Source organism: Flavobacterium akiainvivens (genome assembly GCF_001278115.1).
GTDB classification, from domain to species: Bacteria; Bacteroidota; Bacteroidia; order Flavobacteriales; family Flavobacteriaceae; genus Flavobacterium; species Flavobacterium akiainvivens.
This window is the reverse complement of sequence record NZ_LIYD01000005.1, coordinates 3079294-3135880: the sequence shown is the minus strand read 5'-3', so window position 1 is coordinate 3135880 and position 56587 is coordinate 3079294. Positions and strand designations below refer to the sequence as shown.

Below are 56587 nucleotides of genomic sequence, written 5' to 3'. Positions count from 1 at the left end.
AGCAGGTGTTTTTTCATGAAACTGATTACGAATACGTTATGTGGTTGGGGTCGTCTATACGGTTAAGGCTTATATCCTCCGGCGGGTGGATAACTATAGGGAACTGCTCTACCTTAACCGAACTGCTGTCAAGGCCAAAGGCGCGGCCTTCGCTAAGGCTCACTTTCTTCAGCATAAAATATATGTCAAGAATAATCCTTTCATACCACGGCAGCTCGTTGTCATAAGACAGGAACTTTTCTATAAGCACAAACTTAAAGTCGCCTATTACATTGTTTCGGTTAAGCGACTCATAGCGGCTGGTAATATCTACTTCGCCTTTCTTAACCATATCGCGCACTACCTGCTTAAACATAAGGTTTATGCGCGGCTGTATGCGGAAGCCCAGGTAAAAGTCTACCCGTATAACGTCGTCTTTCATAATTTCGCGCACGCGGTAGTCCATACGGTAGGGCTCATCTACCACGTTAACGTGTACAAACCAGTAAATATCAGCGCGTTTAGGGCGCTTTTGCAATATTGAATAAATAATTTTTGATTCAATTTCGTCGCCCAGCTGGGCATTGGTCATATACACCAGGTGGGTGGCATATTTAGGGATAGACGTATCGTTGCTCAGTTCGGCAAGTACCGTTTTGTAGTTGTCTATCTTGGTAAACTCGGTATACTCGCTGCGGATGCGCTTGGCTGTATGCCACACAAACATGGTAAAGGCCAGCAAACCGGCAATAATAAGCGATATATAGCCCCCTTCGTGAAACTTGCTTATGTTAGCCCACAGGAAGGAGAATTCTATAGTAAAATATACCAGGATGGTGCCAATTATAAGTGCCGGGTTGTAGCGTTTCATAACCATGTAGTAGCCCAGCAGCGATGTAGTCATAATCATACACAGTACAATGGCAAGGCCGTAAGCCGCCTCCATAGCGCTTGATTCTTTAAAATGCCATACAATAAACACACAGCCAAGGAATAACAGCCAGTTTATTGACGGTATGTACAGTTGGCCGCGCATTTCGGTTGGGAATTTAACCGATACCTTAGGCCAGAAGTTAAGGCGCATGGCTTCAGAAATAAGTGTAAACGAGCCGCTTATTAACGCCTGAGATGCTATAACGGCAGCGCTGGTGGCAATGGCAATACCAAACGGCAGGAACCAATCGGGCATTATAAGGTAAAACGGGTTGCCCGGAACGCCTTCGGCACCCAGGTTGTGCAGGGTTTTACCGGCGTGGTCTATTAAAAAAGCACCCTGGCCAAAGTAGTTAAGCACCAGCATGGCCTTTACAAAAATCCAGCTTACGCGGATGTTGCTGCGCCCGCAGTGGCCCATATCGCTGTACAGCGCCTCGGCACCTGTAGTACACAGGAAAACAAAACCCAGCACATAAAAGCCCTCGTGGTGAATGCTAAGCAGGTGAAAGGCATAATACGGGTTAAACGCCTTAAACACGCCCAGGTCATCGCCCAGGTGAATGGCGCCCAAAACACCCAGCATGCCAAACCACGTAAGCATCATGGGGCCAAAGAACTTGCCCAGAAAGCTGGTGCCAAATTTTTGTATAAAGAAAAGGGCAAACAGTATGCCTATTACAATAGGCACGGTGTCTAACACAGGGTTATAAATTTTAAGCCCTTCTACAGCTGAGGAAACCGATACCGGGGGGGTAATAATACCATCGGCCAGCAGCGCAGAACCGCCAATAATAGCCGGTACAATAAGCCCTTTTTTCTTAAGGCGCTTTACAAGGGTGTACAGCGAGAAAATACCACCTTCGCCTTTGTTATCGGCCTGTAGCGTGAGCAATACATATTTAACGGTGGTTTGCAGGGTAAGCGTCCAGAAGATACAGCTCAGGGCACCAAGTACAACTTCTTCGTTAATGGGTACATTTTCACCCATTATGGCTTTCATTGTATAAAGTGGAGAAGTTCCTATATCTCCGTAAATAATTCCCAAAGTAACAAGGAGCCCGCCCATGGTTACTTTGTTGAGGTGTTTATGACCCACGGCCAAAAATTTTTGAATTAAGATAGCAAAGTTAAACACTTTTAAGCTATCTGCCATGTAAACAGGCTATTATTTAAGGCTTAACAAAACTGTGGGGTTTTACTGTATTTTACACCTGTTTATTAGGGCTAAACCGATGTACAAATGCCAAATAAGCATGTTTTGGTTAAAGTCTTTAAACTGTAATATTTTAGGTGGTAGATGGGTGAGCCCGGCAAGTGGCAAAATTATGGCTGTTTTGTTGCGGCAATACTGCTTTTTTCAAATTGGTTTAGCCATTTCACAAAGAAAACAGTAAGGGAAACGTGTAGTATATTAACAGTAATGCTGTTGTAGCTTTCAGTAGGCCATACCTGAAAAGCGATATCGAAAATGCGGATGCCAAAACGGGTTATAAAATCAGGTGTTGTAAATGCCGCGAAAGAAATGCCTGGACCTATGACAAACTTGTAATGTGTTTGCCAAAAAACAAACGATATGCTTTGAAAAGCATACAATAGTACTAATACCAGTAAGCTGGGATAGATGTATTTTTTAAGCAGTAACCCCGTAGCGGCTAACAGGCCTGCCAGGCTTGTAAACAAAAGGGTAACAATTTCTATTGAAGGCTTATTTAAACTTAAAACGCTCACAACAAAAATTAGCAGAAAACAAAGTAAACAGTAAACGGGTACTACTTTTTTCATTATTTCAGATGTTATGAGTGCAAATTTACTGTTTAATGGTATTGTGCCTGTATTTAATATTATGATGTTTTAGATGGTAGAGGAATAAGCCCGGTAAGGGGAAAATTATGGCTGTTTTCTGAATTTATTTGCCATTATCTGAGAATGATGTTGCGCAACAAGTGCCATAACCTCCCGGGTAAATTCAGGATTTTTTTTGATATACCTGCTGTTCATTTTTAGTCTTCCGTCATATCCGGCACAAATAGTATCTGTTGTCTCTGAATTATGAAACAGGATAAACACAGCGGCATTTATTGAATCTTTTGAATCTGAAGGTTGTAGTTTTTCATAGTGCTTCAAAAAAGCTACAAGGCTATCGCCGCTTATTGTAAAGTAATTTTCAAATTGTTTTTTAGGAGTATCTGTCAGTTCACACTTGCAATACAGAGTCATTGGTAGTTTAGCTCCTGGTGCATGATTATAAAATACTTCTACATACTTATCTTCTGTAGTATTTCTACACGACATAAATGAGAACGTAATTAAAATGACGATTAGTTTGTTTATTTTCATGCTCTTAACTGAAAGTTATACTATTTCCTTATTCCTGCACCACTCGCTATAAGACCCCACATACAACTTAGGCATAGGCAGCCCGGCATACTCCATTGCCAAAATGGTATGGCACGCCGTAACGCCCGACCCACAGTGCACAACAGCCTGCGCAGGGTCAACGCCGTTTAATGCTTCCAGGTATTTTTTCCTAAGCGCTTCACGCGAAAGGAACAGCCCATTATCATCTAAATTGCCCGTTAGCGGAATGTTTACCGCCCCGGGAATGTGCCCGGCAACAGGGTCAATAGGTTCTGTAATGCCGTTGTAGCGGTTGGCATCGCGCACGTCAATTACCGTTTTCTCAGGGTTTTGCGTAGCAACCTCAACTTCAGCCATGGTAACGGTTGGGTTGGGCCAGTACCAAAGCTGATAGGCTTTTGCCGGGGTTGGGGTTTCAACACCCGCAGCTGTGGGATAACCTGCCGCTACTGCCGCCTGCAACCCGCCGTTGAGTACCTGCACCTTTGGCCGTCCTTCGCCGGTAAGCATCCACCAGAAGCGTGCCGCAGCGTTGGTGCCGTTTTTATCGTCATATACCACCACGCGGCAGTTGTGGTATATGCCCAATTTGCCCAGCAATTGCCCGAATTTCTCTGCCGATGGCAACGGGTGCCTGCCGCCATATTTAGCATCTGTAGGAATCTCGGCCAAATCAGCATCTAAATCTACATACAGTGCCCCGGCAAGGTGTTGTTGCTTATAACGCTCAAACGCTGCCACGCCCGAACCTGCATCAATAAGGATGAGGTTATCTTTGGGCATGGCAAGCAATTCTTCTGCCTGTATTACCGATGGGGCATAAACCCCTATTTTAAACCGGAAGTGCCATTTTTTAAGATACGTATCAAGGTTTACAAGCCAAAAAATAGGGTCGGGGCAAAAAAAGATGATTTCTTCATACAGGTCGCCAAAACGGTTTTCAAAAAGGCTGTCGGTATCAAAATATTCCATTTGATCACGGCGTATATCCTCTATTATATCCCTGATTACTGTATGGTCTAATCCCTGTTGCCTGAACCCATCGAGCCAGGTAAATAATTCTGTTACAAACACTTCAAAAGCTGCAATGTTCATGTCTTTCATATTTTCATAAGAAAGCTTTTGCTCAAGGATATTTTTTATTTCTTCTAAATTGTAGTTGGGTTGCATTTGTAAAACAGCTGTTTTTGATGGTTAAGATAGTAAACTCAGGTCGATGATATTTTTGCTTCCAAGGCTTCTTAAGTAATTCAGGTCGGGTAATGTAACAGACGGATTGTTCTTTAAATATTCAATTACAGTTAATTGCCTGTGTTTTTCTTCCTGCATAAATAAATCTTCCTCAATTACAAAACTTAGGTTTGCGTTGTTTGCATCTAAATTATCACGTTCCTGGATGTACATAGCTATGGTGTCAGTGGCATATGAAGCGATATCAATAATATTTTGTACATTTTTGTCTAATATAAAGCCTAAAGTACTCAGTACAGATGTGCAGGCATCTAAAGCAAAAGAAACTAATACTGAATTGAAATCCTCGGTATCGGGCGTTATCGTTTCAATGAAATTTATATATGTGTTAATTTTTTGATTATCAAAATCTTCAAATGTGCTTTCATAAAGTTTATTGATGATTTTTTCAAGGCCGGCAGGGGCTCCAAACTTAAATTTTTCAGAGAAAGCCACATAATTTGGCAAGAGCCTATCACAGGTTAACAACGCGAACACCAATTGTTCCTGATATGATAAAAATGATAATTGTGTACGTAAAATATCTTTGCCCATTGCTAAATTTCCGGCTAAATTAAAAACCCCGCAATTGCGGGGTTACTATTATTTCTTCGTCAAAATCTTTTTATAACCGGCCTGGTCTGCCAGCAGGGCCGTAGCCTTTTTAATCTCGGTATTGCTGGTGGTGTAGTACTTATACAGGCCTTCTTTATACTGGTAGCGCTTAATAAGCTCATCGGTTAGCAACTGCTTGATTTCTGTCTTGTGGGCGTTAAGTTCTTTTTCCTCGCTTTTTTGCAGGGCGGTTAACAGCGCCTGGTATTCGGTGCTAATGCTGCCGTCTACTTTTTCGGTTTTGGCAACTTCCAGTACTTCCTTAAGTTTCTTTTCGGTTTCGGTGTCAAACTCAAACTTTTCCTTTTTCAGGTACGCTTTCAGTGCCTCAAAGTCGGCATCGGTAACGTTTGGTATGGCCGTGCCCACAGTAGGGTTTTTGTAGTAATACTGCGTGGCATAGTTAAAAATGCCGTCTTTGCGCACCAGGGCATCGGCAATGGCGCTGGTTTTGGTTTCGTCAAGGGCAACATCGGGTTCAATACCGCCGCCATCATACACAGTGCGGCCGCCTTTGGTTTTAAAGGCATTGTAGTTTTTGGCATCAACACGAATGGCCTTTCCATCGGCATCTTTATGGGTATAATCCAGCGCCTGAATGCAACGGCCGCTTGGCGTGTAGTAGCGCGAAATGGTAACCTTTACCTGCGTGCCATACGTTAAATCTATAGGGCGCTGCACAAGGCCTTTGCCAAAGCTGCGGCTGCCCACCACCACGGCACGGTCAAGGTCCTGAAGGGCACCGGCCACAATTTCACTGGCCGAGGCACTCTTGCCGTCTACCAGCACCACCAGCGGAATTTGCAGGTCTACCGGGTTGTTTTTGGTGGTATAGTTCATGTTGTATTTTTCGTTCTTACTCTTGGTGGTCACAATGGTTTCGCCCTGTGGCACAAACAGGTTGCAAATGTTTACCGCCTCGTTAAGCAGGCCCCCCGGGTTGCCGCGCAGGTCTAAAATAATGCTTGTAGCGCCCTGGCCTTTAAGGTCAATCAGTGCTGCCTTTGTTTCGCTGGCGGCCTTGGCGTTAAACTGGCTCAGTACAATATAGCCTGTAGTGCCATTTACCATAGCAAAATAAGGTACGGCATTTAGCTCAACCTGGTTGAGTATTAAATCAGTAGTAAGGGTTTTACCCTGGCGGATGTATTTAAGCGCAATTTTGGTGTTTTTAGAACCCTTAAGCAGCTCGCTGGCATCTTCTTTAAAATCGGCCAGCACCACATCGCCTATCTGTATAATTTCATCACCTGCCTTAAGGCCTGCCTTATCTGCCGGATAGTCTTTATACGGTTCCTTGATAATCAGCTTGCCGTCTTTACGGGTAATCAGTGCGCCAATGCCCGTGTACTCGCCCGAGTTGTTAATTTTGAATTTAACCACATCGGCCTCGTTAAAATAGTTGGTGTAGGGGTCAAGGTCGGCCAGCATGCTTTTAATGGCCTTATCCATAAGTTCGCCGGGATTGGTTTCGTCTACATAGTTGGTATTAACCGTTTTAAACAGTGTAGTGAAAATTTCTATTTGCTTGGCAATTTCAAAAAAGTCATCGCGGTAGGTAAACGCAGTACCGGTAAACAGCACTGTAACGGCCAGCAGCGGCATTACATATTTTTTCTTCATTCGTCTAAAAAAGGCCATATTCTTGAGCGGAATTTAATTTCTAATTCAGTTGCAATCACGAAAATAAGGATAAAAACGGAAAAAAGGCTTTTTTAGTCTAAAGTCGTAAAGTCCAAAGTCGAAAGAAGCTACTGAGCCGCTTAGCTTCTAAGCCTCTTAGCCAAAAAAGAAATCCGCGCACATCCGTTCAATCCGCGTCATCCGCGTTCCATCACTTTACGACTTTTGACTTTCGGCTTTTAGACTCTCTATCAGTTTCTCAAAAAGCAACACGGTCTTCTCCTGCACCTCATCAAAATCCATCCTGTCCTTAGTCTGGTAAAAAAACATAACGGCATAGGGCTGTTGCAGGTTGTCCAGCAGCAGGTGCTTGTTAAGGCGGTAGCTTTCGCGCAGCAGGCGCTTAAAATGGTTGCGGTCGTGGGCGCGCTTAAAGTATTTTTTAGAAACCGAAACGCCCATTTGCAGCGGGCCTGCCTCGCCATCTGGCAGTGGGGCATACACCAGGCGCAGCGGGTATTTAGATACCGACTTGCCTTCCTCAAACAGGCTGCCGATAATAATACGGCTCTTCAGCTTTTCGTGTTTGGGATATGTGTAGCGTTTTTCCATCCGGCAAAAATACTATTTTAGATTAAGATGGAACGCGGATGACGCGGATTGAACGGATTTACGCAGATTTCTTCAATAATTTGGTTTTCAAAATCCGCGTAAATCCGCGTTTGCGCAGCATCCGTGTCATCCGCGTTCCAATGCTGAAAACTTTATATCTTCGCTAAAAAAAACAAACAATGCAAACCGAATTCAAGCTTACCCGTTTTAGCCGCGAAGTTTTAGCCCGCTTTTTTGTGAACCACTCCCTGGAGCAGCTCAACAAAATACCAAACGGCTTTAAGAACAACCTGATTTGGAATATAGGCCACGTGGTGGTATCGCAGCAGGTGCTGGTATACAAGGGTAGTGGTGTTACGCCGTTAATCAGCGAAGAGTTAATAGCCCGCTACGCCCGCGGTTCTAAACCGGAGCGTGATGTTACACAGGCTGAGGCCGATGAAATTAAAAGCCTGATGTTTAGCCTGGTTGATAAAACCGAGCAAGACTACAACAACGGCCTGTTTACCACCTACAACGCCCGCATGAGCGAAATGGGCTTTAGCCTGCAAACGGTAGAAGACGCCATTGCGTTTAACAACCACCACGAAGGCATACACCTGGGCATTATGCTACAGCTTAAGAAGTTTATTTAGGGCTGTATTTTCAGGAAGGGTTTTGCCTCAGCATAGGGTATAAGCACGTCTTTGCTGCCTTCGGCATTGTTTGCTACTTCTAATGTGTTGTAAAACAATAGTATGCCGTTTTCGCGGAAAAATATCTCATCCGGCAGTTTATAACGGTCTTCTACAAACATAAGGCCGGTTGAATTGATGGATTTACCGGCAGGTATTTTATATTTCTGGCGGAATTTTGTTTCGGCGAAAGCGGTAAACGCCTTTATATCTTTAAATATATCGTTGCGGGTAAGCCTTTTACCGGTTTCGGGGTTAAATATAAGCGAACGTTCGCCGCCATAACCGTGGGCACCTCCGGTAAAAGTGTAGTGGTTTATCTTAACGTTCAGTATGTTATCGCTACGGTAGTCTACCGTGCTTTTTACCTTGGCTTCCCAGGCCATGGCATCATCAGGAAATTTTTTCTTCAGCTCATCATAAGCGCCTACAAAAGAATCCATTACTTCCTGGTAGGTTTTGGCATTGGCCGGCTGTTCGCCAAAATGCACAATGCTGCGCACCACATTAAACACGCTTTTGTTTATACTGTCTGATGCTACACCGGCACCCCCGGCTTCAGCTATGTCAATTGTTACTGATGTGCAGACATCTTTGCACGGCAGGGTGCTTTTTTTTGTGTAGGTTTTACTCTCAAAAGCAAGCCCGGCAGTGGCGGTATCGGTAGTTTCGGGTATAGAATCGTTAAGGGTGTCGCCTTCCTTTGGGTCTTTTTTACAGCTTGCAAAGGCTATTAAGGCTATGGCTAAAAGGGTAATACGTTTCATTTCAGGTAGTGTTATTGTTTTGCAAAAGGTTAACGCCCGTGTTACGGGTGTAACTAAATTACAGTAAATTTGCCTTACAAAATTGTTCTTAGAACCTGTTTTATATGAAATTTAACACGAAAGCCATACACGGCGGTCAGCACCACGACCCCTCTACCGGCGCGGTAATGCCGCCGGTGTACCAAACCAGCACTTTTGCACAAACCAGCCCCGGTGTACATACCGGTTATGAATACAGCCGCGCGGCAAACCCTACCCGCACTGCCCTGGAAAATGCCCTTGCCAGCATTGAGAACGGCACCCGCGGACTTGCTTTTTCAAGCGGCCTTGCAGCTACTGATACGGTTATGAAACTGCTAAAGCCCGGCGATGAGGTTATTGCCATGGACGACCTTTACGGGGGCACTTACCGTATGTTTACCCGCATTTATGCCGATTATGGCATTACCTTCCACTTTGTGGATTTAAATGATACAGAGAAGCTTAAAGCGCTTATAAATGATAAAACAAAGCTTGTGTGGATGGAAACCCCAACCAACCCGCTTATGAAGCTGGCTGATATTTCGGCTGTAGCCGAAATTACCAAAAGCAAAAACATTCTTTTTGCTGTAGACAACACCTTTGCAACACCTTACCTGCAACGCCCGCTTGACCTGGGTGCTGATATTGTAATGCACAGCGCCACAAAATACCTGGGCGGCCATAGCGATGTAATTGCCGGTGCCCTTGTAGTGCGCGATGAGTCGCTTGGCGAAAAGCTGCACTTTGCCCAGTTTGCCACCGGCGGAACCCTGGGCCCGCAGGACAGCTACCTGGTACTGCGCGGCATCAAAACCCTTCACATACGCATGGAGCGCCACTGCCTTAACGGCCAGAAAGTGGCCGAATACCTGGCGCAGCACCCTAAAGTAGCTACCGTATTTTATCCCGGCCTTGAAAGTCATCCGCAGCACGAACTTGCCAAAAGGCAGATGCAGGGCGGTTTTGGCGGTATGGTATCATTCACATTTAAAAGTGGTGAAAAGGCTGATGCCATAAGCTTCCTGGAGAATGTAAAAGTATTTACGCTGGCCGAATCGCTTGGTGGTGTAGAATCTTTAGCCAACCACCCGGCACTGATGACGCACGCCAGTATACCCGAGCCCAAGCGCAAGGAAATTGGCATAACCGACGACCTGGTGCGCCTTAGCGTGGGCATTGAAGATATAGATGACCTGATTGAGGATATTGAAACAGCATTAGCCCCCTAACCCCCAAAGGGGGAACTTCGCCGACAGGAAAAATAACTGACTACTAATCTATAATCCCACCCCCGGGATTCCCCCTTTGGGGGTTAGGGGGCTTAACTATGAACAACCTATCGTCCTTCATGGACTACGTACAACAACGCAACCCAAACGAACCCGAATTTCTACAGGCGGTACACGAAGTAGCCGAAACCGTGCTTCCGTTTATTGAGCAAAACAAAAAATACCAGGGCAAAATGCTGCTGGAGCGCATGGTAGAGCCTGAGCGCGTGATTACTTTTCGCGTGGTGTGGCAAAACGACAAAGGCGAAACCCAGGTAAACCGCGGCTACCGCATACAAATGAACAGTGCCATAGGTCCTTACAAGGGCGGCCTTCGTTTCCACCCCAGTGTGAACCTGAGCATCCTGAAATTTTTAGCTTTTGAGCAAACCTTTAAAAACAGCCTTACCACTCTGCCTATGGGCGGCGGCAAGGGTGGCTCTGACTTTGACCCTAAAGGAAAATCCGACAGCGAAATCATGCGTTTTTGCCAGGCCTTTATGACTGAGCTGCAACGCCACATTACTGCCGATACCGATGTGCCTGCGGGCGATATAGGCGTGGGTGGTCGTGAAGTGGGCTACCTGTTTGGCCAGTACAAAAGGCTGCGCAACGAGTTTACGGGCGTGCTAACAGGCAAGGGCATTAGCTTTGGCGGTTCGCTTATACGCCCCGAAGCTACAGGCTACGGCTGTGTGTATTTTGCCGAGAGCATGCTGAAAACCCAAGGCGAAAGCTTTAAGGGTAAGGTAGTTGTGGTATCGGGCTCGGGCAACGTGGCGCAATATGCCGTGGAAAAAGCCATTGAACTGGGTGCCAAAGTGGTTACCGTGAGCGATTCAGGCGGTTATATATATGATGAGGCGGGTATCGATACCGATAAGCTGGCCTTTATCATGGAACTGAAAAACGAAAAACGCGGCCGCATTAGCGAGTATGCCGATAAATACCCCTCTGCCAAATTTATTGAGGGTGGCAAGCCGTGGGAAGTAAAGTGCGATATTGCACTGCCCTGCGCTACCCAAAATGAACTTAACGGTGAAGAGGCACAACAGCTTATTGCCAACGGTTGTATTTGTATAGCCGAGGGCGCTAACATGCCGTGTACGCACGAGGCTGTTTTAGCCTTTCACAAGGCAAAATTATTGTTTGCCCCGGGTAAGGCCAGCAACGCAGGCGGTGTGGCTACCAGCGGCCTTGAAATGAGCCAGAACTCACAACGCCTTAGCTGGACGCGCGAAGAGGTAGACGAACGTCTTAAAGCCATTATGGCAAACATACATGAGGCGTGCGTTACCCACGGTAAAGACCAGTCGGGTTACGTTGATTATGTAAAAGGTGCCAACATTGCAGGCTTTGTAAAAGTAGCCGATGCCATGCTGGGGCAGGGGCTTGTTTAGTAGGCAGATAGTAGATGACAGATGCCAGTTTGCACAGGCAGTCACCCTGAGCTTGCCGAAGGGCATAATAAATACTTCACTCGCAACCGCTGCTGACCCTGAAGGGGTAGCGTGTATTAGCCCCGGATGAAATCCGGAGGAGTATTGATAAGCAAATAATATAAAAGCCATGGATTATGACTAATAGTATAATCCGTGGCTTTGTTTTTATAGTTTAATAGAAAGCTCTACGTGGCCGCCAAGGCCTACTTCTACTATTTTTTTAAGGGTGGAAATCTTAACTTCCTTTACATTATTCTCAATCTGGGAAATGTAAGATTTGGTTGTGCCGGTTTTATCGGCCAGTTCCTGTTGGGTAAGGCCTTTTTCAAGGCGCGCTTCATGCAGTAAAGCCCCGAGCTTAAAATCGGCATAGCCTGCCTCAAGGGCATCCCTTTTTTCGGTGCCCGTTACACCGTAGTTTTTATCTTTAAACTGGTCTAACGTCAGGGTGTTATTTTTCGCTTTCATATTCCTCCTTTATTTTTAATGCCCGTTCTATTTCTTTCTTAGGTGTTTTCTGTGTTTTCTTTTGGAAACCATTAGCTATGACTATCAGCCTGCCTTCATCAAAAAAGCAAAATATCCTGAAAATGTCGCTGCCCGCCTGAACCCTTATTTCATAAAGCCCGTTTGTGCTTTCAATGTGTTTAAGATAGGTTTCCGGCACACGGTCAATTTCTTCAATAAGCTGTAATGTCCAGATAATCTTATCCTTTACCTTATCACGCTGCTGACTGAAAAAATCCTGAAAATACTCTTTATAAAATACTATGGTCCGTTTTCTCACAAATACAAAGATATAAAAGTTTCACTAAAGATAAACATTTGATTTTGAAAATCAACTTTAATTATGCAAATTTTCTAACAATTAGAAGATTAATGTAATTCGTGGGGCTGTTTTTGCCGTAATTTTGCACTATGGAAACCCCACTCCTTATACAGCGCAAAATAATCCATGTAGATATGGATGCCTTTTATGCTTCTGTAGAGCAGCTTGATAACCCCGAGCTGCGCGGGCTGCCTATTGCCGTGGGTGGCGGTACAAGGGGAGTGGTGGCCGCAGCCAGTTATGAAGCGCGAAAGTTTGGCGTGCGTAGTGCCATGAGCAGCATACTGGCCAAAAAACGATGCCCTCACCTCATTTTCGTGAAGCCGCGTTTTGACCGGTATACCGAGATTTCCCGCAAAATCCGCAATATATTTTTAGACTATACCGATAAGGTTGAACCGCTTTCGCTGGATGAGGCCTACCTTGATGTGACCGTCAACAAAAAAGGCAACCCCAGCGCCACCATGATTGCCCGGGAAATTCGCCAAAGGATATTTGAGGAAACGGGTTTAACGGCATCGGCGGGTATAAGCGTTAACAAGTTCATAGCCAAGGTGGCCAGCGACTATAACAAGCCCAACGGACAGAAAACGGTAAACCCTGATGAGGTACTGCAATTTCTTGAAGACCTGCCCATTGGCAAGTTTTATGGTGTGGGCAAGGTTACTACCGAAAAAATGTACCAGCTGGGTGTTTTTACCGGTAAAGACCTGAAGGAGAAGACTGAAGAATACCTCACGCAGCATTTTGGCAAGGCGGGGGGCTATTATTACCATGTGGTGCGCGGCATACACAACAGCGAAGTGAAGAGCGACCGCATTGTAAAATCGGTGGGGACGGAGCATACCTTTAACGAAAACCTTGTGAGCGAGGTGTTTATGCTCGAAAAACTGGAACACATAGCCGATGAGCTGGTGCGCCGCCTGCAAAAAAAGAAAATTGCCGGCAAAACGGTGACCCTCAAGATTAAGTACTCCGACTTTACCGTGCAAACCCGCAGCAAGACCCTGCACTACTTTATATCAGATAAAAGCCTGATAATGGAGGTGGTAAAAGAGCTCCTCTACCAGGAAAAACCCAAGGAATCGGTACGCCTGCTGGGTATATCACTGGGCAGCCTTAACAACGAGGCCGGGGTTAAAAAGGCAGTGGCGGTACAGTTACGGTTTGATTTTTAGAATGTTATTGTTTTCCAATCCATGGTTTTAGTTCGTCCCTTAGTTCTTTTTCCAAATTCGTGATAATGAATTGTAATGCACTTTTCAACTTAACATTTTCAGGACTTCTATTGGCAACCTCATAAAAACTAAACCTGAATTGTGCCTGTTTTAATAATTCTGTCCTGCACCCCAGCTTCAATCCATATGTAGTCTTATTTGCTTGATGAAAGCAATGCTCGTTTATTCTTGAATACAGTTTTTCAGACTTGCCAATATAGAAAGGATACCATTTTTCGTTTGATTTATCTGTTATCCGATTCTTTATAATATTTGGTGTTTTTATGATGTTGCTTTTCCAGTTGTCTTCAAATACTTGAAAATCAAAATCTTTTTGCGGATAGATCTCAATAAAATAAATTCCAAAACTATTCGGGGCGGTAATTTTTCCTGATTCGAAATCAATAAGCTGGCTGTTTTTAAAAGACTGTTTCGAATCTTTAATTAAGCCCCCGGACATCGTTGCCCATTTTTTATCCAGGTTATCTATAAAGGTATTTATAGCATTATTCATAGCTATTCTGCCGCAAATTTTACGGTTATGGTGCGGGTCAGTTCGCCATGCACATTGCCTTTTTCGTCTTCAAACACACGGCCTTTACTAAATACAAAATACACATCATATATGTTCAGGTCTTGTATGTCTTTTTGTTGCTCAACCTCTTTAACCTCAAGTATTTTGCCGGGTTTAAGGCCGCTGGCTGTAGCAATGGCCTGCGCCTTGGCGCGTGCGCGGTTAACCAATTTTGTATAGAGTGCAGTATCATAAAGGGCTTCATCGCCAAATTGCGCGCCACCCAAATGGCCCTGGGCATAATCAAGCGTTTTGATGTCGGCCTTAAGGCGCTTCAGGTCTTTAGTGGTTGTAAGGGTTACTACAATACCTTCCGGAGTTAAGTGGCCAAGGCCCGGCATAGGGTTTTGGGGCTCTTTAAAAGTGTATTTCTTTTTCGTAAGGAATGCTTTTAAATCCTTGATATGTTGCTGTTTTTGAGGGGCATCGGCCTCCTCATTGTATACCGAATCGGCGCTTAAGGGTGGATAAATGGTCCAGCCTTCGTTTGCCGTTACTTCTACTAGGTATTCAAATGATGTGGGCTTCATCCACACGGTGTCGGTTACGGTAACTTCAATAGCGCCCGTTTGCGCGAAAGAGCAAAGGCCGCACAGCAATAATAACAGGTTGAATGTGAGGTTTTTCATGGTGTGAGGATTTCATGCTAAGATAGCAAATTCCCCGCTTACCCCAGCTTCTTCTTAAGCCATTTGCGCACCGGCTCGTCATACAGCTTTAAGCACAGCCACGCCAGGGCTATACTGCCAAAGAACGTAACCAGTGCCCAGGGCAGCGCCTCGCCAAAGGGTACCTTGCCGTTTGCCACATAGGCCGTATAGGTGTAAATAATGGGGTAGTGCGTAATGTAAATGGGGTAGGAGATATCGCCCAGGAACTTGCACACCTTTTGGCCAATGGCCGAGTGTACCTGCCCGCTGGCACCCATGTAAACAATAATAGGGAATAGGATGATAATGCTAAGCGAATCATACAGCCCGTTTGCCCATTTGTGGTCATAACCGCCCACACGCGGAAAGGCTAACACAGCTATAATCAGCAGGCTGCACCATAAAAAGGCGTTGTTAATGCGTGTTATTTTAGTAGTGCGGTACAGCAGCAAACCGGCAAAAAACGGAAACATAACCCGGGTAAAGCCTATGCGCAGCTGTTCTGCCGTAATGCTCCACCCGCCTATAACGTCGCCCCGCTCGCTGGTAACAGCATAGTGAATCAATACTATACCCGACAACACAACCAAAACGCGCAGTGCATTTTTAGAGAAGCGCCTCACAATCAGGGCATAAAGAATGTTGGCCACATATTCAAAGAAAAGCGACCACCCCGGCCCGTTGAGCGGGTGCATTTCCTGCCAGCCTCTAACGTCCATTGAGGGCGGAACCGGTATCAGCGTAAAGCCTATAAGCATGATAACCAGCATATACCACACCGGAGTATCGGCTATTTTGCCCATACCGGCTGCCTCGCTATGCTGAAAGTAAAAGAATATAGCCCCCACTATCATGCCCATAACCACCATGGGCTGCAGGCGCACCAGGCGGCGCTTAAAGAACTCGCCCACGCTCATGCGTTCCCAACGATCCTGGTAGGCATAGGCCATAACGTAGCCCGAGAGCAGGAAAAAGAAGTCTACCGCAAGGTAGCCGTGGTTAATTATCTGTTGTACAGGGTCGCCGTGGGCGTGGGTTTCCATAACGTGAAACGCCACTACCATAAGGGCTGCCACGCCGCGAAGGCCGTCTAATATGGCAAAGTGCGGCTTTGTAGGCAAAGCCTGCTGGGGTATTGTTGTGCTCATTGCTTAAATTTGGTGCAATGTAGCGAAAACGGTGTAGCACCGCAAAATTTTAGGGTATCTAAATGTTTTACAAAAGGTACTGTTTTTGAATGTTTTTATAATCTAAAATAACATGACAACCACAACATTAGGCCTACAGAATATTTTTGTTATTTGATAATCAATACAATAACTGTTTTTGGGGTTGAGAGAGGAACTTGAAAATAGACTTGATGTTACAACGTGTTACATTTGTGTTTGTTTTTAACATGATGTAACTACTTAACAGATTTTGCCAACGTATAATAAAACCCTTTGCCCGACCTTATTTTGGTAAGCCAGCCCTTTTCTTCCAGTTCGGTTAAATCACGGCTGGCGGTTTGGCGTACTATATGGTTGCTATCGGCGTAGGCCGAAATGGTTGTTTGTTCTGCCGGTTTAGCGTTGAGGTAAGCCACAAGGTCGGCCTGACGCTTGCTTAGCCCCTGCGCCATAAGCTGCGGCACTAAAGATGTGGCCCTGCTGCGTTCTTCCTTCTTTTTCTCAGTATATTTTACAAGGTTTTCAAAAGCAACACGCAGGCTTTTAACCGAATAGAGAATAAAATAGGTAAGGTCGTTATCATCATGCTCCGTTTTTAAGAAGGCCTTATCATAGCTGGTACGCGACTGCATTATAGCACGCGATATAGAAATGTGTTTCAATAGATTATACCCTTTTTTTATCATGTACCAGTAAAACAATGCCCTGGCGGTACGCCCGTTACCATCTCCAAAAGGGTGAATGTAGCCCACCATAAAATGCAGGATGGAGGCTTTGATAATGGGGTGTATAAATGTGCGGTCTTCATTAATAAAATCAATCAGGCTCTCTACAAGCTCCGGCACTTCATCATAAGGCGGCGCAGTAAAAGCAATCTCGCCGTCTACATGGTCGGTTATATGCACGGGGTGGTTCCTGAAATTGCCTGAATATTTGGCTGCATCAGTATTAGCCGTCATAATCTGGTGTATTTCAAGGATAAGCTGTACCGAAAGCGGCTCTTCCGTACGGCTTTCAATTTCGGTAATGGCCCTGTAATTGTTCAGGATCATTTGTTCTGATTCATTGCGTGCCGAACGGCCTGATTTAATCATGTCCCGTGCCACATCCGTTGTTGTAGCAGCCCCTTCAATCTGAGATGAAGCAATGGCCTCATCCATAATGGAATTTTTGAGATAACTTGCTTGATCTTCAGGGGTTATCGTGTTTTGGTAAATACTACCTACCAGTTTTAGATCGAAATTGTGGAGTGCCTCATGAATGGCAGATGTTGTATTATAAGTGAAATGTAGGTTTGAAAACAATAAATCTTCAAATGATTTAAAGCGATGGGTTTTAATAATCTGCCATGTTTTAAGTGCATTATAGGGCAGATTAGGTCTATACTTGATGTCAGACCAATAAAAATACCTATCGTCAGACTCTTTTAAAAATGCAATGATCTTAGGGTCAAGAAATGTTTGGAAATATTCTTCTTTAGCTACTTCTGTAAACTCAAACACGGGTGCAGTTTCAAATTTCATGTTACATCATGTTAAAAACATATACAAATGTAACATGATGTAACATGAAAAACAAACTTTTACCTAATAAACCTTCTTCTTACTCACTGTCCGGTTTACGTCTATCACGTAAAACAGCGCCTGTATGTCGTTCATATTCAGGCGGAAGTCCGTAAACTCTGGGCTGTCGTTAAGGCTGTGGCAGGTAATATAGCCCTCCTGGGTGTTGTGCTCTATGATTTCCTTAAGCAGTGGCATCTTGCTTTGGGTGGTATAAATAACCCAATATGGAAAGTCGCGGTAACGCAACTTGCTGTTCCACAGGTGCCTTTGCAGCTCGCGGGTGCTTACAATGCTGTTGCGGGTAATGGCATTGCCGGTGTCATTATCCATGCTGTCGCCCGCCACGCGAAAGGCCACATAGCGCCCCTGCACCGGCTTGTCTACCAAAATGCCGTGCTGGCTGAGGTCCATAAGGAAATCGGCATCCTGGTAATGGTCTAAAAATCCGGCCTGTATGTTAAATTCGGCCAGGGGCATAAGCATATAATATTGCCCGTTGGGCAGCTCAATAAACTTATTGCCGTTTTTGTTTTCAAAGTCGTCAGAAATTTTTACCACTTCGGCATTTTCCACTTTTTTGGTGTAAGGCGAACCATCCTGAAGCACTTTGTGTAATATTTCACTTTTGGACTTCGGAATTGGCTTCCCCTTCTCATAGTTGATAATCGTCTCCCGACTTGCCCCAATCAGGTCGCCCAACTCCTTTTGTGTGAGCCCCAGCTGCTCGCGGCGCTGTTTTATATCTAAACCTTCCATAATCAACACTTTGCATTAATTGTAAAATTATTTTCTACACCATGTAGAAAATTTAACATCAAAACGCTTTGAAAAGTGTAATATTGCACTTAACTTTGCATCGTTGATATGACAAAGGTAAAACTAAAAGTGGAATAAACAACATTGTGTGTGAAAATTATCACACTTTAACACAACTGCTACTTTAAGTCGGCCTTATGTTACCTCTCAAAACCAGAGATTTGCCATACAAAGCAAAAGAAATGATGCATGACAACCCAACCGTGGGTACTACACAAGATGTTGAACAAGAGGACATAGCGGCTCCGGGTTCGGGCACTGTATTAGACCAGCAGGCCGAACTAAGTGCAATAATGCTCTTTAACGCAGATAAGCGGTTTAGCATAACAGAGTGATCAGTGATCAATGTTCAGTAGGCAGCAGTTTACAGTAGTGCTATCCCGGCAGCTATTGACCAACCGACCCTGAAGGGGTCGCGCAAATTAGCCCCGGATGCAATCCGGGGGAGCAGGAGTGAAGCTCACACCCTCTCCTTTGGAGAGGGCTGGGGAGAGGCTCCCAACAACCAAAATCTTTCAATTTTTAAATCATTCAATCTTTAAATCTAAAAAACCATGACCATTACCGGAACCATTGAAAGCATTGAGTACCGCAACACAGCGGGCCACGAAAAAAAAGTAGTAACCCTGGTGCCAGACCACAGGCAGAAAGCCTTTGTAGAATTTCGCGGCCGCCGCATGGACGACCTTAGCCCCTACAAGGTAAACGACGAAATACAGGTAAGCGTAACCCTTGAGGGTAAAACCAGTAAAAACAGCGGCATACAGTACAACAACCTGGTGGCGTTTGCAGTAGAAAGTGCGTAAGCCCCCTAACCCCCAAAGGGGGGAACTCCGCTCATTGACTAAAAAACAGTGTTTAATCAAATTCGCCCCATTAACCGTAAGCCGAGGCTACTCCCCCTTTGGGGGGCGGGGGGCTTCTAAATCATGAACTACAAAATAAAAGGCATTATAACCGCCATAGGCGAAGTAAAAACCACAAAATTAGGCACTGCGGTGCAGCAGCTGCATTTTGAGCAGGAAACCGGCAGGGTGTTTTACCCCTCGGCATTGGGCACAAAAATCGAGATATTACAGGACTTTTTGCCCGGCGATGTAGCCGAAATGGAGTTCCACATCAGCGGCTCTAAAGGCACGTACAACAATGTGATTATAGACAGTATTGTGCGTGTTTAGTTTAGTTTAGGGTTGGGAGTTGCGGGTTGTGGGTTCTGTCACACTGTCCCGATAGCTATCGGGAGTCGAAGCGCCGCTATAGGTGTTTGGAGTCGAAGCGCTTTTTATGTGTGCCTGACCCTGAAAGGGTCAGACTATCCAAAGCCCCAGACATCGTCCGGGGTGTATAAAGGGTTTTGAGTGAAGCTCCTGAAAACTGCGACTGCGACTGACTCGAGGCAAAGCCGAACAGAGTGTAACTAAAACTGAAAAAAGTTCTTTGACATACTGTAAAAATCAATATTAATAAGCCCTTTGTGCAATTTTGCATAGACGGTACAGTTATTGTTCAATAAATTAATAAATCACTATCTTTGTAGTATATAATTAGTAGTCAATCATGTATAATCCGGCCACAATAGCAAACTATTTCATTAAAAAGCACCAGGAAGATGGTACGCTTACACCTATGAAGCTTATAAAGCTTACTTATATAGCTTATGGGTGGTACCTGGCTTTAAGAGATGGCAAGCATTTGGTTAGTGAGAAACCCCAGGCTTGGGATTTAGGGCCTGTAATGCCTACTTTATACCATAATTTAAAAAAATATGGTAAGGAAAAAGTTACAGAACCCATTGTTGAAAATAAAGCCAAAAGTGAGGTTATTACTGATGAAGATGCCTATTTTCTTGATTTTATCTGGGAAAGATATGGCAATTACAACGGCGTAAAATTAAGCGCTATAACACATACAGACGGAACCCCGTGGACTGAAGTATACCCTAAAGGCACTAATCTGGAAATTCCGGATGATCTGATAGAAAAACACTACAAGGGTATAATGGAGAAGGCTTTAGGTGAAACAGCTTAAATAAACCGTATGGCCAACTCACAATTCCGCGATGACATTGACAAGCTTAAGGCAAGTCTTGGAAAATCTATTAAAGCTGATATTAAGCCTGAAGATATTGAAAAAGCTGAGCGCCAGGAGCAATCCTTAGAACATAAGCAACGTGAGGCAGAGTTAGACCGTTACCTGCAGGATACCACACACAGGCGCTCTTTAGTTACATGGGCGGCAACGGTGGTTAGCTTTTGGCTTATTTGCGTAATTTTTATCCTTACAAGAAATACACTTCAATACAAGCTCTCAGATACTATAATGGTTGCCTTATTGGGTACCACCACTATTAATGTGCTTGGGCTTATGATTATAGTGCTAAACGATTTGTTTAAAGGCAAAAAAGAAGATAACAAGCCATCCTGACTCAAGTTTGTTTACCCCAAAATATTTATTGATTTATAGGCGTTTCCAGTAAATTCTTAGCCGCATCAAGGCCCTTTTCGGCCAGCGTTGAGGTTATGTTTATTTTGGTATCGGACATGAGTTTGGTTTTGTAAAGGTAGGGAAGAATGCCTACGGTACAATTATTGTAGTTTGAAAGAAAGTTTATATCTTTGTGAAAGTTTCACAATACTAATACATTATGGCAAAGCCAATTAAAATAACTCCTGTTTTAAGAGGCGCTGATGCGGTAGACTTCTTGAAAAAGCTTGATGAAAACAAGCAGAAGAAAGTAAGCGGAGATTATTTATCTGCCATTCGCAACAGTGCCAAACAACTCGAATCCATATTTAAGCGTAAATAATGGATTTATCAGGGTATGTCCTTTTTAAACTTACCGAAGAAACATTTATCAAACCATTTGATTGTGGCGATGATGACTTGAATGATTTCCTGATTACTAAGGCAAAATCCTATCAAAGAGAATTGTTGGCAGTAACTTATATTCTTGAAGACGAAATAAATACACTTGCTTATTTCAGTATTTTCAATGACAGCCTAAAGGTAGAAGAGGAAGGTTTTGCATCTAAAAATGCCTTTAAAAAATTCCTTGGATTTGTATCGCACCCTAAACGACACCTCAGGCATTTCCCTGCTATGAAGTTAGGGAGATTGGGCGTAAGCGTTACTTTGAAAGGGAAAGGCATAGGTAAAGTTATTGTAGGCTATATTATCAATATGGCGTTAGAGCAAAATGAAAAATGCGCCTGCAAAATTATAACTGTAGATGCCTATGCAGAATCCCTGAAGTTTTATGAAAAGATTGGGTTTATATACTTTACCCCTAAAGACGAAGGCAAAGACACCCGCCAAATGTATTTAGATTTAACGCCGATAATTAATACGGCTGAAGAGCATGAATAAAAGTGCCCATCAAATGCAAATGATGGGCATTAAATAATTTTACTGTTTGTTTGATGCTTTCACGATAAGGTAAATTAACATCAATACACTTATACTTTCCATAGTGTTTTTGTTAGTTATACAATCAGTGAACTACTCCAATTAAACCACAGTTGCCGCTGTGGTTTGTTATTTCAAAATTATATGACCAGTATCTTGTCGTCAATAGCAATTTTCTATGGTTTTTAATATTTCCCAACCCTTTTAAAAATGACCCCCGAAACCGAAGCCCAAGCCTCCGTTTCCGTCAAACCTCCAAAAAAGCGTAAAAAAACCAACCCTGGCCCGTACCAAAACGAATATGCAGAGCAGGCCTACAAGCTGTGCCTGCTGGGCGCGATTGACCGCGACCTCGGCTCGTTCTTTGGCGTAACCCGCGAAACCATCATCCATTGGAAAAGTGACCACCCCGCCTTTGGCTCCGCCATAGACCGGGGCAAGCGCGCAGCCGATATGGAAGTGGCCGAATCGCTCTACCGCGCCACGCTCGACAGGGTAATCACCACAAAACAGGCCATAAAATGCAAGGAGGTATACTATGACGAAAACGGCAAGCGCGTAGAAAAAGAACGCGTAGAAATAGTGGAAGTAGAAAAGTACATACCGGCTGATTTCCGCTCGCAGCAGTTCTGGCTGCGCAACCGCAACCCCAAGCTTTGGAGCCTTAAGCACGAAGAGCCCGACGACTACCCCGTGCGCAGCCTCACCATCAATTTGGGCCCCGGCCAAAACCCTGAAGGCAATCAAGATTAAGTTCTTAAAGCTATTCTAAATTAAATGCTTAACTTTGCATTACAGATAATTAAAATAATATATTTACATATTCGTTTAATTTCAGATTAAGAATATTGAGTATGGAATCAATTGCAACAAAAAAACAAATTACCGACACTTTTAATGAGGTTCGTGAATATTCATTTAAGCAAAAGAGAGAAGATGTCGTAAATTCTTTGTTGGATCAGATACTTGAACTTCAAAATATCATAAGAAACAAAACAGTTTTTTTAGAAGGCTTATATCCTAAGTTTGAAAAAATAACATGGTTAAATGCAGATGATATTGATGATGAAACTCTTAGGATAATTAATGATATTATTTCTACAACAAGAGATATATCTAGGAGCCTTACAATTCAATATGTTTTTTTCAACAATAAGTACAGAAAGTTTGCCTCTGGTGCCTTAAAGGAGTTTAAAGTATCATTGGATGATATTAAAGAAATAACAGATGATATTGAAGATGTGTTTTTTAAACTTCCAAAAGATGACAGGTTTCAAAAAGCAAATGATAGAATTCAGTCTTTATGAAGGTCTTTTCAACTCCTGAATTTAAACATGAGTTTGAAAAACTAATTAAAAACAACTCATATAAATATCTTTCAAAAGAAATTATCAGTAAATATTTTGGTCAATCTGTTGAAGAAGTATCAGATGGTGTAAAATTAAATGGAAATGCTCTTAATGCCTTTATCAAAAAAAGAATAGGGGGCAGTGGAGGTAGTCGTTTATATCTACTTATTATTCAGACTGCTGATTCGGTCTATTTTACATTTATACATCCTAAAACAGGTTCTGCGGGTTATGAAAATATAACCTCCGACAAGAAAGCGCAGCTTTTAGAAGACGTGTATGATTGTATCTCTAAAAATAATCTTTACGAGTTAAGTCCTTGTGAAGAAAAGAAAAAAATAATTTTTTCTGAAGTTAAAACTGTTACAGTTTAGGATAGCTAATATTTCTCTAAGCTATTTATTGTGATAACTACCATCAATTTGGGCCCCGGCCAAAACCCTGATGATCATGAAGCTCCTGCCTAAACAACAGCACGCCGTGTACTTCCTTAAAGATAAGGTAACAGAGGAAGTACTCTACGGCGGCGCGGCAGGCGGCGGCAAGAGCGCCCTGGGCTGCCTGTGGCTTATGGAAATGTGCGGGCGTTACCCCGGCACGCGCTGGCTCATGGGCCGCAGCAAGCTCAAAACCCTGCGCGAAACCACGCTTAACACCTTTTTTGAGCTGGCAAAGCAGTTGCGTTTGTCGCGCCAGTTTAAGTACAAGGCCACCGAAAACATCATCTACTTTAACAACGGCAGCCAGATACTGCTCAAAGACCTGTTCCATTACCCGTCCGACCCAAATTTCGACAGCCTGGGCTCGCTCGAAATTACCGGCGCCTTTATAGACGAATGCAGCCAGGTAGCCTACCACGCATGGCAAACCGTAAAGAGCCGCATACGCTACAAGCTTACCGAAAACAACCTCACGCCGAAAATACTGGGCAGCTGCAACCCCGCCAAAAACTGGGCGTATAAAGAATTTTACAAACCCCACCGCGACGGTACTTTGGCAACCCACCGCAGGTTCATACAAAGCCTGCCAACCGATAACCCGTTTTTGCACCCTGCCTACCTGCAAAGCCTGCTGCGGCTCGATAAAAACAGCCGCGAACGCCTGTATTTTGGCAACTGGGAGTATGACGACGACCCCGCAACCCTGATTGACCGCGATGCCATTGCCGATTACTTCAACCCTGCGCACCTGCAGCCCACTGCATCCGACCTCAAATACATGACCATAGACGTTGCCCGCAAAGGCCGCGATAAACCGTGTTCCGCATCTGGCACGGGTGGGTGTGTATAGCCCGTGAGGCCATTGCCAAATCGGGATTAGATGAGGTAGTGGGCCGCGCCAAAATCCTTCAGGGGAAGCACGGCATTGCCCTGAGCAACATTGTGGCTGATGAAGACGGTGTGGGTGGCGGCGTGGTCGACTTTTTGCGTTGCAAGGGGTTTATAAACAACTCGGCGCCGCTTCCCGTTAAGGAAGGCAACGCCTGGATAAAACCAAATTTCGACAGTCTTAAGAGCCAGTGCAGCATAAAAATGGCCGAGATGATAGCCACACGCCAGGCAGGGGAGTGGTGCCGGGACGATACCGTACTGCAAACCACCACCGAAGAGCTCGAACAGGTAAAACTTAAGGATATAGACCGTGATGGCCGCCAGGGTATAATACCCAAAGAACGTGTAAAAGACCTCATAGGCCGCTCGCCCGATGAGTGGGACAGCATCATGATGCGCTACTGGTTTGCCTTACGCAAAACCTATGTTACGCGGGTAAGGGTAGGGTAGAATGAAATACGGATTGAACGGGTTTAAAATTTACTTAGCCTCATATAGTCTGCCCGTGCAATAATTAAAACGTCTTTATCTACCATAATACGTTCGGTAATGCCGCTGCAGGTAAAATTTAAGGTGTTTATTACCTTGCCTTTATTGTCAAGCAATATATATTTCAGCAGGCCGGCAGTATCGTTAACAATCATCCAGGTAGAAGACCCTGTTGAAAATGTGTTAAACCCAACTTCATCCCAACCCAAATCCTTATATGGTAGGGTTGTAACTGATTTTACCAGGTTGTTATCTGTGTTTATATAATAATACCTCAGGTAGCTGTTCGGGTTTCCATAAACACCCGGAAATACGCACACAACCGTCAGCGTTTTATCGTTTATATAACAGTCAAGAACATATTCGGTCTTATTTGTGGTTAAATATATTTTTGAGAGTTTCCCGTCTTTACACTTAAGTATATTAGACTGCCGGGGATATATAAAAGACCCGGCTAAATAAATGCCCGATGTATCTGTAAGTATCTTTTTGGGCTTGGGAGAATCTTCAGCGCTTTTAACCGAGGTAAGTTTTTTTGTTTTGAGGTTGTAGCTTACTACCGCAAAGCTTCGTTTACTTGTATAGTCTATACCTTCGGCAACCTGATAGGCAAAGTGTAGATTATCTCCCTCAAAAAGTATATTACACGGTTCATAAAAAGAAGGCCCAATGCTAACCTTCTCTTCTACTTCACCCTTCAGGGTCATTATAAGCAAACTAAGGTGAAGGTTCCGCGTAGATGAGGTAACTGTACCCTGATTTACTAAAACATACAGCTTGTCTTTGTTCCGGGCTATCGAATTTACAATATTGGCAGGCTCATCGCTTACCTTAACAGACCACTTTAGCGTTAATGTTTGGCGGTCATAATTATTTATATAGGCATAAGATGCATTTCCGTCATCAATAACCGTTTTATAAGAAATGCCCGCGCAGTATATATCATTTTCATATAACTCTACATCATCAACATATTCCATGTTTACAAGCTTAGACTTGAGGAAATTTTCCTGTGCCCTACACATTGAGGCAAAAAACAGGAGTAAAGCAGGGATATAAAATTTAATCTTCATTGTTGTAATTAATTAGCAGTATTTACTGCGGCCAGTATAATATTATATCTATAAATAAGGGTTTTCAAAATTATTTTATATAAGCAAAAACCACAAATCAGTCCTAATTTGTGCCTGCGCAGCACCCGTGTCACCCTGAGCTTGTCAAAGGGCGTGTTCCTAACAAATAACCAAACAACCGCATTGCCACCCGAGTGCCCTGCCCGAACTGACGAAGTAAATCCACATACCGGTTAATCCCACCAAAAATACATACCGTGCATATCGGCAATGGCCTGTTTTAACGATGCTATATCGCCCACACCCTGGTCTACAGAGTCGGGGCAAAACGCATACATCTCATCGGCAAAAGCATCCATATCAGCAGGCAGGCGGTCAAAACGCAGCTCAATCCAGTCCATGCCGCAGCCCACAATGCTCACGCCCAGGCGCGCGTCTAAATCTTCAATTTTAGCCAGCACATCATCAGGCGAAAGGTCATAATTATAGGCATTTGTAAGGCGGTATCTCAAAATATCCAGCTCACTGCCCAAAATCAGGCCAATACCACTACTGTTATCGTCGCCATCAAAAACAAAAAAGCGGTATTGCGTACCGTTATACAGCTGCTTTAGTTTTAGTGCCTTGCCGTTAATATCATCTTTACCGGTCATTAATGCCAGGTAGCCGTTAAAAAACGCACCGGGTATTGTACAGCTGTCTTCGCTGTCTATTGCAGGCAGCTTTTGCAGTGGCAGTTTAGAAAATGCGCCCAGTGTGGCAATAACGTCGGCATCAAAACCCGGCAGTACTTCAATAGCGGGGGCAGGGGTATTAGCTTTTTCAGGAGCCTTTTTATTTTTCCCGAAGCCAAAGAATGAGAATAAAGACATAAGAGATTGGTTAATGGTTTAGCCAAATATACACAATCAGCAACAAATCACACCATGAAAAACATCCGTTTACGCCAATACATAGCCCTGCAAAACACACTTGAATATGACGCTGTCCTGGAGCATTTAAAACCCAAAAACAGCTTTGCCGGCCGGCAGATGGACATTAACACCATGCCCTATGCCAACGTAAAATACGGCATCCGCCAGTTACCAAAAGTCAACAGCTGGCAGGGCATACAACAGCTGTTTGAAATTTGCTTTGGCGCCGGTGCTAAAACCTTTGCCAACACCCGCATAACCGAGTATTTTGCCGCCCGTAAGTTTATGGTAAACGAGTTTACCCGCATCATAGAAACCGAAAGCCGCCTTTTGGCCTCTCAGTCTACCGATGCCCACCTCTGGAAAATGGCCGGCGCCGATAAACTAAAACCCTACTCTGACACCCTGCCGCTTATACAGCTGGGCAAGCTCTTGGGCCAGTACCCGTTTGACCTGGGCCGCAAGCCTTACGGCGAAATTTTCAGCCTTTTGGTACAAACCAAAGCCCAGAACGATGTAGAAGCAGAGTATCAGAAATTGAGTAGGCAAGCCCCCTAACCCCCGAAGGGGGGAACAGTAGGCAGTTTGCAGGCGGCAGTTTGCAGTAGAGACAGATTGAATCTGTCTCGCATCCGAGTCAGCACGTTTGCCCCTGGCTTTAGCCCAATGTATAATTTGCCCCTGGCTTTAGCCAGGGGATAAAGGGCAGTAAAAACAGATTAAATCTGTCTCGCGTGCTGATTTTCAGACACCAGTTTTCGCACCGCGTTTTTCACGCACTGTCATTGCGAGGAGGCACGACGAAGCAATCTTTTTTAGGGCAAGAGTGAAGCTATTCCCCTTCTCCCGGAGGGGTGCCCGTAGGGCGGGGTGGTTTGTCATTGCTTCGCCAGTCGGGCTTTACCCTCGTGTCCGAACGAAGCTTTAGCGGAGTTGAGGAATCTCTACAACAGCATCTTCGCCTTTAGGTAATTAACGCATAACCAGCAGGTAAAAAATCCCACCAAAAATAAGGCAGGGGCCTAAAATCAATGCTACAGTACCCATAAACGGGCCCGGCAAAACCGTCCAGCCCAATCCGTTAAGCACAAAGCCTGATAATATAGCCGTTATGCCAATCAGTTTTCGGTGTTTTTTCATGTCAATGTAAAATTAAAAGCCCTCCCTCAAAATCCGCCATTCGTTCCAAAAAGCCTGATAGCAGTTACGGTCAAAATCATCGGTAGGGATGTTTCTGGGTAAAGATGCCTTATAGAATGCCTCTACACTATCGGCAAAAGCCAGTATCTCGTCTTTATAATGCTCAAAAATTAATGTTGCCTTAGCTCCTTTTTCAGAGGTAAGGGTTACAAAACCGTCAAGATGTGTAACATGCCAGTCAATACCGCTGGGGCATCCGTATACATCGGCTCGTAGTAAGTCATCGGCCGGAATTATAAAATGTCCGCAGCAGGGCAGGAGCTGCCCGGCAAACATACCGGGTTCATAATCCTGTTTAAGTGTTCGCATAAGGTGTAGTGCAGCCGCGCTGGTAGTAGCTTCAAAGTCGGTATCATTGCACAAAACTTCGCCACCTATTTCGGCATACACAAACCCGTGGGAGCAAAGGTCGTCCTGCGCATCTTTTACACCGCCAAGCCAGTGCGACTTCAGAAGATTTAGTTTAAAACTCATACTGAGGAAATTTTAGTGCAAAAATAAGGGATTATCAGTTTGGTAACGCCCAATTTGTTGAGTCAGCACACCCGAGTGAAGCTATTCCCCTCCTCCCGGAGGTCCCGATAGCTATCGGGACGCAGGGCGGGGTGGGCAACATTATCCCTGAAGAAAGACCCACCCCGGCTTCGCCACCCCTCCACAAGAGGGGAATCCACTCACACCCTTAAAATTCAAACAATCCCGTTACCCTGAAAGGGTCGCGCACATTAGCCCCGGGCAACGCCCTGGGTACAGTAGGCAGATATCAGGTAGCAGTTTGCAGTCATCCTAAGCCTGCCGAAGGACAAATTACCAAATAACCCATAAACAAATCCACAACAAAAATGACCGACATCGTCCGCATACTCCACGCCCTGGCCACAGACCGGCAGATGGAATACCATTACGGCAAGAAAGCCGCCCTCAACCTGCTCGACGGCACACTCGAAGAAAATAAAATCTTCCTGCTGCACGAATTTACCAACCGCACGGCCGAATACAACAGTACGGCAACCAAAATAATAGCCCACAGCTACACCGGCAAGTTCTTTTTAGTAAAGCACAGCGCCTATGGGCAGCATTATTTTGCAGAGGCCGGTACAGCCGAAACCTCAAAATACACCCAAAACATAGAGCCGCTGCTGGCCGAGTTCAACGCACTGGGCAACAGCCTGGCCTGCACCGGCGCTGAGGTGCAGCAATGGGAAAACGTAGACGTTACCGATGCCCTCGATGCCAATATGGACGGCCTGCTGTGCACCTACACAATCCGCATACCCTACAGCCATGAACAGTGAAGCACAGCAAATACTCCGGGCCGAATTTGAGCTCCTGCGGCAGGAAATCATAGCCAGATACGAAAGTTCCGGAATGGAAGCCACAGGCAACTGGGGTAAAACCGTGCAGGTGCAGCAGCTGCCCAACGGCTTTAGTATAGTGGCAGACGGTTATATACAAGGCCGTCCGCCGGGCAAACAGCCACCCAGTGAAGCCATACTGCAATGGATTAAGCAAAAAGGCATAGCAGCGCGCCTGGGCAACGAAATAAGCCTGGGGAGCCTTGCCTACCTAATTGCGCGAAAAATTGCTAAAAACGGCTGGAAACCCCGCCCGGGCTATGAAGATATAGTGCGCAGCGTTGCCACCCCGCAGCGCATACAGCAAATTATTAATAAGGCCGGCCAGCCCTACATTGCCGGCTTTACCACCGAGATTTTGCAATACCTAACCCCTGCATGATAACGTTTACAACCGCTGTAACCCAGCGCAGCCTGTACATGGCGTTTAACAACCTCATAATACGCTACTACAGTACCACTACCACAACCCCTTTGTATAGCGAAATTACAGGCCTTACCATTGGCACCGCCGCTATGCCCATAAGGCTGTACCCCGACCCAAACGGCTGGTTTTTCTTTAACTTCAGGCCCTATGTGGCGGCGCTTATAAACCGCAATAATTTTGAAGATACCGTACAGCCGCAAATAGACGCTGCCAATGCAGATACCTTTGTGTACTACGTGTCTAACCGCGTGTTTTTACAGCGCCTGGTGCAAATAAAAGTATACCTGCCCGGTGTTGAAACCCCCGAAACCCACACCGTTACCCTCTCATGGCTGGCAGGCGTGCAGCAGCTGGGCGATCCGTTTGAATATGTGGTTAGCAATACCTATGTGCTTTCGCCGTTTATGGCCGGCACGGCAAACAGCTATTACTTAAAATATTGGCAGGGCTATCCGTTTGATATTCCGTTTTACGCCAGTATAACGGGGCTAACCCTTAAAAACGAAACCAACCTTTTGCAGCAGGAATTTCCCTCCCTTGGTGCTTATGGCACCCGCCTGTTTGTAAGCGATGGCCGTACCGATGAATCGCTCGAAGACCTCCTGCCCCTTGCCGTGGGCTACAACCGCCTGCGCATTAAGCGTTATGAAGAAGACACCGATAAAGACCCGTTTATCCACCTCGAAAAAATGCCCTACAAATGCGGCATATACCTCAAGTGGCTCAATGCACAGGGCGGCTACAGCTACTGGCTGTTTGAAGATACCTACAGCATAGACCGCGCTACAAAATCGCTCGGCGAGCTCGACCGCGATAACAACAACCTGGGCGATACCTTTGCCCGTACCACACAAATAGGCAAAGAAAGTATTGATACCCTTAAAGTAGTGGCAGAACTCCTTACCGAAAACGAAAGCCGCATAGTGCAGGGCATTTTAGACAGCCCCAAAATTTACCTCTTTACCGGCAAGCCCTACAGCCAGAGCAGCTACCGCCACTGGGTTGAGGTAAGCCTTAAAACCACAAGCGCCCGCATTAAAAATCCCCGGGAACCCCTTACGAATTTTATGTTTGATATAGAGCTGCCGGTGCGGTATGCACAAACGCTTTAAGAGTCAAAAGTCAAAGGTCAAAAGTCAAAGGTCAAAAGTCATAAAGATTAGTGCATCGAAGCTACTTTACAACTTTATGACTTTTGACTTTCGACTAAAATATTTCCCAAACCCTAAAATGTGTCCCTCATATTATACATAAACGGCGAGCAGGCAGACCTCCCTCCCGGGCAGGTAATTGCCCAAACCCGGCAGGTAAATGACATTGCCAGCCTGCAAAACCGCCAGGCCGGCTATACCAATAAGTTCAGCCTGCCCAAAACCGCCCATAACGTTAAGCTTATGGAGTTTCTTACCCTGCCGGGCAACACCAGTACCATTCCGTACCAAAAAACCCCGTGCAGCCTGTACGGCCATACCGGCGAATGCTTTGTATACAACGGCTGGGCGCAAATAACCGATGGCGGCGACAGCTATGAATGTGTTATTTATGACGGTATTATAGACCTTTACAAGGCCATAGAAAACAAATCCCTGGGCGACCTTAACCTTGAAGAGCTTAACCACACAAAAGATATAGATACCGTAATTACTTCCTGGAACCCGGCAGCCGGCAAAAAATACCGCTATATACTGGCTGATTATAATGGCCGCACGGGAGATGTAAATCCGGAACCGGGCTCTTTGTACTATCCACAGCCAAATGTTGAATATTTGGTGCCATCTGTAAACGTAGCCTGGCTGTGGGATAAAATTTTTACAGAGCATCAGGCAACGTGTACCGGCAGCGTGTTTAATACAGAAAATTTTAAAAACCTGTGGATGACCTACCCGCAGGGCATGATTACCGGCGATGCTCCGCAAACGCTCTTTGAACCTACAGAATATGGTTATGATGGCAGTGCGGCACCCGGTAGCAATATTGGCTTTTATCATGTAGGATACCCCAACCAGTCTCCCACAGATGTTATGCTTTTAAACAACCGCCATATAAAAGTAGAACAATCTGGCTATTACAAAGTGGTGGTTTCGGGCAGTTTTAATTCTATAAGCGCTTTTGGTACTCATAAAAGGAGCAAGGTATATATTGGAAAAAATGTGCCTGTATTACAGCCGCACATGGTGCCGCAGTTTAAGCTCCTGATGGACGAAATACAGCACCAGGCCACCTTTAATGCAGAACGTACTATATACCTTAATGCCCAGGACAGTATTTGTATTGTTGTTACTAAAGCTTCAAACGAAACTTCGGCAGGAGGCTTTGCGCTTGTAGGAAACCAACAGGAATTTAACCTGGAGTTTATACGCATTAACCAAAATGAGTATGATTTTAAGGCGGCCCTTGCCGATTTTTCAATCCGCGATTTTGTAAACGAAATAGTGCACCGCTTTGGCCTGACCCTGTTTAAAGATAAATACACTAACAGCTATGAATTTCTTACCCTGCACGAAATTTTGCAGGACAATGCACCGGTTGACTGGAGCAAAAAGTTCAGTAAAAAAATAAGCGAAAACTATATTTATGGCAGCTATGCACAGCGCAACTGGTTTCGCTACAACTACAGCGATAAAGAAGCCACGCACAGCGATTACTACCTGGAGGCGGCAAATGCCAACCAGCCGGAAAGCCGCGATGTAGTAAAAAGCAAAATATACAGCCCGGACCGCTATGCTATTAAATACATAAACCGCGACAGCCGTGTGTACCGCATGTTTGAAAAAGAAACCGTAGAAAACCCCGCAGAGGGTGAAGAGCCAGTAAAATACAAAGCGCTCGACAAGCGGTATTATTTTATGCGGGCTATAGAACGCAATGAAATAATTGTACTGCGCTCCCCATCAGTGCAGGATATAGGCGCAAATGATGCATATTGGGCAGAGAGCTTTTGGAAACTCCCTTTTGAAGATATTTTGCAGGATTACTATGGGCCCATGCGGGGCATATTACAAAATGCACAGGTGGTTACAGCACAATTATGGCTTACTGATGTAGATATTGCCAATCTTGACTTTCGCAAACTTTATTATATAGAGCAACTGGGTTCTTACTTTATTCTCAATAAAATAAATAATTACCTGCCGGGCAGGCCTACACAGTGCGAACTGGTGCGCATACAGCCCGGGCTCGATGCCTTCGAGCCGCAACAGCCCATAGCCATTACAAAAGTAGAGGTGCAAAACCATACGGTGCGTATTTATTTCGACCTCAATGTAATGGCATCAATTGTTAACCTTCAGGTATCGCAAAACGGTTTTGAAACGGCATCTAACTTTCCGCTGGGTGCTAACAATAATCCCCGTTTTTATGATTCTACCCCGCCGGGCAACTTTAGCATAAGGCTACAGGCAGGTGGCTACAACTCTAATAGTGTAGATATTACTATTCCATCTAACACCACCATTATACCATGATACATGCCTTAACCCACACATTGCCCGCCATAAGTTTCGGCTTTGGCCAGATAGAAAAAACGGCTGCCGTTAACCTGCCCCTAACCGTTTGGCTCGATACACTTTACCGGCTCGATGCCTACACCTTTACACTCGCCGCAGCGGGGGCCACGGTTACTAAAATTTCTAATTATGAATATACTGTCGTATACCCCACGCCGGGCAGTTATACCATAAGCATGACAGTAAATAATGTAGCCAAAACCATAAGCCTTGAAAGCAATATTTTAAGCATAACCATAGCATAATGGCAAAAGACAAAATAATTCTGGCCGAGCTTGATTTCGATACCAAAAACCTGGTAAAAGCGGCACAGGATACAAAAAAAGAAATGGAAGCCCTTATGGAGCGGCAGGAAAAGCTTGCAAAAAAAGGCAAGGAAAGTTCGGCAGAATTTATCCGTAACGAAGCCGTGCTTAAAAGCCTCACCCGGGCCTATGAAGAGCAGAGCAACGCCATAGCGGCACACATGGGCCAAACCGAAAAGATGGGTGCCACTTTTAACGATTTTAAAACCCGTCTGGGCGAAGCTTTTAACAGCATAAATATTTTTAACGGCGGCCTGGGCGATTTTCTTTCAAGGGCCAAAGAGGCGGGCGGTACCGGCAAACTATTTAAAGGTGCGGTAGAAGGCATGACCACCGGCATAAAAGGCATGGGTGCCGCCATTAAGGCAAACCCCCTGGGAGCTTTCTTATCTATCATAGGCTTTGTAATCGATAAGCTTTTAAACTTTACACCCCTTACAAACGCCATGCAAAAAGCTTTTGCGGCGCTTGCTCCTGTAATAGAGTGGGTTAATAAGCCCATAGAGCTATTGGCCGGCGGTATAGAAGCAATTGCCGGCTGGCTGGGCAAGCTAACTGGCGCTACAGATGATGCGGCACAGGGGCTCGAAAAAATTGCACAGGCCCAGTCAAGGCTCAACAGCGAAATGATACTTCAGGAAGAGTTAAACAATACCGCTAAAAAGCAGGTAGACCAGCTTATTGCCAAAAGCCGCGATCAAACCCTTAGCGAAAAAGAACGTATTAAAGCCCTTCAGGATGCTGCCGCAGTAGAGCAGGAAAACTACAACCAGCGCAGGCACCTTAGCGAAGAAGCCTACCGCATAGCACAGGCTAAACTGCAACAGGAAAAGAAACTGAGTGATGATGAAATGCTGATACTGGAAAACGGTACCGCTGCGCAAATTGCAAAATTGCAGGAAACCAGGGGCATAACGGCCGAGGAGCTTAAAACGCTTCAGGATGCCAAAGTAGAAAAACAGCGCATTGTAGATGAAGAAGTTACCATAAAAAAACGCCAGTCAGCCGATGAAAAATCCGTAAGAGACCAGGTAAAAGCACAGGATGCTGCCGCTGCCCGCGAAGCCGAAGCTACCCGCCAAAAGCAGTATGACAAAGCCCTGGAACGCCAAAGGCAGCTGCTGGACCTGTTTGTAGCCGAAAGCGGTACCCGGGGCAAAACCCTTGCACAGCAGCTAAAGTATGAAGAAGATTATGCAACTAAATCCATCGCGCTGCTAAAAGAGCAGTTGCGCCTTAAGAAAATTACCACACTTGAGTTTCAGATAGCCGAAGAAAACATTAACACCCAGAGTCAGCAAAACATGTTCGACATAACCAACCGCTTTGCAAAAGCACAACTTGACCTGGAATTGCAGCGCAGTAAAAGCCTGTTTGAAAATGCTGAAAAGATTGATGAAGAACTTGTTGTAAAAGAAAACGAAAGATTAGCGGGAAATTTAAAAAAGAAAGAAGAACAGCTTGCAAAAGAACTGAAGATTGATGATGATTTGCTCAAGGCAAAGGGTAATAACCTTGTGCAAATGTCTACCGAAGAACTTCAGTATCTTAAGGAAGTTGAGGCAATGCATGCAGAACATGAGGAAGCCATTGCACAGAATAATCAAAAGCTCAAAGATTTTACGGCGGCCACAGAAGAGAAAGAAGCAGCTAAAAAACAACAAAAAAGGGCAGATGAAGCTGCAAAGGCTGAAGAAGAATATCAGGCGAGGCTGGAAAAAGCACAAACCGAATATGATGCACAGGTTATAACCGAAGAGGCACACCACCAGGCATATATAGAAACCCTTAAGCAACAGCTGGAAGACAAGAAAATTACCCAGGAACAATATAACGCGCTTGAAACCGAGGCCGTTAAGCAAAAGGAGCAAAACATACGCGATATAGAAAAAGCCCGTTTAGACAACAAACTACAAATGGCCAGCCAAAGCTATAGCCAGATGGCCGAGATATTTGGCAAGGAAAGCAAGGCAGGCAAGGCGTTTTCTGCCGCTGCGGCGTTAATTGATACTTACCAGGCTGCTACTAAGGCGCTGGCAGCATCGCCGCCGCCGTTTAACTATGTTGCCGCCGCCACGGTTACGGCAACAGGCTTGCGTAATGTAGCTAAAATTACATCATCTAAGCAACCTAAATTTGAGCAGGGTGGCCTTGTACAGGTAGGCGGCAACCGCCACAGCGCCGGCGGTACGCTCTTTACCGGGGCAGACGGCACCCGTTTTGAAGCCGAACAGGGTGAACTTATTGGTGTAATGAACCGCAATGCTGCCCGCCACTTTATGGCCTTTAATAATGCCTTTCCGGCAGGGGGTAGCACAGCGCCCAATTATTTTGCCAATGGGGGCATAGTATCGCGCGAAATCGCGCAGCAGCAACTTAACGTTGATGAGTTAGCAGGCAAAATAGCGTTGGCAAATGCGGCTTTACCCCAGCCTGTGGTTGCCGTGCAGGATATCATTACCCAGGGCAACAGCTATGTACAGGTGCGCGATGGCGCAAATTTTTAAAAGAAAAGCCCCGCTATTGCGGGGCAGTTGTTATTTTTTTTCCATCAGGCAATCTATGGTGCCTTTTATGGTACCGGCAGTTTGTTGATTTATAGGTTCATCATGAAGTGAGAAAAAATTACAAGTAACAATTTCGCTTTCTTTTAACAATTTTAGTTCTGCTTCTGTAAGGGTAATATTGGCTTCATAACTTTCAACCTCTCCACCGACGGTTGGTGTAGCCTTTGTTGAAACATTTTTGCGCACTATAGTTTTACCGTCTTTAAGCGTAATTGTTATGGTGCCCTTTCCTGAATTTTTTTTAAATACACCACTTCTTATTGTTAAAGAGTAACGAGGCTTACCATCAGTAAAACTTTTGGTCATACGTATTATACTTTCTACAACAAAATACGTGTTATAGCCGGGTGTACTGGTAATATACTTACAAAAATAGTCTGACGGTAATGCTATATCATCAATCATCAGAAGTTCATTACTATTCGTATTCTTTACCCAGTTTTTATAATATAAAACTTCTCCTGTAGCAGTATCTTTTAATGTTATAAAATAGTATTCAATAGGATTTGCTTCATCATACGGGGCAACTTCAACAATCTCAAATACTCTGCCTATCAATTCATTTGCCGCGGTTTCTCTGCCGGTAGTTTTATAACGCTTATATTTTTTTTCATAAAAATTTTCAAAACCATATGTCATTTTCTCATTAGGTTTTACTTTCATTCCCGGTTTTAAAAACGTTGGGTCAAGTTCAGGAAATACCTGTGCAGTTGCCGCCAGGCTAAAAAACAAAAAGAGGAGTGTAAATTTTTTCATTGGTGTTTTAATTAATGTTTGCCTCAAATATAAAAGATTTTTTTCAACAAAATGTTTGATTATAATTTATTTTTTTGAATATCAGCAAAATTCTCTCCGGCTGGAAAAATTACCTTGCCAAAGCTGAAGTTCCCGAAACCCTTGCAAAACAACGTGCTGCCCATTGCGCCGCCTGCCCGCACGCAAAACACGGCAAGCTGCTGGCTTTTATAAAAGACAATCTTACACAGGTTGAAGGCGCCTACTGTAACCTGTGCAAATGCCCCCTTAGCGCCAAGGTGCGCAGTACAGATGTTTGCCCCATAAACAAATGGCAATGACCCGCTACCAAACCATTACAACCCTTGGCGATAGTTTTCTATCCCTTATGGGCAAGGGCATTATACCCGTGCATTTGCTCGACTGGAAGGTATATTATGAAGCCTATCTTAAAGAAGCCCAAAACCTGCACACAAAATACACCGGCCGCCAAAAAACCATGGCCGCCACCATTGTAGCCGATGAGTTTGATATAAGCCGCCGCACCATGTTTAACATTATTGCCTTTATGGAGGGTTAATCTTCCGTAAGGCCCAGGGCGCCCTCCATGCGCAGCCCGGTAAGGTATTCTTCAATGTAAATGCTTCTTTTCCCTGTAGTGCTGTCTGTTTCGCCCGGTTCTATTTTAACAAGCGTATTGCCGTTTAAATCATACTTATCAAGGCTTTCATAACGGTAGGGCATGCCTTCCAGCTGATGCCATTTTGCAGAACCCGCATTGAGTGTAAGCACCCCGCTTACGGTTTTTTTCAGTTTCTTGCGCTTGTAGTATTCAAACGTATATTCAATATCCACGGGGTTAACCTTCTTTACACGCAGTTTGTAGTTGTAATCATCGTCAAACGCACTAAAGCGGTATTCCTTGCCCGGTTCAAAGTCGGCCACAGGCGTTATGGTATCATTGCCAAATACTACATAGCCTTGCGCCAGTAATTTATCGCGCAAAAAGCCTTTGTAAGTACGGGTGGTATCAGCCGCAATAATTTTTGTGATGTATATTTCAGAGTTGTACCCGCCCAGATGGCCAAAGTCGCCATACTGACCAATTTTTAGGTTTCCGGCAATCTTTAAGTACATACCCCGGCTGTTCCAGTTTTGCCATATATATCGCAGCGAGTCAATTTTGTCCAGTTCCTTGCTAAAAGTAGCCCAGGCATACCATGTATTGGTGTTGTCTTCAAGGGCAGTATACATAATGCTTTCAAACTGCCGCGTAAAATAACCTTCGGTTTCCACATATTCTTCCTTGTAGGTAATAGAATCTTTTTTCTGTGCCGGGCAGCTAAAACACACCAGGCAGGCCAGGCAGGAGAGGAGCAGTTTCATATACTTTTTGTGTTGGTTATGGCAAAATACGCATTTTTAAGCCCGTAGCAAAAGGCTTTTTCAGGGCAAAATCACGTAAAACCCCTGTATTTCCTCATTTTTTTAGTGAAAGAACGGCTGCACTAAACCCCTAAAAACCCGTCGTATCTTTGCAGTGTAGTTCAGAGAAATTATTTTAAATGCCACTTCGCTCGGTCAGCCTGAGCTTGTCGAAGGCCAGCACTCAATCTTTCAATTATTCAATCTTAAATTTTTCAATGGCTCCGCCAAAGTCAATTACCGGCTTACCGCCCTCATAACCACTTTGCCAGTCAGTACCCTCAATATCTTCTTTAACAATACGGGCTTCGCCTTCGTTACTTACAAATACTAACGCGGCTTTAGTGCCCGTAGTATCGGCCCATTGCTGTAGGTACACACCGGTTGAAACCGGGCACAGCCAGTCGCCAAAAATATTGCGTTCCAGCGGCAGCGCCTCCGGGAAAGACTTCAAATAAATATACTGCGTGCCACCCGGCAGCTGCCCCGCAAAGCGGCTGTACAGGCTAAGCCCGCCACCCTGGTAAAACACACCCCACTCATTAAGCGCAGGCATATTTGCAAAATCAAACCTGGGAACCGGCTTGGCAATCTTTTTCCCAAAAAGCCATTTAAACATAACAGTACATTTAGTACTACAAAGTTAGCCTTTAAATTTTGAATGATGACACAAGCCTGAAAGGCGAACTGAGCGAAGCTAATTTTAAATGTTGGCTAAGCCTGAGAAGCAAAGCTAATTTAAATGCTTGCCCCGGTTTATCAGCCTGAGTGAAGCTGCTCCCCTCTCCTTTGGAGAGGGGTTGGGGGTGAGGCCAACTTTAAACCTTAAACTTGAAACTTTGAACTAAAGAAAATGACAGGAAACATTTATATCTCCGGCCAGATAGGCACTTTTGACGGTGTTACCGGTGTAGAACTGGTAGACGTCATATCGCAGGTAAAAAAACAGCCCAAAGCCACGGCCTTTAACGTGCACATAAACAGCGAGGGTGGCCTTGTAGACGTAGGTTTCGACATCTACCACTACCTCCGCGCGCTGGCCAAACCCATAACCACCATAGGGTCGGGAATCGTAGCCAGCATTGCCACCGTCATCTTTATGGCGGGCAGCAAGCGGCAACTGCGCGAAAACACGCCGTTCATGATTCACCTGCCCTGGGGTGGCTCTATGGGCACGGCCGATGAGCTTGAGCAGTTTGCCGCCCAGCTACGCACCATAGAACAAAAAATGGTGGGCTTTTACAAAAAGGCGCTGGGTGTGCAGGAACAGGCCATACTGCCGCTTTTAAAGAACGAAACCTGGCTTTCGGCCAAACAGGTGCACGCACTGGGCTTTACCACAACCCCGCAGCAGGTTAAGGCTGCAGCCAAAGCTTTCATTAACAAAAACTCCATGAGAGGATCGTTTACCGACAAAGACAGGCACTGGATGGAAAGCCTGTTTACCCGGGTGATGGGCCGCATTAAAAATGCCCACATCTACAGCAAGGTGGTGCAGGATGCCACCGGCGCCGAAATTGACTTTACCGATTTGCCCGATGACGGCGTGATTGAAATTGGCGCACTTGCCACCGTAGACGGCCAGCCTGCCGAAGGCGAATACCTGATGCCCGATGGCTACACCTATGTGTTTGCCGCAGGCGAACTGACCGAAATTATAGAACCCGAAGAAGAAGCCCCTGCCGCAGCCGCCCTGCGCGCCGAAAACAAAGCCTTAAAAGGCAGCTTAACCTGATTAAAAACGAGGTTATGGCCCTGAAACGCCAGGTGGGCAGCCGCTACAGCGTAGACGGCAAAAAAGTAGCCTTAAGGCGTACCGAAACCGACAGGCTTAGTGGCATGAAACAATATTTGAAAGATAAAAACAGGAAGTAATGGCGCTAATTAATGCAGACGACCTAACGCTTAACGCCCGCGAGGCCGAAACCATGAGCGAAGTGATTTTTGAAAGGGTGTTTAATGAAAGCGACCTGGCCGAATACCACGAGGTTGAAACCGGCATAGACGTAAAAACACAAATCGCATTCGCCGAAAGGCTTGGCCTGCTGGGCAAAAAGAGCGAGGGCTGTACGCCAAATGAGGCCGGCGGCTTTACGCTGACCGAAAAATTCTGGACACCCGTGCTGGAGGATTTCCGCCTGAAGCACTGCCAGAACGATATGCCTGCGCTATTAAAGCTGTTCCGCAAATCGCAGCGCATAAACCCCGACTTTTTTGATGCCGTGGGCACGCAGGAGTTTGGCGTTATCATCGCCGCTGTAGAAAGCGCCCTTATCGAGAACATCCACCGTAAGGTGTGGTTTAACGATACCGCCGCGGCTACTATATCAAACAGCGGTGTGTTTACTAACGGTACCGACCTCGAGTACTTTAACTCGTTCGATGGCCTGTTTAAGCAAATATTTACCGAAGTGCCAAGCAACGCGGCTAACCGTGTGGCCATCACCGCAAACGGCGGTGCCAACTACACCGCACAGGCCCTTGCCGAAGATGCTGCCCTTGCCATTTTCGAAAAGATGGTCACCGTAGCCGATGAACGCCTGGTATCAGCAGAAGATGCCTTTATCCTGGCATCGCGCACCCTGGCCGATAACTACCGCGCCACCCTGCGCAACAAAAATCTGGGCTCGGGTTTCCTTGAAGTGGTAGAAGAGGGCAGGCCAAAGCTGTATTTTGATGGCATTGAAGTTAAAGTGCGCTACGACTGGGACCGCTACATTAAGCAGTACCAAAACAACGGCACAAAGCACAACCTGCCGCACCGCGCCGTGCTAACCACCAAGAGCAACATCCCCGTGGGTACACTAAGCGAAGACGACCTTACCAAGCTGGATGTGTTTTACGACAAAACCCTTAAAACCAACATAATGGATGCCGCCTACACCCTCGATGCCAAACACCTTGAGGCATATATGACGGTAGCGGCATACTAACGCAGTTTATGGTTCATGGTTTATAGTTCTTTTTCAAAGTTCTGCATGGGTGTAGAGACGCATTGAATGCGTCTCACATATGAGTAAGCACGTTCGAGTGTAGCTATTCCCCTCCTTCGGAGGGGTGGCGAAGCCGGGGTGGGTTTTCTCCCTGACCCTGAAGGGGTCGCGTGTATTAGCCCGGGGCATCGCCCCGGGATGCGTTGAGTGGTTACCCGCGCCGTCATTACTTCGTCAGTTCGGGCAAAGCCCTCGGGTGCGATGAGGAACGCCGAAGCAATCTTTTTCCGTAGTACTGAATTTAAAGATTGCCGTGCTCCGTAAACTCCGCTCGCAAAGACGGATTCTGAAGAAAGGAATGGATAAAAACCCGCGAAAATCCGCCCAATCCGCGGCATTTGCGTTCCATTTTGTCAGCCTGAGCCTGCCGAAGGCCGCGTTCCATTACAAGCGAGTAAGCACGCCCGAGTGAAGCTGCTCCCCTCTTGAGAGGGGTTGGGGGTGTGTCCAACAACCAACAACCAAAATCTTTCAATTCTTCAATCTTTTAATCTAAAAAACAAAAACATGGATTGCACAGGAAGCCTTACAGCCGATATTATTTTTGATTGCGCCAATGCACCGGTAGCCGGTATAGAGCAAAACGTAGTGCTCATCAACAAAGAAGACATAGACATTGCCGCAACCACCATAAGCGCCACAAACCGCGTGCTGGTAACTAACCTGCAGCTTAAGCCCGGCAAAACCGGCTACCTGCTTACCGGTGTTAAGCAAAGCAACGGCAAGGCGTGGGAACTTGTTAAAAAAGAAAACGCGCCCGATAAGTTTAAGCACACCTTTAGCGGCGTGATTTTTAACCCCGGCATAGACAACAAGCAACAGGCCGACCAGTTGAGTAAGGGTGGCAAGTACGTTGCCGTTATAGAGCAGGTGTGGAAAGGTGAAGGCAGCGCCGAAGCCTTTGAAATACTGGGCCTTGGCAGCGGCCTTGAGCTGAGTACAATGACTAACAGCAGCCGCGAGAACGACAACATGATTGTGTTTGAGCTTGCCAATGCCGATGGTTTTGAAGAAACCACCATGCCTAAAACCCTGCTTGATGGCGATTATGCTGCTACCAAAACGGCCTTTACCAACAAGTTTGAACAGGCCGCCGGCTAATGCCTGATTTTACCACCATGGATATCGCCACCCTTACCCGTAGCATTACGGGTGGGGGCGAGCGGTACCTCACGCTCTTTTTGCGCGAGTATACCACGCTCTTTCCGGGAACGGTAAACCCGGCCTGCCCCAAATGCCTTGCCCAATATTTGACCCGATATAAACAACATTACAACGCTATGGCAAATACATCCCACTACCGCCTCCACGCCAAGTATGAAAACATACCGCTGGAGTTTGGCTCGCCCATACTGGTAAACAACGCCAACATGACCGATGAATATGCCCAAAAGCTGCTGAGCCGCCCCGGTGGCGAACGCCTTTTCGCCCAAATTCCGCCGCCCACGGTGTTTGAACAGGCCAAAATGGTAAAGGCAGCCGTTAAAAAATCGGCACAGGTGCGCAAAAAACGACCCAGGATTCCGCTAAAGCCGGAACTGAAACCCCAGGAGACTTCTGAAACATCACAATCGTGAAGGCGCTGCTCATAGAGGTCTGGAAACGCCTCACACCCTGGAGCAAAACCGCCGATGTGTATGCCAATGATATAGACAACGCCTACCCTGAGCGTATGGACAGGCTGATAAACAACAGCGTTACCGCAAAAAGCGCTGCTGCAATTATGGTGCAGTACCTGTTGGGCAAAGGCTATGGCCCGGAGGCCGATGCCACTGTGGTAAACAAGTCCAAAAGCCTGAAGCTTGCCGACTTTGCTGCCGATGTGGCAGATGATTTAGTCAAGCAGCGCGGGGTGTTCATACACATCAACTACAATGCGCTGTACCAGGTAGCCGACTTTAGTGTGTTGCCTTTTGAATGGTGCCGCATTGGTAAAAAAGACAGTAACGATTATGCCGGTAAGGTAGCCGTATGCAAAGAATGGCTGCGCCCCAAACGCAGCGACATTGAGCTGATAGACGTGTACAACCCCCGTAAAAAAGTGATTGATGCCCAGGTTGAAAAAGCCGGAGGGTGGGAGCACTACAAAGGCCAGGTATTGTACATTAATATGGATACCAAGCTTATTTATCCCCTGAGCCGTATTGATTCGGTAGCTGAGGATTGCGATAGCGAGGCGCAGGCATCGGTCTACAAAAACAGGCTGCTGCGCAAAGGGTTCTTTGGCAATACGCTGGTGGTCACCCGTCCGCTTGTGGGCGATAGCCTTGTGCCCGGAACTCCCGCACACCAACATGCTGAAACCGAGCGCGATGCTTTCCAGAAAGCCATTAAAGACAGCCTGGGGGCCGATAATACCGGTGGCGTGCTGTGCCTTGAAATGGATTTTGCAGGCGAAAAGCTGGAAGATGCCGTGCTCATCAAACAAATTGAAAGCAAGATAGACGACAAGCTGTTTGAGTATACCGAAGCCAGCGTGCGCGAAAACATATTGGTGGCCTTTAACAACCTGCCCAGTGGCCTTGTAAAGACTAACGACAGCGCTCTGTTTGGCAACAGCGGCGAGGCTATGCGTGAAATGAAACGCACCTACTGGGAAAACACCACGCGCGAGCGCAACCTGCTTACCGCCATCATCAACCGCCTGCTGGGGCAGTCGGCAGACCATTCAAGCCTTACCGTTGAACCCCAAAAACTGACCGACGATGCAGACATTGATTACACGGGCTGATATAGCCCGCTACAAGCAGGTAGCCAAAACCCCGTATGATGAAAAGCTTAACGAGCAAATCCTCGATGCGCAGTTGCTGGACGTGCAACCCCTCATCGGCGAAGGCCTGTTCAATAAAATTATGGCTTTACCAGAAGATTATAACCAATTGCTGGACGGCGGGGTGTATGAGCACGATGGCATTAGCTACACGAATTACGGACTTAAAATGGTGCTGGCTTATTTCGCTTACGCGCGATACATCATGTTTTCATCTTCCATAGACACGCCGTTTTCGGTTGTCGAAAAACTGAACGACAGCAGCAAGCCTGTAACGGCATCCGACAAGAAAACCATTTACAACCTGAATCGCGAGGCGGCCATGCAGGTGTGGCAAAATGTGCATAACTATCTTTTGCGTACCGGCTATCCCGGTTTTGATGTGTGCAAACCCCGGCCTTCAGGTATGAGATTTACTAAAATTACCCCATGACCATTATCAACACGGTAAGCGACAGCCGTTTTAGCTTAAACGGTGTGCAGTACCTCAAAAACTACATATCGGCAGTGCGGGGCAACAGGGTAGAGATTTTTAACTGCTATGAGCGCGCCGATGTGCTACTGCCCTTAACGCATTATGCTGAGGTAACCTTAAACGGCATAATGTACACCAGTGCACCGTTACTGCAGGCCGCCCTGCTTGATGTTATCTATTCGCGCCACACGCTTGGCCTACAAGGCTTGCAGGACCAGGATAACATCGATATCAAAAAAACCTTCCGCTATACCCCGGGCGAGTCAACCGCCAGTATCCTGGCCAAGATTAACAACCTGCCTGCTTATACGGTTAACGAAAAGCAGTCGGTATGGTTTATAGGCAGCCAGTCGGCCCGGTTATCGCCCATATTAGGAGGTACGCCCATAGGCGGGGGTACAATCCCATTAACACCGTCAACAAGTATAACCCCGGTAAACCTTAACCCTGCCATTGTAAAATACAAGATGATGGTAAAGGGTAAAGGCACTTACGGACAGGGTGGTATACAGCTAACATCGGCGCATATTGAGTTGATGTACACCAACCAGGCTACCAACCAGGAGATGGAAGATGATCCGGAAACCGACTTTATAACTTTTACGCTTGCTGCTAACCAAACCATAGTACAGTGGCTCAACACCCGTAGCCCGGCTATAGCCGTACAGCCACAGGATGAGGGTTATACCATTTTTAAAGGATACAATGCGCAGGCAGAAGCACTTTCTTACCTGTGGGTGGGAGAAGGAGGGACTTACGGAACAGGGCAGGGGCAGGCTGCTACCGCTGATTTTCAGGCATTGCAGGGCACTACGCCTGCCCCGTTTATGCCTACGTTTCATCAAACATTGCAGCAAAACCCGCTCACTACACATTCGCCTCAGTTTTATGACGAGAATGCAAATATGCTTATGGCATTGGGTGCGGGAATCATAAAAATCCGCTATCCCAATGCGCAAACACTCTACATTCAGGGTCAGGCCCCACAGGATGATTTTAGCGTTACGATTCCCACACTATATCAGGATGACCATTTCCTGCTGCGTAGCGAGGTAAAAAACCGTTGGGTCATGATACGCGTGCTGTCAGACACTAACACCCTTTATGTTCCTGAGCTTATCGGTGCGCAGGAGGTGGTGCAGATAGGCGGGCATAATATGGTATACAACGACCTTGACAGCCTGGATGGTTTCGGGTTCAACCCGCAAACCGGGGTTATTTCAGGTTTTGATTTTTACGCAGGATTTAAGTATAACATCAACTTTTTATTATGATGAAAACGAAAAACTATATACTGTTGGTATTGCTGTTGCTGTCGGCTGCTGGGTTAAGCCAGACAGTTGTGCCAAGTGGTAGCCCTGGCCAGGTTACCGATTTTAAAGGCGGAATAAAAGCCACAAAAACATTTACACTACCTGCTACTGATGCAGAGCATTTTCCTGAGATGGACAAATTTGGCCAGGTAAGGATATCGCCTACAGATAGTATTGTACGATATTTTAATGGAGCGAATTGGGTGCCAACATCCGGCTATGTTACAGAAACACAGCTTACAGATAGTATACAACACGTTAAACAATTGGTTACTGATAATGATACACTATTTGTGCCTTATAGTGGGGCTAGTCAAAGTCTTAATATGGGGCCATATAATATGTATTCAGGCGCTATAGGTGCGGGTTATGGTACGTCGGGTATCACTTCTATACCAGCATGGTTATCTGCAAGAAATCCTTCCTTACCTGTATCGGGTACTATATCAACTGTTTTTGGAGTATATAGTAGTTCAGGAAATCGTTCCCTTTATGTATACGAAGACGAAGTAGGTAACCATTTTGTAAATAATAGAGGAAATGGTGATCAAGTATCTAATACTGTTTTTGGAAATTATGCACTTGCCAATAATACTACAGGTGTTTATAATGTAGGTTTTGGTCATAGTGCTCTAAGGAATACGACTACTGGTGATAGAAATATGGGTATTGGTGCATATTCGCTATTTGCTAATTCTACAGGTAGGCTAAATACTGGAGTAGGAATTAGCGCGCTTCAATATTCAACTACTGCAGAAAGTAGCGTAGCTGTAGGACAGGGAGCAGGAACATCTGTAACTACAGGTATGAGAAATACGCTCATTGGCAGAGGAGCAGGTTCTAACATACATGATCCTACATTCAATACTGAACCAGGGATAACAACGGGATCTGATAATGTAGTAGTTACTCCAGGAGTGACTAGTTATTTACATAAAATAGGTATAACTATAGGGAACAACAATACATTATTGGGTAGGGTAAATGGAATGGCTTCAGATGACAGTAATTGGGTTATAATATCCGATGGCCAAGGCAATAGGGCATTTGAAAAGAATGGTGCCTCGGGGTCTGTAAATATTAGGGGTACATCTGTAAACATACCTTCTACAGCCACAGGCGGGTTTAATATATTTAATACGGCAGAGCAAACCACTAACACCGAAAAAGGTTTTATGAGATTTAACTCAAACGTACTTGAAGTAGGTTATGATTTTGGCGGTACAGGTACCTTTGCAAAGCCTGCTCGGTTTGGTTCGGCAGCAACAGCCACAAGCGGAATGAACAGGTACCTGCAAACCCAGGCTCAAACTCCTTTTTTTTCGTATTATTTTGGAGGTACCGGTCTTCCCGGCTTTATAATGGATATAGGTGGTAATGGTGCACTACAGGGCAATAATGTTAATCAGGGCGCGGTGTCTGTAACGCCTACTATTGCCCAAACAGGAGGAGCATCCTATAAGGCATTATGGATTGCACCATATGAAGCATCAACGGGCAACTCAGGTAACAATATGCTTATTGAGGCAGGCACTACATCGGCTGCTAACGGTGGTGGAACTTTTACAAGGTTATTTGCAGTAGACAACACCGGTATAGCCCGGGCGACCTCATTTGCAAACCTATCTACAATTAATAACGCCCACATACAAATGCTGGCTAACGGTACAAGTATCAGCAGGAATATTGCCGATGCCAATGCCGCTCTTACCCTTAATCAGGCCAATGCCGCTTCCACAGGTAACATACTGTCAATGCAGCTAAACGGAACTGTAAAAGCTTATTTTACAACCCAGGGACATTTGGGTACTAACCGCATTGCCCATACTGTAGACGCAAATAACGCTGCTATTAATTTAAATGCCAACGGCCTTTCTTTTACCAGGAACGTAAATGATGTTAACCCGGTTGTAACCGTAGACCAGTTAAATGCATCATCTACCGGGCTGCTGCAAAAATGGTCTTTAGCTGGTACAACGGTTGCCGGTTTAGATAAATCAGGCAACATGAGCCTAAGCGGACAGATTACGGTTTATGAAGCTCCTACTGCTCCAAACCATGTAGTGAGAAAGGCAGAACTGGATAGTAAAATAAACCTGTCGGCTTACATAAACATTACAACCGGCACAACGTTAACTGTAAGCCAGTTTGGTGCCAACGGACAGCTGGATGTGTATGTTAATGCCACTGCTGCACCGGTAACCGTTACATTGCCCACTGCTGTTGCCATGGCAGGCTACCAAGTAAATATTATCAAGACAGATGCTACTACAAACGCTGTTACCATTCAGGGGGCATCCGGTGTAAATATCAACCAGTCGGCTACTTATGTTTTGCCATCTGTTGGTGCTAAGGCTGCCATAAAATCTAATGCAACGCAATATTGGGTATTTTAATGTTTCTGAGATTTGAATCCAAATAAACCCCATGCCTACCCGAAAAATAATCCATGCCTTTACGGCAAAAGCCCTTAAAAGCACAACGCCTCCGTGGGCTAATACCATGTTCAGGGCAACGTTTATCATCACATCGGCTATTACCATTTTTATTGCCGGTACCAATCTTTTTTCTGAAAGTATAAAATATGAACTCATGCTGGGGCTTAAAGCGCTCGACGCCGTTATTTATGGGCTTAGCAAAATGTTTGGTATAGAAATAACCGAAGAATAATGGAAACATCGCTATGGCTGCAGGCACTCCCTGTACTTGCAGGCGGAGGTGGGCTGTTGTCCCTGCTGCTTGCGCGGAAAGAACGCCGTGCTGCCGCCAACCTAAACAATACAAATGCGGTAGAAATCATGCAAAAGGTTTACCAGCAGTTTGTAAAAGACACCTCCCTCGAAATCAATATGCTTAAGGAAGAAATAAAGCGGCTGCGTAAAGTGGTAGAACGCTACCAGTCGGCCTGTAGCGGTTGCCCTAACAATAAAAACAATATGCTATGAAACCAGCTCAGTTTGTAGCCGCTCACAAAGGTTTTGCCTTGCAAACACAGGCTAAAACCGGTATACCGGCATTGGTTATCCTTGCACAGGCCGCGCTCGAAAGCGGCTGGGGCAGGGCAGCACCCGGCAATATGTTCTTCGGGGTTAAAGATACAGATGGCCTTAACGGAAACGAACAGCTCATCACCACAACCGAGTACTTCCGCCGGGCCGATGTAACGTTTCCGGTTGTAATTTCAGTAACACCTGTGGTGCGCAACGGCCAAAAATGGTTTAAGTACAAAGTAAAAGACTACTTCCGCAAATTTGAGTCGCCCGAAGAAAGCTTTACCCACCACGCCCAATTCTTATTAAAAAACAAACGCTATGCCCCCGCACTTAAAGTTAAGCACAATGCGTATGCTTTTATAGACGCCCTTGCAAAAGCAGGCTATGCCACCGCGCCTGACTATGCAAAAACACTAAAAGCGGTGGCTAAAACCATAGAGCGCTACTTATGAAAAAATATATTCCCTATGTTGTAATTGTAACCTTGGGAGTCTTGCTTATTCTCAGTATACAGCGGTGCACTTACAATGGCAGCAGGCTGGCAGTAAGCAGTGCCACACTTGCCGATACAGTTACCTATTTTACCAATACACTGGGTACAAAAACGGCTACCATAAAAACCCTTTCGGCAGATAAGGACCTGCTCAATGCGCTGGTTTTAAAAAAAGACAGGCAGCTGGCCGAAACAGCTTCAAACTTTGCCAAAGTACACACAGTAGTAACGTATAAGGCAGAGGTAAAAGTAGATACTGTTTATGTGCCTTTTGATAACCGGGCTGGTACATTGCCGGCTTTTGAACGCTCAGGCGCCGTGTTTAACAAGTGGTATAGTTTTGATTATAAGGCAGACAGCGCCGGCATCGCACTGGCAAACCTGTCTATGCAAACCGAAACCGCCATAGTTACGGGTATTAAGCGTAAATGGTTTTTAGGGAAAGAAACCCTGGTGACCGATGTGTCTAACACAAACCCATACATAACGGTTACTGATTTAAAAGCCGCTGAGGTAAGTGTGCCCACACCGTGGTATAAAAAATGGTATGTATGGTTGGCCGCAGGTGTGGCCGGTGGTTTTGTACTGGCTAACTAAACACTTCTTTAAGCACATCGAGCGAGCGGGGCCTGCGGAAACCATCAAGGTGTATGGTGTAGTAGTCTATTAAAATTTTGAGCAATGCCTGCCGTTCCGTTATGTGGAATGCCATGGCACGGTTTTCCAGCTTCAGGCCCATAAGGCGGCGCAGTAACAGCGTTTCATGGTCGTTAAGGCAGGTAGAGGATGCATAGGGCATAAAAACGCCCTCTGTCATCTCAAAAAAAGTATGGCTTTCAAGCCCGTTAGGGTAAAAGCCCAAAAACTTGGTCAGTTCTAATAAAACAATCAGGTGAAAGTTAACCGGCTCGTCGTGCCCGTCAAGCCACAGCAACGCCGTTTCAAGAAAAGCATAGAGCCCCTCGTTTTGTTCTTCTTCTTTAATACAGTGGTGCAGCACCTCGCTTACAAAAAGAGCTATTGTGGTCTTGGCTATATCTGTATGCAGGGTGGTGTAGGGGTGGGCCAGGTGCACTTCCTTAAAATACTCGAGCGTGCCTTTGTTTTTGTGCGTAGCCACAATATTTATAATGCTAAGCGGCCGGAAATAAATGTTTTTCTGGCTGCTTTTTTTATTGCCAAAGGCATCGCGCACATAGTAAGACCGCAGCCCTTCTGCCTGCGTAAAGCATTTTACCACCAGGCTTTTTTCCTGGTAGCGTATTGCACTTATTACTATGGCCCTGGTTTTTAACAGCACGGTTATCGTTTTTAGTTGCCCCTAATAACCATTACCTTTTTAACCTTGGTTTCGGTGCCGTCTTCGCTGACTATAAAAATCATATATACGCCGCTGGCTACCTTGTATTTGCCAAAAGCACGTGTATCCCACAGTACGGTACCGCCTTCGCTGGTGGTTTCATACACCAGGTTGCCTTCTATGTCTGTAATTTTTACGTTTACATCATCCATCAGGCCGCTTATTTTCACATCGCCCTCAAACCCCGGCCTTACCGGGTTTGGGTATACATATACATTATTCAGGTTATCGCTTGGCGCTGTGCTGGTGCCCTTAAACGATACAAGCCCCTTATCTGTAGCAAAAAATACCTCACCGGTAATGTTGTCAATAGTTATATCGTTTATACTATTGCTGGGCAGCGGAGAGTTTTGTTTTGTAAAATGATACAGGGTACTTTGCCCGTCAGGCGAAACCAGGAATGCCCCGGCACTAGTGCCAATCCACTTATTATTAGAGCCGTCTACACAAATATCGTTTATGGTTTGTTCAAACAAAAGTTCCTGTGGCAGGCCGTCTTCCATAATTACTATGTTGTTTGCCGTAAGGGTTTCATCAGTCATAAAGCGCTCTGTGCTCGATATGGTGCGCAGGCCGGAGTTTGTGCCCAGCCATACACGGTTGTTGTGGTCTATAGCCACACAGTTTACCATATTAAACTGCGGCAGGCCATTATCTTCTGTAACCACTATTGTTTTATTCATTGCCTGGTTAAACACTATAAGGCCGCGGTTTGTAGTAGGCAGCCACAGGGTATTATTCCTGTCCATGGCCATAATGCCATATTCAATTTGGTTTGGGTTTGGCACATTGTCTCCCAGGCCATAAGCGTTCCAGCTGGTGCCGTTAAGTACTTTAATAGGCTGGGCGGTAAGTGTGTTTACCAGCCATAACCTGTTACTGCTGTCAAAAGTGCCGCCTATTACCCTTGTACTGGGATTACCCGGTGCCTGTTGTTGTGCCTGTAGTGCGCTGTTACCTGAGTTATAAAATGTTACAGGTGTACCATCTACCACTTTAACCAGGCCAGATTCATAAGACTGCAGGTAAACTTCGCCCTCATTATTAGGGTTTACAACAATATCTGATACAGACCGTACATAAAAAATCTGTTCGTTAGTAAGCGATATCCACCCCTGGGGCGTAAGCCTGCTTACACCGGCCGCTTTGGCATCGGGTTCATGGTATTGGCTAAAGCCCCCAAATGCCACCCACAGGTTATTGGCCGATTTTTCGAGTGCAAAAATGCGGTTTTCAAGGGGGCCGGCAGGTGTAATGTTTTGTATGTTAAACGTGTTTACATCTAAAGAAAAAACGCCTTTTAACGTGGTGCCTATATACACACGCCCACCCACAATGGTAGCGCAGGTAAACACGGCAGGCTCGCCCACGGTATTAATCTGGAAAGCCTGCAAAAGCTGGTTGTTATAAGCAACAACACGGCCACCGCTTGTGGTTACGAGGTAGTTATTGCTTACCCTGACATCATTTATAGCGCCAGATTCGCTGGCAAATACCACAGGAGTGCCGTTTTCCGGAATGCGGTACAGCAGGTTGCCCTCACTGGCAAAAAGATTGCCCTCAAAAGCTGCAAAGCTGGTATAGTTAACGGTGGGGTATGGGGTTTGCCACTGGTTAAAATCGTTAAGGTTAGGGTTTGCCAAAAGGCCGCGCCTCATGCCATAGCCATCGGTTATAACATACAGGTAGCCGTTTAACACAGCACTTTCGCGCACGGCAATTTCGGCACCGTTTGGCCCAAGGTAGTAGGTGTCTATAAACTCAAGGGTGGCAATATTAAATGCCGAAACACCATAATCAGTGGCAATGTAGGCAATGCCGTTGTTTTCGGTAATGTGGTTTATTTTCTTTTTGGCAGCAGCCACGGTAGCTTCCTGCACAATATCTATCTTGTTTACTATGCTGCCATCGTTATTTACCACAATAAGCAGGCCGTTGCTGTTGCCCACCAGCGTACGGCTGTATTGCGGGCTGTGGTAAATGGCTGTAATATTCTCTGGTTTAAGGCCGTCTACACTGGTTATGGTGTTTAGCTCGCCCGTAGCGGTGTTCTGGTAAAACATAGCGCTCTCCCCGGCGGCATACACCCGGCTGGGAGACTGGGCCATATCTACCACATTGTAATAAGAAAAATAGCTGCCCCACAGCTGGTCAGTATTTTGTGCGGTGCTGCTAAGGCAAATTAAAAGTATGTAGACAAGGTATAACCGTTTCATTGAAGGCATTTGTTTGCGCAAATATAGCTAAAACGCAGCATACGGGTTTTTTGTATGTAAAGAGGTTAAATTAGTTTATGCAGCGTGGTTTTTAGTTATCTTTGATAGGCCAAAAAAACAAACCGCCATGGCAAAAACCGCAATTATACTGGGTGCTACCGGCGCCACCGGGAGCGAGCTGCTTAAACTGCTGCTCGATGATAACCGCTACAGCGCCTTAAAGTTGTTTTCGCGCAGTGCATCGGGCATTAGCCACCCAAAGGTGCAGGAGCATGTGGTTAACCTTTTTGAGCTTGAAAAAGAAACCGCAGCCTTTAAGGCAGATGAGGTATATTGCTGCATAGGCACCACAAAAGCAAAAACGCCCGATAAAGACACCTACTACAAAATAGACCACGGCATACCGGTAGCTGCGGCAAAACTGGCAAAGCAAAACGGTATTGAAACCTTTGTTGTGGTTTCGGCTATTGGGGCAAACCCTAACAGCGGCATATTTTATGTGTGCACCAAGGGCGAAATGGAGCGCGATATCCTGGCGCAGGGCATACCTAAAACCCACCTGCTGCAACCCTCGCAAATTGTAGCCGAACGCAGCGACAGGCGCGTTATGGAAAAAATTGCCGTTGGGGTAATGAAACTGGTTAACCCCCTCCTAAAAGGAGGCCTAAGAAAATACCGCAGCATAACCGCACATAATATTGCAAAGGCCATGGTAAAGCTGGCCAATACAAACCACAGCCAGGACAGGATACCGTCAGACAAAATACAGGAACTTGCCGATGGCTACACCGGCAAGTGGATGCCCTGATTTTATTCTTTCTTCCTGAAACTTGGGAAGAAAAACGATCCCGGCCTGCGCAAAAAGTGCCTGAAAATACTTTTTATAATGGGACCAAGTTCAGAGAGCGGTATGTTCCTGGAACGGAATGCCAGCCCCAGGCTAAGGCCAAAGCTTACCATAAAGTTTACAAGGCCTATTAACCCAATACCCACCACACCCCAAACCATGTATTCGGTAGAAATGTTGTAGTTAGCGCCATACAGCGCCAGGGCCAGGTTGCCACTGGCAAAGGTTATGTGCCTTATGTCTAAGTTTAACCCTAAGAAAATACCTATAGAGGCCGTACTGCCCATAAACACGCCAAACCAAAAGTTGCTCACAATACCGGCCCAGCGTTTTTCATACCACTTGGCCAGCTTTTGCGTGCGGGTGCGCCCCAGGCTTTTTTTAAGTACCGGGTGCTCTGCAATGCGGTAATACACATGGCGGTGCTTGTCGCGGTTGGCTACACTACCGGCAATAATACCACTCAAAAACAAAAATACACCCGCTATGGCAGCGTGCAGTATGGCCTGGGAGTGTATGGGGCTCAGGTCAGTAAGCAGGTGGTACCACTTGCCATGGGCAATATTGGTATCAAACGACAGGTCTATCAGCCATATACCCAGCCATGCCACGGGGAAAGCCACCACCACGTTGCCCACAAAGGCTATAAACTGGCTGCGGAATACACGCGCAAAAAACTCGGCAAAAGCGCGGTGCTTTTCATCGTCATCTACCTCGGTATCTGTGCGGCCGGTTTGCAGTGCACGCACAAGAGCTGCGGCCGTCATGGCGGGCTGCTTGGTGGCCAGGGTAAAGCCCAGTACATAAATGGCTATAAAGCCCAGCGAGTAGTTCATACTATAGAAAAACGCATGGCCAAAACCACTGGTTTCTATCTTGCTGAGCAGCACTTTTATAATACACAAAATACCCACTACAATACCGCCACCGCTGGCTGCCCAAAACATACGCAGGTATTCCCACCGGCTTTTGGTTATGTAATGTTCGCCGGTGTTGGCTGTGTGCTGTGTAATTTCATAACTAATAAGCTGCGTGCTTTCGTTTATAAGCTCGCGCACATTTGTTTTATAGCAGTTGTAGGTAATAAGGTTAAGCCCCAGGGCTATGGTATCGTGCACGGCTTCCTGCTCTTCCCGTATGGCCAGCAGGGGCAGCAGTACGCCCAGGCGCTCCAGCTGCTGGCGGATGCGCAGCAGGCTTTGGTTTACGCGTATGGAAATACCATATTTTTCGCTGTTTTTAAAGGCAGCGCGCACATACTCCAGGCACTGGTGGTGCAGCACTAAAAGCTGGCGGTAGCTTATATCATCAGGGCTCACGTAGTTGTGGTGTTCATCCTGAAGCCTTTCGCTTATGATACCAAACTCGCGTTGTATGGCTAAAAAGGGGCTTTCAAGGTTTTCATACTCGGGCACCATTTGTATAACCTCACTCTCCAGCGCGCGCCCCGTAATGCGGTGAATCAGTACCTGTATGGCAAAAACCAGTTCGGCCAGCGGGCTGTTTTGTTCTATAGAGGCATACAGCGCACGGAATTTTAGCAGGCCATACAGCTCCTCAAGCTGCTCAAAAGGTATAGTAGCTATCCACTCTGGGTCAGTCTTTACAAAAAACACCTGGTTAAGCACATACTCAAGGGTGTCTTTCTGGGGCTGGTCGGGCAATAGCTTTGCCAACATGCGCTTGCGCACTTCAAACAAAAAGTCGGTGTGCGAGAGTATACCCGCATCAGTAAGTATATGGCTAAATTTTTTGTGCTTTAATATCCCTTTTAGGTACAGCCCCAGCCCGGTACGGTAGCGCGGGTTACTGCGCAGCAGCTCCAGCAGTGTGGTTAAGTCTACAGGCTTTGCCTTGGTAGGTTTCTTCGGGCGGAAAAAGGCCACAAGCTCTGCCAGCAGGTCAGTTTCATCGGCTTTGTATTCCCACAGGCTGTTTTCATCAAAGTTCAGCGCAAAGAACGCCTCAAGGGTCATTTTGCCTTTATTTTTCCTGAATTTCATGTAAGGTTTCTGTGTTTAGCACAAATCTAAGGCATTGAAATGGGTTAGTAAGGGCTTTTAGCATATAGTTAAGCCAATTGTAATGAAAAGGGAAAATTTTGTAGTGAAAATTGAAAATAATACCGGCCTTTCAAAAAACAATTATTTAATAGTAAGGTTTTTCGGCGAAATTTGTAGTTTGATAATATTTTTTTCTTACATTTGAAGAAAATTTACAAATTTAAAGCTATGGTATCAGCACGTGTAGGCGAATATATAGAGCATAAAAACATAAGCTATTATGCATTTGAAAACAGCGTGGGCGCAAGCCGAGGCGCCATTAGCAAGGCTGTAAAGGACGGAAAAAGCCTGGGCAGCAATGTGCTTGAGCGCATACTGGAAACCTATAAGGATATTAACCCTATATGGCTGCTAACCGGCAGGGGCGAAATGCTGCTGGAAGCCGTGCAAAACCGTAACGGCGTGCAAACGTTCCGCCTGAAGACCGATACTACTTTAGACAGCCAGCAAATACCGCTGTATGACCTTGAGGCCGTAGCCGGTATTGTGCCGTTGTTTAACAATACACGTGTGCTAAAACCCTTAGACCACATTTCTATACCGCAATTGCCCAAGTGCGACGGCGCTATTTATGTAACCGGAGACAGTATGTACCCATTGCTTAATAGTGGTGACATTATTATGTATAAAATTATAGA

At 45.6% G+C, this 56587-nt stretch carries 65 protein-coding genes (2 of these 65 running past the window's edge); 40 read left to right on the top strand and 25 right to left on the bottom strand.

Going from position 1 to position 56587, the window contains the following annotated elements; all coding sequences use genetic code 11:
* The 7 genes from AM279_RS14100 to rnpA form a co-directional block, all read right to left on the bottom strand.
* Positions 1-17: the start of an OmpA family protein gene (locus AM279_RS14100; protein ID WP_054408672.1), read on the bottom strand. It extends 805 nt beyond the left edge of the window; the window shows 17 of its 822 coding nt (coding positions 1-17); the start codon lies at positions 15-17; its stop codon lies beyond the left edge, outside the window.
* Between the two features lie 8 nt (positions 18-25).
* A complete protein-coding gene (locus AM279_RS14095) occupies positions 26-1981 on the bottom strand; it encodes a KUP/HAK/KT family potassium transporter (RefSeq protein WP_054410349.1) in 1956 nt (651 codons plus the stop codon).
* Positions 1982-2802: 821 nt separating this feature from the next.
* Positions 2803-3252 (bottom strand): hypothetical protein, encoded by a 450-nt coding sequence (locus AM279_RS14085; RefSeq protein ID WP_054408670.1) that lies wholly within the window; start codon positions 3250-3252, stop codon positions 2803-2805.
* 15 nt (positions 3253-3267) lie between these two features.
* Positions 3268-4443: a sulfurtransferase gene (locus AM279_RS14080; protein WP_316948707.1), complete on the bottom strand. Its 1176-nt coding sequence runs from the start codon at positions 4441-4443 to the stop codon at positions 3268-3270.
* Positions 4444-4467: 24 nt separating this feature from the next.
* Positions 4468-5058 carry a DUF416 family protein gene (locus AM279_RS14075; RefSeq protein WP_054408669.1) on the bottom strand — a complete coding sequence of 197 codons (591 nt, stop codon included), beginning with the start codon at positions 5056-5058 and terminating at the stop codon, positions 4468-4470.
* A 48-nt stretch (positions 5059-5106) separates the two neighbouring features.
* A complete protein-coding gene (locus tag AM279_RS14070; protein WP_236688523.1) occupies positions 5107-6741 on the bottom strand; it encodes a S41 family peptidase in 1635 nt (544 codons plus the stop codon).
* 216 nt (positions 6742-6957) lie between these two features.
* Positions 6958-7353: a ribonuclease P protein component gene (rnpA, locus tag AM279_RS14065; protein WP_054408667.1), complete on the bottom strand. Its 396-nt coding sequence runs from the start codon at positions 7351-7353 to the stop codon at positions 6958-6960.
* 179 nt (positions 7354-7532) lie between these two features.
* Here rnpA and AM279_RS14060 point away from each other — a divergent pair, with 179 nt between their 5' ends.
* A complete protein-coding gene (locus tag AM279_RS14060) occupies positions 7533-7988 on the top strand; it encodes a DinB family protein (RefSeq protein ID WP_054408666.1) in 456 nt (151 codons plus the stop codon).
* Here AM279_RS14060 and AM279_RS14055 read toward each other — a convergent pair.
* Positions 7985-8794 carry a DUF3298 and DUF4163 domain-containing protein gene (locus tag AM279_RS14055; RefSeq protein WP_054408665.1) on the bottom strand — a complete coding sequence of 270 codons (810 nt, stop codon included), beginning with the start codon at positions 8792-8794 and terminating at the stop codon, positions 7985-7987. The genes AM279_RS14060 and AM279_RS14055 overlap by 4 nt on opposite strands.
* Positions 8795-8898: 104 nt before the next feature.
* On the opposite strand from AM279_RS14055, the gene AM279_RS14050 reads away from it, so the two are divergent.
* Both AM279_RS14050 and gdhA read left to right on the top strand, forming a co-directional pair.
* Positions 8899-10044 (top strand): cystathionine gamma-synthase, encoded by a 1146-nt coding sequence (locus AM279_RS14050; RefSeq protein ID WP_054408664.1) that lies wholly within the window; start codon positions 8899-8901, stop codon positions 10042-10044.
* Between the two features lie 98 nt (positions 10045-10142).
* Positions 10143-11483, top strand: a complete 1341-nt coding sequence (gene gdhA, locus AM279_RS14045) for an NADP-specific glutamate dehydrogenase (protein ID WP_054408663.1) — start codon at positions 10143-10145, stop codon at positions 11481-11483.
* 207 nt (positions 11484-11690) lie between these two features.
* Here the strand turns inward: gdhA and AM279_RS14040 are convergent, their stop codons facing one another.
* Together AM279_RS14040 and AM279_RS14035 are read right to left on the bottom strand one after the other, a co-directional pair.
* Positions 11691-11993, bottom strand: a complete 303-nt coding sequence (locus AM279_RS14040) for a helix-turn-helix domain-containing protein (protein WP_054408662.1) — start codon at positions 11991-11993, stop codon at positions 11691-11693.
* Positions 11977-12312, bottom strand: coding sequence for a type II toxin-antitoxin system RelE/ParE family toxin (locus AM279_RS14035; protein ID WP_054408661.1), 336 nt, complete (start codon positions 12310-12312; stop codon positions 11977-11979). Before AM279_RS14035 ends, AM279_RS14040 begins: the two co-directional genes overlap by 17 nt.
* 131 nt (positions 12313-12443) lie before the next feature.
* Between AM279_RS14035 and dinB the strand changes: the two genes are divergently transcribed.
* A complete protein-coding gene (gene dinB / locus AM279_RS14030; RefSeq protein ID WP_054408660.1) occupies positions 12444-13532 on the top strand; it encodes a DNA polymerase IV in 1089 nt (362 codons plus the stop codon).
* Positions 13533-13536: 4 nt separating this feature from the next.
* Here the strand turns inward: dinB and AM279_RS14025 are convergent, their stop codons facing one another.
* The 5 genes from AM279_RS14025 to AM279_RS14005 form a co-directional block, all read right to left on the bottom strand.
* A complete protein-coding gene (locus AM279_RS14025; RefSeq protein ID WP_054408659.1) occupies positions 13537-14085 on the bottom strand; it encodes a hypothetical protein in 549 nt (182 codons plus the stop codon).
* Between the two features lie 2 nt (positions 14086-14087).
* Complete coding sequence (locus AM279_RS14020) at positions 14088-14774, bottom strand: SIMPL domain-containing protein (protein WP_054408658.1); 687 nt, start codon at positions 14772-14774, stop codon at positions 14088-14090.
* A 38-nt stretch (positions 14775-14812) separates the two neighbouring features.
* Positions 14813-15943, bottom strand: a complete 1131-nt coding sequence (locus AM279_RS14015) for an acyltransferase family protein (protein WP_054408657.1) — start codon at positions 15941-15943, stop codon at positions 14813-14815.
* 257 nt (positions 15944-16200) lie between these two features.
* Positions 16201-17487: a Fic family protein gene (locus tag AM279_RS14010; RefSeq protein WP_054408656.1), complete on the bottom strand. Its 1287-nt coding sequence runs from the start codon at positions 17485-17487 to the stop codon at positions 16201-16203.
* 63 nt (positions 17488-17550) lie between these two features.
* Positions 17551-18285 carry a helix-turn-helix domain-containing protein gene (locus AM279_RS14005; RefSeq protein WP_054408655.1) on the bottom strand — a complete coding sequence of 245 codons (735 nt, stop codon included), beginning with the start codon at positions 18283-18285 and terminating at the stop codon, positions 17551-17553.
* 221 nt (positions 18286-18506) lie between these two features.
* Between AM279_RS14005 and AM279_RS20665 the strand changes: the two genes are divergently transcribed.
* The 12 genes from AM279_RS20665 (at position 18507) to AM279_RS20890 (ending at position 24880) form a co-directional block, all read left to right on the top strand.
* Positions 18507-18680, top strand: coding sequence for a hypothetical protein (locus AM279_RS20665; protein ID WP_160316452.1), 174 nt, complete (start codon positions 18507-18509; stop codon positions 18678-18680).
* 219 nt (positions 18681-18899) lie between these two features.
* Positions 18900-19151, top strand: a complete 252-nt coding sequence (locus AM279_RS14000) for a DUF3127 domain-containing protein (protein WP_054408654.1) — start codon at positions 18900-18902, stop codon at positions 19149-19151.
* Between the two features lie 123 nt (positions 19152-19274).
* On the top strand, positions 19275-19523 hold the full coding sequence (locus AM279_RS13995) for a hypothetical protein (protein WP_054408653.1): 249 nt from the start codon (positions 19275-19277) through the stop codon (positions 19521-19523).
* 379 nt (positions 19524-19902) lie between these two features.
* Positions 19903-20373 (top strand): Panacea domain-containing protein, encoded by a 471-nt coding sequence (locus tag AM279_RS13990; protein WP_236688521.1) that lies wholly within the window; start codon positions 19903-19905, stop codon positions 20371-20373.
* A gap of 9 nt (positions 20374-20382) precedes the next feature.
* Positions 20383-20769 (top strand): hypothetical protein, encoded by a 387-nt coding sequence (locus AM279_RS13985; protein ID WP_054408651.1) that lies wholly within the window; start codon positions 20383-20385, stop codon positions 20767-20769.
* Positions 20770-20989: 220 nt separating this feature from the next.
* Complete coding sequence (locus tag AM279_RS20755; RefSeq protein WP_162838291.1) at positions 20990-21151, top strand: hypothetical protein; 162 nt, start codon at positions 20990-20992, stop codon at positions 21149-21151.
* The gene (locus AM279_RS13980) at positions 21151-21711 is read left to right on the top strand and encodes a GNAT family N-acetyltransferase (RefSeq protein ID WP_054408650.1); all 561 of its coding nucleotides are present in this window, start codon (positions 21151-21153) and stop codon (positions 21709-21711) included. Before AM279_RS20755 ends, AM279_RS13980 begins: the two co-directional genes overlap by 1 nt.
* 249 nt (positions 21712-21960) lie before the next feature.
* On the top strand, positions 21961-22503 hold the full coding sequence (locus AM279_RS13975; RefSeq protein WP_054408649.1) for a hypothetical protein: 543 nt from the start codon (positions 21961-21963) through the stop codon (positions 22501-22503).
* 101 nt (positions 22504-22604) lie between these two features.
* Positions 22605-23057, top strand: coding sequence for a hypothetical protein (locus AM279_RS13970; protein WP_054408648.1), 453 nt, complete (start codon positions 22605-22607; stop codon positions 23055-23057).
* Positions 23054-23473 carry a hypothetical protein gene (locus AM279_RS13965; protein WP_054408647.1) on the top strand — a complete coding sequence of 140 codons (420 nt, stop codon included), beginning with the start codon at positions 23054-23056 and terminating at the stop codon, positions 23471-23473. Before AM279_RS13970 ends, AM279_RS13965 begins: the two co-directional genes overlap by 4 nt.
* A 76-nt stretch (positions 23474-23549) precedes the next feature.
* On the top strand, positions 23550-24389 hold the full coding sequence (locus AM279_RS20895; RefSeq protein ID WP_054408646.1) for a phage terminase large subunit: 840 nt from the start codon (positions 23550-23552) through the stop codon (positions 24387-24389).
* Positions 24356-24880 carry a hypothetical protein gene (locus AM279_RS20890; protein ID WP_054408645.1) on the top strand — a complete coding sequence of 175 codons (525 nt, stop codon included), beginning with the start codon at positions 24356-24358 and terminating at the stop codon, positions 24878-24880. The genes AM279_RS20895 and AM279_RS20890 overlap by 34 nt, the downstream gene beginning before the upstream one ends.
* Positions 24881-24903: 23 nt before the next feature.
* Here AM279_RS20890 and AM279_RS13955 read toward each other — a convergent pair whose 3' ends face one another.
* Positions 24904-25992, bottom strand: coding sequence for a hypothetical protein (locus AM279_RS13955; protein ID WP_054408644.1), 1089 nt, complete (start codon positions 25990-25992; stop codon positions 24904-24906).
* Positions 25993-26225: 233 nt separating this feature from the next.
* Entirely contained in the window at positions 26226-26864 is a 639-nt protein-coding gene (locus AM279_RS13950; RefSeq protein WP_054408643.1) for a DUF4253 domain-containing protein, read from the bottom strand.
* A 54-nt stretch (positions 26865-26918) separates the two neighbouring features.
* On the opposite strand from AM279_RS13950, the gene AM279_RS13945 reads away from it, so the two are divergent.
* Positions 26919-27464 (top strand): hypothetical protein, encoded by a 546-nt coding sequence (locus AM279_RS13945; RefSeq protein WP_054408642.1) that lies wholly within the window; start codon positions 26919-26921, stop codon positions 27462-27464.
* Positions 27465-27878: 414 nt separating this feature from the next.
* On the opposite strand, the gene AM279_RS20660 is transcribed toward AM279_RS13945, so the two are convergent.
* Entirely contained in the window at positions 27879-28046 is a 168-nt protein-coding gene (locus tag AM279_RS20660; protein ID WP_160316451.1) for a hypothetical protein, read from the bottom strand.
* A gap of 12 nt (positions 28047-28058) precedes the next feature.
* Positions 28059-28580 carry a hypothetical protein gene (locus tag AM279_RS13940; RefSeq protein WP_054408641.1) on the bottom strand — a complete coding sequence of 174 codons (522 nt, stop codon included), beginning with the start codon at positions 28578-28580 and terminating at the stop codon, positions 28059-28061.
* 368 nt (positions 28581-28948) lie between these two features.
* On the opposite strand from AM279_RS13940, the gene AM279_RS13935 reads away from it, so the two are divergent.
* The 6 genes from AM279_RS13935 to AM279_RS13910 all read left to right on the top strand — a co-directional run bounded on the left by AM279_RS13935 (position 28949) and on the right by AM279_RS13910 (position 36206).
* Positions 28949-29401, top strand: coding sequence for a hypothetical protein (locus AM279_RS13935; RefSeq protein WP_054408640.1), 453 nt, complete (start codon positions 28949-28951; stop codon positions 29399-29401).
* Positions 29391-29843, top strand: coding sequence for a hypothetical protein (locus AM279_RS13930; RefSeq protein ID WP_054408639.1), 453 nt, complete (start codon positions 29391-29393; stop codon positions 29841-29843). Before AM279_RS13935 ends, AM279_RS13930 begins: the two co-directional genes overlap by 11 nt.
* The gene (locus tag AM279_RS13925) at positions 29840-31000 is read left to right on the top strand and encodes a hypothetical protein (protein ID WP_054408638.1); all 1161 of its coding nucleotides are present in this window, start codon (positions 29840-29842) and stop codon (positions 30998-31000) included. The genes AM279_RS13930 and AM279_RS13925 overlap by 4 nt, the downstream gene beginning before the upstream one ends.
* A 120-nt stretch (positions 31001-31120) precedes the next feature.
* The gene (locus AM279_RS13920) at positions 31121-33352 is read left to right on the top strand and encodes a hypothetical protein (protein ID WP_054408637.1); all 2232 of its coding nucleotides are present in this window, start codon (positions 31121-31123) and stop codon (positions 33350-33352) included.
* A complete protein-coding gene (locus AM279_RS13915) occupies positions 33349-33639 on the top strand; it encodes a PKD domain-containing protein (protein ID WP_054408636.1) in 291 nt (96 codons plus the stop codon). Before AM279_RS13920 ends, AM279_RS13915 begins: the two co-directional genes overlap by 4 nt.
* Positions 33639-36206, top strand: a complete 2568-nt coding sequence (locus AM279_RS13910) for a hypothetical protein (protein WP_054408635.1) — start codon at positions 33639-33641, stop codon at positions 36204-36206. The genes AM279_RS13915 and AM279_RS13910 overlap by 1 nt, the downstream gene beginning before the upstream one ends.
* Before the next feature lie 30 nt (positions 36207-36236).
* On the opposite strand, the gene AM279_RS13905 is transcribed toward AM279_RS13910, so the two are convergent.
* Positions 36237-37022, bottom strand: coding sequence for a hypothetical protein (locus tag AM279_RS13905; RefSeq protein ID WP_054408634.1), 786 nt, complete (start codon positions 37020-37022; stop codon positions 36237-36239).
* A 74-nt stretch (positions 37023-37096) separates the two neighbouring features.
* On the opposite strand from AM279_RS13905, the gene AM279_RS13900 reads away from it, so the two are divergent.
* Both AM279_RS13900 and AM279_RS13895 read left to right on the top strand, forming a co-directional pair.
* Positions 37097-37342, top strand: coding sequence for a hypothetical protein (locus AM279_RS13900; protein WP_054408633.1), 246 nt, complete (start codon positions 37097-37099; stop codon positions 37340-37342).
* Positions 37339-37581, top strand: a complete 243-nt coding sequence (locus AM279_RS13895; RefSeq protein WP_054408632.1) for a hypothetical protein — start codon at positions 37339-37341, stop codon at positions 37579-37581. The genes AM279_RS13900 and AM279_RS13895 overlap by 4 nt, the downstream gene beginning before the upstream one ends.
* Here AM279_RS13895 and AM279_RS13890 read toward each other — a convergent pair.
* Positions 37578-38387 carry a hypothetical protein gene (locus tag AM279_RS13890; RefSeq protein ID WP_054408631.1) on the bottom strand — a complete coding sequence of 270 codons (810 nt, stop codon included), beginning with the start codon at positions 38385-38387 and terminating at the stop codon, positions 37578-37580. The genes AM279_RS13895 and AM279_RS13890 overlap by 4 nt on opposite strands.
* A 235-nt stretch (positions 38388-38622) precedes the next feature.
* Positions 38623-39045, bottom strand: coding sequence for a hypothetical protein (locus tag AM279_RS13885; protein ID WP_054408630.1), 423 nt, complete (start codon positions 39043-39045; stop codon positions 38623-38625).
* A gap of 234 nt (positions 39046-39279) precedes the next feature.
* Here AM279_RS13885 and AM279_RS13880 point away from each other — a divergent pair, with 234 nt between their 5' ends.
* From AM279_RS13880 to AM279_RS13825, 13 genes are all read left to right on the top strand, one after another.
* Positions 39280-40161 carry a head maturation protease, ClpP-related gene (locus AM279_RS13880; RefSeq protein WP_054408629.1) on the top strand — a complete coding sequence of 294 codons (882 nt, stop codon included), beginning with the start codon at positions 39280-39282 and terminating at the stop codon, positions 40159-40161.
* 14 nt (positions 40162-40175) lie between these two features.
* Positions 40176-40301, top strand: coding sequence for a hypothetical protein (locus AM279_RS20970; protein ID WP_262494134.1), 126 nt, complete (start codon positions 40176-40178; stop codon positions 40299-40301).
* Positions 40301-41359, top strand: a complete 1059-nt coding sequence (locus AM279_RS13875) for a hypothetical protein (protein WP_054408628.1) — start codon at positions 40301-40303, stop codon at positions 41357-41359. The genes AM279_RS20970 and AM279_RS13875 overlap by 1 nt, the downstream gene beginning before the upstream one ends.
* A gap of 567 nt (positions 41360-41926) precedes the next feature.
* Positions 41927-42520, top strand: coding sequence for a hypothetical protein (locus tag AM279_RS13870; protein ID WP_054408627.1), 594 nt, complete (start codon positions 41927-41929; stop codon positions 42518-42520).
* Entirely contained in the window at positions 42520-42996 is a 477-nt protein-coding gene (locus tag AM279_RS13865) for a hypothetical protein (RefSeq protein WP_054408626.1), read from the top strand. The genes AM279_RS13870 and AM279_RS13865 overlap by 1 nt, the downstream gene beginning before the upstream one ends.
* Positions 42993-44150, top strand: coding sequence for a hypothetical protein (locus AM279_RS13860; RefSeq protein WP_054408625.1), 1158 nt, complete (start codon positions 42993-42995; stop codon positions 44148-44150). Before AM279_RS13865 ends, AM279_RS13860 begins: the two co-directional genes overlap by 4 nt.
* Positions 44125-44622 carry a DUF6712 family protein gene (locus AM279_RS13855; RefSeq protein WP_054408624.1) on the top strand — a complete coding sequence of 166 codons (498 nt, stop codon included), beginning with the start codon at positions 44125-44127 and terminating at the stop codon, positions 44620-44622. The genes AM279_RS13860 and AM279_RS13855 overlap by 26 nt, the downstream gene beginning before the upstream one ends.
* Positions 44619-45938: a hypothetical protein gene (locus AM279_RS13850; protein WP_054408623.1), complete on the top strand. Its 1320-nt coding sequence runs from the start codon at positions 44619-44621 to the stop codon at positions 45936-45938. The genes AM279_RS13855 and AM279_RS13850 overlap by 4 nt, the downstream gene beginning before the upstream one ends.
* A complete protein-coding gene (locus tag AM279_RS20505) occupies positions 45935-48373 on the top strand; it encodes a beta strand repeat-containing protein (protein WP_143090397.1) in 2439 nt (812 codons plus the stop codon). Before AM279_RS13850 ends, AM279_RS20505 begins: the two co-directional genes overlap by 4 nt.
* 31 nt (positions 48374-48404) lie before the next feature.
* Positions 48405-48647 (top strand): hypothetical protein, encoded by a 243-nt coding sequence (locus AM279_RS13840; protein WP_054408621.1) that lies wholly within the window; start codon positions 48405-48407, stop codon positions 48645-48647.
* Complete coding sequence (locus tag AM279_RS13835; RefSeq protein ID WP_054408620.1) at positions 48647-48922, top strand: hypothetical protein; 276 nt, start codon at positions 48647-48649, stop codon at positions 48920-48922. The genes AM279_RS13840 and AM279_RS13835 overlap by 1 nt, the downstream gene beginning before the upstream one ends.
* Positions 48919-49422 carry a glycoside hydrolase family 73 protein gene (locus AM279_RS13830; protein ID WP_054408619.1) on the top strand — a complete coding sequence of 168 codons (504 nt, stop codon included), beginning with the start codon at positions 48919-48921 and terminating at the stop codon, positions 49420-49422. Before AM279_RS13835 ends, AM279_RS13830 begins: the two co-directional genes overlap by 4 nt.
* Positions 49419-50060, top strand: coding sequence for a hypothetical protein (locus tag AM279_RS13825; RefSeq protein WP_074961592.1), 642 nt, complete (start codon positions 49419-49421; stop codon positions 50058-50060). The genes AM279_RS13830 and AM279_RS13825 overlap by 4 nt, the downstream gene beginning before the upstream one ends.
* On the opposite strand, the gene recO is transcribed toward AM279_RS13825, so the two are convergent.
* On the bottom strand, positions 50053-50763 hold the full coding sequence (gene recO, locus AM279_RS13820) for a DNA repair protein RecO (protein ID WP_054408617.1): 711 nt from the start codon (positions 50761-50763) through the stop codon (positions 50053-50055). The genes AM279_RS13825 and recO overlap by 8 nt on opposite strands.
* Positions 50764-50774: 11 nt before the next feature.
* Positions 50775-53039 (bottom strand): type IX secretion system anionic LPS delivery protein PorZ, encoded by a 2265-nt coding sequence (porZ, locus tag AM279_RS13815; RefSeq protein ID WP_054408616.1) that lies wholly within the window; start codon positions 53037-53039, stop codon positions 50775-50777.
* A 127-nt stretch (positions 53040-53166) separates the two neighbouring features.
* Between porZ and AM279_RS13810 the strand changes: the two genes are divergently transcribed.
* A complete protein-coding gene (locus AM279_RS13810) occupies positions 53167-53847 on the top strand; it encodes an NAD(P)H-binding protein (RefSeq protein ID WP_054408615.1) in 681 nt (226 codons plus the stop codon).
* A 2-nt stretch (positions 53848-53849) separates the two neighbouring features.
* Here the strand turns inward: AM279_RS13810 and AM279_RS13805 are convergent, their stop codons facing one another.
* On the bottom strand, positions 53850-55889 hold the full coding sequence (locus tag AM279_RS13805; protein WP_054408614.1) for a site-specific recombinase: 2040 nt from the start codon (positions 55887-55889) through the stop codon (positions 53850-53852).
* Positions 55890-56117: 228 nt separating this feature from the next.
* Between AM279_RS13805 and AM279_RS13800 the strand changes: the two genes are divergently transcribed.
* A protein-coding gene (locus tag AM279_RS13800) for a S24 family peptidase (protein ID WP_054410345.1) crosses the window boundary here: on the top strand, positions 56118-56587 show its 5' portion. The gene runs 223 nt beyond the window's last position; only the first 470 of its 693 coding nucleotides appear in the window; its start codon is at positions 56118-56120; its stop codon lies off the right edge, out of view.

Coding starts and splice junctions, on each gene's coding strand:
- AM279_RS14040 (WP_054408662.1), bottom strand. CDS start 11,993: ATGAAAGCGAAAAATAACACCCTGACGTTAGACCAGTTTAAAGATAAA.
- AM279_RS14005 (WP_054408655.1), bottom strand. CDS start 18,285: ATGGAAGGTTTAGATATAAAACAGCGCCGCGAGCAGCTGGGGCTCACA.
- AM279_RS14050 (WP_054408664.1), top strand. CDS start 8,899: ATGAAATTTAACACGAAAGCCATACACGGCGGTCAGCACCACGACCCC.
- AM279_RS13855 (WP_054408624.1), top strand. CDS start 44,125: ATGCAGACATTGATTACACGGGCTGATATAGCCCGCTACAAGCAGGTA.
- AM279_RS13915 (WP_054408636.1), top strand. CDS start 33,349: ATGATACATGCCTTAACCCACACATTGCCCGCCATAAGTTTCGGCTTT.
- AM279_RS13970 (WP_054408648.1), top strand. CDS start 22,605: ATGGAATCAATTGCAACAAAAAAACAAATTACCGACACTTTTAATGAG.
- AM279_RS13870 (WP_054408627.1), top strand. CDS start 41,927: ATGGATTGCACAGGAAGCCTTACAGCCGATATTATTTTTGATTGCGCC.
- AM279_RS13945 (WP_054408642.1), top strand. CDS start 26,919: ATGAAAAACATCCGTTTACGCCAATACATAGCCCTGCAAAACACACTT.
- AM279_RS14085 (WP_054408670.1), bottom strand. CDS start 3,252: ATGAAAATAAACAAACTAATCGTCATTTTAATTACGTTCTCATTTATG.
- AM279_RS20970 (WP_262494134.1), top strand. CDS start 40,176: ATGGCCCTGAAACGCCAGGTGGGCAGCCGCTACAGCGTAGACGGCAAA.
- AM279_RS13965 (WP_054408647.1), top strand. CDS start 23,054: ATGAAGGTCTTTTCAACTCCTGAATTTAAACATGAGTTTGAAAAACTA.
- AM279_RS20660 (WP_160316451.1), bottom strand. CDS start 28,046: ATGAAAAAACACCGAAAACTGATTGGCATAACGGCTATATTATCAGGC.
- AM279_RS13955 (WP_054408644.1), bottom strand. CDS start 25,992: ATGAAGATTAAATTTTATATCCCTGCTTTACTCCTGTTTTTTGCCTCA.
- AM279_RS14015 (WP_054408657.1), bottom strand. CDS start 15,943: ATGAGCACAACAATACCCCAGCAGGCTTTGCCTACAAAGCCGCACTTT.
- AM279_RS13890 (WP_054408631.1), bottom strand. CDS start 38,387: ATGAAACTGCTCCTCTCCTGCCTGGCCTGCCTGGTGTGTTTTAGCTGC.
- AM279_RS20755 (WP_162838291.1), top strand. CDS start 20,990: ATGGCAAAGCCAATTAAAATAACTCCTGTTTTAAGAGGCGCTGATGCG.
- AM279_RS13835 (WP_054408620.1), top strand. CDS start 48,647: ATGGAAACATCGCTATGGCTGCAGGCACTCCCTGTACTTGCAGGCGGA.
- AM279_RS14070 (WP_236688523.1), bottom strand. CDS start 6,741: ATGAAGAAAAAATATGTAATGCCGCTGCTGGCCGTTACAGTGCTGTTT.
- porZ (WP_054408616.1), bottom strand. CDS start 53,039: ATGAAACGGTTATACCTTGTCTACATACTTTTAATTTGCCTTAGCAGC.
- AM279_RS20895 (WP_054408646.1), top strand. CDS start 23,550: ATGAAGCTCCTGCCTAAACAACAGCACGCCGTGTACTTCCTTAAAGAT.
- AM279_RS13875 (WP_054408628.1), top strand. CDS start 40,301: ATGGCGCTAATTAATGCAGACGACCTAACGCTTAACGCCCGCGAGGCC.
- AM279_RS14010 (WP_054408656.1), bottom strand. CDS start 17,487: ATGAAATTTGAAACTGCACCCGTGTTTGAGTTTACAGAAGTAGCTAAA.
- AM279_RS13805 (WP_054408614.1), bottom strand. CDS start 55,889: ATGAAATTCAGGAAAAATAAAGGCAAAATGACCCTTGAGGCGTTCTTT.
- AM279_RS14000 (WP_054408654.1), top strand. CDS start 18,900: ATGACCATTACCGGAACCATTGAAAGCATTGAGTACCGCAACACAGCG.
- AM279_RS20505 (WP_143090397.1), top strand. CDS start 45,935: ATGATGAAAACGAAAAACTATATACTGTTGGTATTGCTGTTGCTGTCG.
- AM279_RS13905 (WP_054408634.1), bottom strand. CDS start 37,022: ATGAAAAAATTTACACTCCTCTTTTTGTTTTTTAGCCTGGCGGCAACT.
- AM279_RS14080 (WP_316948707.1), bottom strand. CDS start 4,443: ATGCAACCCAACTACAATTTAGAAGAAATAAAAAATATCCTTGAGCAA.
- AM279_RS14095 (WP_054410349.1), bottom strand. CDS start 1,981: ATGGGCGGGCTCCTTGTTACTTTGGGAATTATTTACGGAGATATAGGA.
- rnpA (WP_054408667.1), bottom strand. CDS start 7,353: ATGGAAAAACGCTACACATATCCCAAACACGAAAAGCTGAAGAGCCGT.
- AM279_RS13880 (WP_054408629.1), top strand. CDS start 39,280: ATGACAGGAAACATTTATATCTCCGGCCAGATAGGCACTTTTGACGGT.
- AM279_RS14055 (WP_054408665.1), bottom strand. CDS start 8,794: ATGAAACGTATTACCCTTTTAGCCATAGCCTTAATAGCCTTTGCAAGC.
- AM279_RS13865 (WP_054408626.1), top strand. CDS start 42,520: ATGCCTGATTTTACCACCATGGATATCGCCACCCTTACCCGTAGCATT.
- AM279_RS13810 (WP_054408615.1), top strand. CDS start 53,167: ATGGCAAAAACCGCAATTATACTGGGTGCTACCGGCGCCACCGGGAGC.
- gdhA (WP_054408663.1), top strand. CDS start 10,143: ATGAACAACCTATCGTCCTTCATGGACTACGTACAACAACGCAACCCA.
- AM279_RS13985 (WP_054408651.1), top strand. CDS start 20,383: ATGGCCAACTCACAATTCCGCGATGACATTGACAAGCTTAAGGCAAGT.
- AM279_RS13990 (WP_236688521.1), top strand. CDS start 19,903: ATGTATAATCCGGCCACAATAGCAAACTATTTCATTAAAAAGCACCAG.
- AM279_RS13895 (WP_054408632.1), top strand. CDS start 37,339: ATGACCCGCTACCAAACCATTACAACCCTTGGCGATAGTTTTCTATCC.
- AM279_RS14075 (WP_054408669.1), bottom strand. CDS start 5,058: ATGGGCAAAGATATTTTACGTACACAATTATCATTTTTATCATATCAG.
- AM279_RS13825 (WP_074961592.1), top strand. CDS start 49,419: ATGAAAAAATATATTCCCTATGTTGTAATTGTAACCTTGGGAGTCTTG.
- AM279_RS13910 (WP_054408635.1), top strand. CDS start 33,639: ATGGCAAAAGACAAAATAATTCTGGCCGAGCTTGATTTCGATACCAAA.
- AM279_RS14020 (WP_054408658.1), bottom strand. CDS start 14,774: ATGAAAAACCTCACATTCAACCTGTTATTATTGCTGTGCGGCCTTTGC.
- AM279_RS13850 (WP_054408623.1), top strand. CDS start 44,619: ATGACCATTATCAACACGGTAAGCGACAGCCGTTTTAGCTTAAACGGT.
- AM279_RS14060 (WP_054408666.1), top strand. CDS start 7,533: ATGCAAACCGAATTCAAGCTTACCCGTTTTAGCCGCGAAGTTTTAGCC.
- dinB (WP_054408660.1), top strand. CDS start 12,444: ATGGAAACCCCACTCCTTATACAGCGCAAAATAATCCATGTAGATATG.
- AM279_RS13980 (WP_054408650.1), top strand. CDS start 21,151: ATGGATTTATCAGGGTATGTCCTTTTTAAACTTACCGAAGAAACATTT.
- AM279_RS13950 (WP_054408643.1), bottom strand. CDS start 26,864: ATGTCTTTATTCTCATTCTTTGGCTTCGGGAAAAATAAAAAGGCTCCT.
- AM279_RS13925 (WP_054408638.1), top strand. CDS start 29,840: ATGATAACGTTTACAACCGCTGTAACCCAGCGCAGCCTGTACATGGCG.
- AM279_RS13840 (WP_054408621.1), top strand. CDS start 48,405: ATGCCTACCCGAAAAATAATCCATGCCTTTACGGCAAAAGCCCTTAAA.
- AM279_RS13995 (WP_054408653.1), top strand. CDS start 19,275: ATGAACTACAAAATAAAAGGCATTATAACCGCCATAGGCGAAGTAAAA.
- AM279_RS13975 (WP_054408649.1), top strand. CDS start 21,961: ATGACCCCCGAAACCGAAGCCCAAGCCTCCGTTTCCGTCAAACCTCCA.
- AM279_RS14025 (WP_054408659.1), bottom strand. CDS start 14,085: ATGAATAATGCTATAAATACCTTTATAGATAACCTGGATAAAAAATGG.
- AM279_RS13830 (WP_054408619.1), top strand. CDS start 48,919: ATGAAACCAGCTCAGTTTGTAGCCGCTCACAAAGGTTTTGCCTTGCAA.
- AM279_RS13885 (WP_054408630.1), bottom strand. CDS start 39,045: ATGTTTAAATGGCTTTTTGGGAAAAAGATTGCCAAGCCGGTTCCCAGG.
- AM279_RS13940 (WP_054408641.1), bottom strand. CDS start 28,580: ATGAGTTTTAAACTAAATCTTCTGAAGTCGCACTGGCTTGGCGGTGTA.
- AM279_RS13935 (WP_054408640.1), top strand. CDS start 28,949: ATGACCGACATCGTCCGCATACTCCACGCCCTGGCCACAGACCGGCAG.
- AM279_RS13930 (WP_054408639.1), top strand. CDS start 29,391: ATGAACAGTGAAGCACAGCAAATACTCCGGGCCGAATTTGAGCTCCTG.